53 protein-coding genes, 1 pseudogene and 1 riboswitch (1 of these 55 only partly in view) are annotated in these 55800 nt (G+C 70.8%); of the genes and pseudogenes, 36 read left to right on the top strand and 18 right to left on the bottom strand.

Features of this window, described 5'->3' with window-relative positions; translation table 11 throughout:
* The 4 genes from ACYUD3_RS17920 to ACYUD3_RS17905 form a co-directional block, all read left to right on the top strand.
* Positions 1-452: the 3' portion of a Uma2 family endonuclease gene (locus ACYUD3_RS17920; RefSeq protein WP_470970711.1), read on the top strand. 127 nt of this gene lie to the left of the window's left edge; 452 of the gene's 579 nt are visible here — the last part of the coding sequence; its start codon lies beyond the left edge, outside the window; its stop codon occupies positions 450-452.
* 52 nt (positions 453-504) lie between these two features.
* Positions 505-1728 carry a sensor histidine kinase gene (locus ACYUD3_RS17915; RefSeq protein ID WP_470970709.1) on the top strand — a complete coding sequence of 408 codons (1224 nt, stop codon included), beginning with the start codon at positions 505-507 and terminating at the stop codon, positions 1726-1728.
* A gap of 43 nt (positions 1729-1771) precedes the next feature.
* Positions 1772-2455 carry a response regulator gene (locus ACYUD3_RS17910; RefSeq protein ID WP_470970706.1) on the top strand — a complete coding sequence of 228 codons (684 nt, stop codon included), beginning with the start codon at positions 1772-1774 and terminating at the stop codon, positions 2453-2455.
* A gap of 142 nt (positions 2456-2597) precedes the next feature.
* Positions 2598-5687 (top strand): efflux RND transporter permease subunit, encoded by a 3090-nt coding sequence (locus tag ACYUD3_RS17905; protein ID WP_470970704.1) that lies wholly within the window; start codon positions 2598-2600, stop codon positions 5685-5687.
* 50 nt (positions 5688-5737) lie between these two features.
* On the opposite strand, the gene ACYUD3_RS17900 is transcribed toward ACYUD3_RS17905, so the two are convergent.
* The 4 genes from ACYUD3_RS17900 to tgmA are packed head-to-tail and all read right to left on the bottom strand — an operon-like array spanning position 5738 to position 7996.
* Positions 5738-6931: a protein-L-isoaspartate O-methyltransferase family protein gene (locus ACYUD3_RS17900; RefSeq protein ID WP_470970701.1), complete on the bottom strand. Its 1194-nt coding sequence runs from the start codon at positions 6929-6931 to the stop codon at positions 5738-5740.
* Positions 6928-7128: a hypothetical protein gene (locus ACYUD3_RS17895; protein WP_470970699.1), complete on the bottom strand. Its 201-nt coding sequence runs from the start codon at positions 7126-7128 to the stop codon at positions 6928-6930. The genes ACYUD3_RS17900 and ACYUD3_RS17895 overlap by 4 nt, the downstream gene beginning before the upstream one ends.
* A 17-nt stretch (positions 7129-7145) precedes the next feature.
* Positions 7146-7745: an MvdC/MvdD family ATP grasp protein gene (locus ACYUD3_RS17890; RefSeq protein WP_470970697.1), complete on the bottom strand. Its 600-nt coding sequence runs from the start codon at positions 7743-7745 to the stop codon at positions 7146-7148.
* Between the two features lie 35 nt (positions 7746-7780).
* The gene (tgmA, locus tag ACYUD3_RS17885; protein ID WP_470970694.1) at positions 7781-7996 is read right to left on the bottom strand and encodes a putative ATP-grasp-modified RiPP; all 216 of its coding nucleotides are present in this window, start codon (positions 7994-7996) and stop codon (positions 7781-7783) included.
* A 197-nt stretch (positions 7997-8193) separates the two neighbouring features.
* On the opposite strand from tgmA, the gene ACYUD3_RS17880 reads away from it, so the two are divergent.
* Both ACYUD3_RS17880 and ACYUD3_RS17875 read left to right on the top strand, forming a co-directional pair.
* On the top strand, positions 8194-9489 hold the full coding sequence (locus tag ACYUD3_RS17880; protein WP_470970692.1) for an XRE family transcriptional regulator: 1296 nt from the start codon (positions 8194-8196) through the stop codon (positions 9487-9489).
* 105 nt (positions 9490-9594) lie between these two features.
* Entirely contained in the window at positions 9595-10131 is a 537-nt protein-coding gene (locus ACYUD3_RS17875; protein WP_470970690.1) for a GNAT family N-acetyltransferase, read from the top strand.
* Between the two features lie 11 nt (positions 10132-10142).
* On the opposite strand, the gene ACYUD3_RS17870 is transcribed toward ACYUD3_RS17875, so the two are convergent.
* Positions 10143-10610 (bottom strand): MarR family winged helix-turn-helix transcriptional regulator, encoded by a 468-nt coding sequence (locus ACYUD3_RS17870; protein ID WP_470970687.1) that lies wholly within the window; start codon positions 10608-10610, stop codon positions 10143-10145.
* 83 nt (positions 10611-10693) lie between these two features.
* Between ACYUD3_RS17870 and ACYUD3_RS17865 the strand changes: the two genes are divergently transcribed.
* Complete coding sequence (locus ACYUD3_RS17865) at positions 10694-11524, top strand: alpha/beta fold hydrolase (RefSeq protein WP_470970979.1); 831 nt, start codon at positions 10694-10696, stop codon at positions 11522-11524.
* A 22-nt stretch (positions 11525-11546) separates the two neighbouring features.
* Here ACYUD3_RS17865 and nadA read toward each other — a convergent pair whose 3' ends face one another.
* Complete coding sequence (gene nadA / locus ACYUD3_RS17860) at positions 11547-12746, bottom strand: quinolinate synthase NadA (protein WP_470970685.1); 1200 nt, start codon at positions 12744-12746, stop codon at positions 11547-11549.
* A gap of 232 nt (positions 12747-12978) precedes the next feature.
* Between nadA and ACYUD3_RS17855 the strand changes: the two genes are divergently transcribed.
* Positions 12979-13335 (top strand): iron-sulfur cluster assembly accessory protein, encoded by a 357-nt coding sequence (locus ACYUD3_RS17855; RefSeq protein WP_046727393.1) that lies wholly within the window; start codon positions 12979-12981, stop codon positions 13333-13335.
* Between the two features lie 65 nt (positions 13336-13400).
* Here ACYUD3_RS17855 and ACYUD3_RS17850 read toward each other — a convergent pair whose 3' ends face one another.
* Together ACYUD3_RS17850 and ACYUD3_RS17845 are read right to left on the bottom strand one after the other, a co-directional pair.
* A complete protein-coding gene (locus ACYUD3_RS17850) occupies positions 13401-15404 on the bottom strand; it encodes an ICP22 family protein (protein ID WP_470970682.1) in 2004 nt (667 codons plus the stop codon).
* A 119-nt stretch (positions 15405-15523) separates the two neighbouring features.
* Positions 15524-15736, bottom strand: coding sequence for a hypothetical protein (locus tag ACYUD3_RS17845; RefSeq protein WP_470970680.1), 213 nt, complete (start codon positions 15734-15736; stop codon positions 15524-15526).
* Positions 15737-15869: 133 nt separating this feature from the next.
* On the opposite strand from ACYUD3_RS17845, the gene ACYUD3_RS17840 reads away from it, so the two are divergent.
* The gene (locus tag ACYUD3_RS17840; RefSeq protein ID WP_470970677.1) at positions 15870-16844 is read left to right on the top strand and encodes a carbohydrate kinase family protein; all 975 of its coding nucleotides are present in this window, start codon (positions 15870-15872) and stop codon (positions 16842-16844) included.
* 100 nt (positions 16845-16944) lie between these two features.
* Here the strand turns inward: ACYUD3_RS17840 and ACYUD3_RS17835 are convergent, their stop codons facing one another.
* Positions 16945-18294 (bottom strand): aminotransferase class V-fold PLP-dependent enzyme, encoded by a 1350-nt coding sequence (locus ACYUD3_RS17835; RefSeq protein WP_470970675.1) that lies wholly within the window; start codon positions 18292-18294, stop codon positions 16945-16947.
* Between the two features lie 279 nt (positions 18295-18573).
* Between ACYUD3_RS17835 and ctaC the strand changes: the two genes are divergently transcribed.
* The 4 genes from ctaC (at position 18574) to ACYUD3_RS17815 (ending at position 23088) form a co-directional block, all read left to right on the top strand.
* A complete protein-coding gene (gene ctaC / locus ACYUD3_RS17830) occupies positions 18574-19533 on the top strand; it encodes an aa3-type cytochrome oxidase subunit II (RefSeq protein WP_470970672.1) in 960 nt (319 codons plus the stop codon).
* The gene (gene ctaD, locus ACYUD3_RS17825; RefSeq protein WP_470970669.1) at positions 19530-21260 is read left to right on the top strand and encodes an aa3-type cytochrome oxidase subunit I; all 1731 of its coding nucleotides are present in this window, start codon (positions 19530-19532) and stop codon (positions 21258-21260) included. Before ctaC ends, ctaD begins: the two co-directional genes overlap by 4 nt.
* The gene (locus ACYUD3_RS17820) at positions 21257-21655 is read left to right on the top strand and encodes a cytochrome c oxidase subunit 4 (RefSeq protein ID WP_470970667.1); all 399 of its coding nucleotides are present in this window, start codon (positions 21257-21259) and stop codon (positions 21653-21655) included. Before ctaD ends, ACYUD3_RS17820 begins: the two co-directional genes overlap by 4 nt.
* Before the next feature lie 170 nt (positions 21656-21825).
* Positions 21826-23088, top strand: a complete 1263-nt coding sequence (locus tag ACYUD3_RS17815) for a L,D-transpeptidase (RefSeq protein ID WP_470970665.1) — start codon at positions 21826-21828, stop codon at positions 23086-23088.
* A 7-nt stretch (positions 23089-23095) separates the two neighbouring features.
* Here ACYUD3_RS17815 and ACYUD3_RS17810 read toward each other — a convergent pair whose 3' ends face one another.
* Positions 23096-23497 carry a response regulator gene (locus ACYUD3_RS17810; RefSeq protein WP_470970662.1) on the bottom strand — a complete coding sequence of 134 codons (402 nt, stop codon included), beginning with the start codon at positions 23495-23497 and terminating at the stop codon, positions 23096-23098.
* A gap of 164 nt (positions 23498-23661) precedes the next feature.
* Between ACYUD3_RS17810 and ctaE the strand changes: the two genes are divergently transcribed.
* The 6 genes from ctaE (at position 23662) to ACYUD3_RS17780 (ending at position 30815) form a co-directional block, all read left to right on the top strand.
* Positions 23662-24282: an aa3-type cytochrome oxidase subunit III gene (gene ctaE / locus ACYUD3_RS17805; RefSeq protein WP_470970660.1), complete on the top strand. Its 621-nt coding sequence runs from the start codon at positions 23662-23664 to the stop codon at positions 24280-24282.
* Between the two features lie 91 nt (positions 24283-24373).
* Positions 24374-25186 (top strand): cytochrome bc1 complex diheme cytochrome c subunit, encoded by an 813-nt coding sequence (gene qcrC, locus ACYUD3_RS17800; RefSeq protein WP_470970657.1) that lies wholly within the window; start codon positions 24374-24376, stop codon positions 25184-25186.
* Positions 25183-26241 (top strand): cytochrome bc1 complex Rieske iron-sulfur subunit, encoded by a 1059-nt coding sequence (qcrA, locus tag ACYUD3_RS17795; protein WP_470970655.1) that lies wholly within the window; start codon positions 25183-25185, stop codon positions 26239-26241. The genes qcrC and qcrA overlap by 4 nt, the downstream gene beginning before the upstream one ends.
* Entirely contained in the window at positions 26238-27878 is a 1641-nt protein-coding gene (gene qcrB / locus ACYUD3_RS17790) for a cytochrome bc1 complex cytochrome b subunit (RefSeq protein WP_470970652.1), read from the top strand. Before qcrA ends, qcrB begins: the two co-directional genes overlap by 4 nt.
* A 167-nt stretch (positions 27879-28045) precedes the next feature.
* Positions 28046-29110 (top strand): anthranilate phosphoribosyltransferase, encoded by a 1065-nt coding sequence (trpD, locus tag ACYUD3_RS17785; RefSeq protein WP_470970650.1) that lies wholly within the window; start codon positions 28046-28048, stop codon positions 29108-29110.
* Positions 29111-29187: 77 nt separating this feature from the next.
* A riboswitch (SAM riboswitch) is annotated at positions 29188-29304 on the top strand.
* A 167-nt stretch (positions 29305-29471) separates the two neighbouring features.
* Positions 29472-30815, top strand: a complete 1344-nt coding sequence (locus tag ACYUD3_RS17780) for an aminotransferase class V-fold PLP-dependent enzyme (protein ID WP_470970647.1) — start codon at positions 29472-29474, stop codon at positions 30813-30815.
* Between the two features lie 20 nt (positions 30816-30835).
* Here the strand turns inward: ACYUD3_RS17780 and ACYUD3_RS17775 are convergent, their stop codons facing one another.
* Positions 30836-31117, bottom strand: coding sequence for an Lrp/AsnC family transcriptional regulator (locus tag ACYUD3_RS17775; RefSeq protein ID WP_470970645.1), 282 nt, complete (start codon positions 31115-31117; stop codon positions 30836-30838).
* Positions 31114-31851: a rhomboid family intramembrane serine protease gene (locus ACYUD3_RS17770; protein ID WP_470970642.1), complete on the bottom strand. Its 738-nt coding sequence runs from the start codon at positions 31849-31851 to the stop codon at positions 31114-31116. The genes ACYUD3_RS17775 and ACYUD3_RS17770 overlap by 4 nt, the downstream gene beginning before the upstream one ends.
* Positions 31852-32044: 193 nt before the next feature.
* On the opposite strand from ACYUD3_RS17770, the gene ACYUD3_RS17765 reads away from it, so the two are divergent.
* From ACYUD3_RS17765 to ACYUD3_RS17745, 5 genes and pseudogenes are all read left to right on the top strand, one after another.
* Positions 32045-32284, top strand: a complete 240-nt coding sequence (locus ACYUD3_RS17765; RefSeq protein WP_470970640.1) for a hypothetical protein — start codon at positions 32045-32047, stop codon at positions 32282-32284.
* Positions 32285-32321: 37 nt separating this feature from the next.
* Positions 32322-33665, top strand: a complete 1344-nt coding sequence (locus tag ACYUD3_RS17760) for an NYN domain-containing protein (RefSeq protein WP_470970637.1) — start codon at positions 32322-32324, stop codon at positions 33663-33665.
* Positions 33666-33868: 203 nt separating this feature from the next.
* A pseudogene (locus ACYUD3_RS17755) lies at positions 33869-35079 on the top strand (C40 family peptidase).
* Between the two features lie 188 nt (positions 35080-35267).
* Positions 35268-36284 carry a C40 family peptidase gene (locus ACYUD3_RS17750; RefSeq protein WP_470970635.1) on the top strand — a complete coding sequence of 339 codons (1017 nt, stop codon included), beginning with the start codon at positions 35268-35270 and terminating at the stop codon, positions 36282-36284.
* A 28-nt stretch (positions 36285-36312) separates the two neighbouring features.
* On the top strand, positions 36313-37470 hold the full coding sequence (locus tag ACYUD3_RS17745; protein WP_470970633.1) for a hypothetical protein: 1158 nt from the start codon (positions 36313-36315) through the stop codon (positions 37468-37470).
* Positions 37471-37538: 68 nt separating this feature from the next.
* On the opposite strand, the gene ACYUD3_RS17740 is transcribed toward ACYUD3_RS17745, so the two are convergent.
* The gene (locus ACYUD3_RS17740; RefSeq protein WP_470970630.1) at positions 37539-38771 is read right to left on the bottom strand and encodes a glycosyltransferase 87 family protein; all 1233 of its coding nucleotides are present in this window, start codon (positions 38769-38771) and stop codon (positions 37539-37541) included.
* Between the two features lie 107 nt (positions 38772-38878).
* On the opposite strand from ACYUD3_RS17740, the gene ACYUD3_RS17735 reads away from it, so the two are divergent.
* Together ACYUD3_RS17735 and ACYUD3_RS17730 are read left to right on the top strand one after the other, a co-directional pair.
* On the top strand, positions 38879-40021 hold the full coding sequence (locus ACYUD3_RS17735; protein ID WP_470970628.1) for a glycosyltransferase family 4 protein: 1143 nt from the start codon (positions 38879-38881) through the stop codon (positions 40019-40021).
* Between the two features lie 32 nt (positions 40022-40053).
* Positions 40054-41679 (top strand): GMC oxidoreductase, encoded by a 1626-nt coding sequence (locus ACYUD3_RS17730; RefSeq protein ID WP_470970626.1) that lies wholly within the window; start codon positions 40054-40056, stop codon positions 41677-41679.
* Positions 41680-41698: 19 nt separating this feature from the next.
* Here ACYUD3_RS17730 and ACYUD3_RS17725 read toward each other — a convergent pair whose 3' ends face one another.
* Entirely contained in the window at positions 41699-43495 is a 1797-nt protein-coding gene (locus tag ACYUD3_RS17725) for an AMP-dependent synthetase/ligase (RefSeq protein ID WP_470970623.1), read from the bottom strand.
* 274 nt (positions 43496-43769) lie between these two features.
* On the opposite strand from ACYUD3_RS17725, the gene ACYUD3_RS17720 reads away from it, so the two are divergent.
* The 6 genes from ACYUD3_RS17720 to ACYUD3_RS17695 all read left to right on the top strand — a co-directional run bounded on the left by ACYUD3_RS17720 (position 43770) and on the right by ACYUD3_RS17695 (position 48533).
* The gene (locus tag ACYUD3_RS17720) at positions 43770-44525 is read left to right on the top strand and encodes a metallophosphoesterase family protein (protein WP_470970977.1); all 756 of its coding nucleotides are present in this window, start codon (positions 43770-43772) and stop codon (positions 44523-44525) included.
* Between the two features lie 115 nt (positions 44526-44640).
* Positions 44641-45081 (top strand): SRPBCC family protein, encoded by a 441-nt coding sequence (locus ACYUD3_RS17715; RefSeq protein ID WP_470970621.1) that lies wholly within the window; start codon positions 44641-44643, stop codon positions 45079-45081.
* A 9-nt stretch (positions 45082-45090) separates the two neighbouring features.
* Entirely contained in the window at positions 45091-46239 is a 1149-nt protein-coding gene (locus ACYUD3_RS17710) for an ArsA family ATPase (RefSeq protein ID WP_470970619.1), read from the top strand.
* A gap of 61 nt (positions 46240-46300) precedes the next feature.
* A complete protein-coding gene (locus tag ACYUD3_RS17705; protein WP_470970616.1) occupies positions 46301-46756 on the top strand; it encodes a DUF5304 family protein in 456 nt (151 codons plus the stop codon).
* 66 nt (positions 46757-46822) lie between these two features.
* Positions 46823-47776: an ROK family glucokinase gene (locus tag ACYUD3_RS17700; RefSeq protein WP_470970614.1), complete on the top strand. Its 954-nt coding sequence runs from the start codon at positions 46823-46825 to the stop codon at positions 47774-47776.
* 55 nt (positions 47777-47831) lie between these two features.
* Positions 47832-48533, top strand: coding sequence for an endonuclease/exonuclease/phosphatase family protein (locus tag ACYUD3_RS17695; protein ID WP_470970612.1), 702 nt, complete (start codon positions 47832-47834; stop codon positions 48531-48533).
* Between the two features lie 10 nt (positions 48534-48543).
* On the opposite strand, the gene ACYUD3_RS17690 is transcribed toward ACYUD3_RS17695, so the two are convergent.
* The gene (locus ACYUD3_RS17690; RefSeq protein WP_470970610.1) at positions 48544-49131 is read right to left on the bottom strand and encodes a hypothetical protein; all 588 of its coding nucleotides are present in this window, start codon (positions 49129-49131) and stop codon (positions 48544-48546) included.
* On the bottom strand, positions 49124-49909 hold the full coding sequence (locus tag ACYUD3_RS17685; RefSeq protein WP_470970608.1) for an alpha/beta hydrolase: 786 nt from the start codon (positions 49907-49909) through the stop codon (positions 49124-49126). The genes ACYUD3_RS17690 and ACYUD3_RS17685 overlap by 8 nt, the downstream gene beginning before the upstream one ends.
* Before the next feature lie 160 nt (positions 49910-50069).
* On the opposite strand from ACYUD3_RS17685, the gene ACYUD3_RS17680 reads away from it, so the two are divergent.
* The 4 genes from ACYUD3_RS17680 to ACYUD3_RS17665 are packed head-to-tail and all read left to right on the top strand — an operon-like array spanning position 50070 to position 53727.
* Positions 50070-50807 carry a lysophospholipid acyltransferase family protein gene (locus ACYUD3_RS17680; RefSeq protein ID WP_470970974.1) on the top strand — a complete coding sequence of 246 codons (738 nt, stop codon included), beginning with the start codon at positions 50070-50072 and terminating at the stop codon, positions 50805-50807.
* A 23-nt stretch (positions 50808-50830) separates the two neighbouring features.
* Complete coding sequence (gene macS / locus ACYUD3_RS17675) at positions 50831-51979, top strand: MacS family sensor histidine kinase (RefSeq protein ID WP_470970605.1); 1149 nt, start codon at positions 50831-50833, stop codon at positions 51977-51979.
* Entirely contained in the window at positions 51976-52644 is a 669-nt protein-coding gene (locus ACYUD3_RS17670; RefSeq protein ID WP_470970603.1) for a response regulator, read from the top strand. Before macS ends, ACYUD3_RS17670 begins: the two co-directional genes overlap by 4 nt.
* A 54-nt stretch (positions 52645-52698) precedes the next feature.
* Positions 52699-53727, top strand: coding sequence for a 6-phosphofructokinase (locus ACYUD3_RS17665; RefSeq protein ID WP_470970601.1), 1029 nt, complete (start codon positions 52699-52701; stop codon positions 53725-53727).
* Here the strand turns inward: ACYUD3_RS17665 and ACYUD3_RS17660 are convergent, their stop codons facing one another.
* Entirely contained in the window at positions 53728-55575 is a 1848-nt protein-coding gene (locus tag ACYUD3_RS17660) for an anthranilate synthase family protein (protein WP_470970599.1), read from the bottom strand.
* A gap of 93 nt (positions 55576-55668) precedes the next feature.
* Positions 55669-55725, bottom strand: a complete 57-nt coding sequence (locus tag ACYUD3_RS17655; RefSeq protein ID WP_470970971.1) for a trp operon leader peptide — start codon at positions 55723-55725, stop codon at positions 55669-55671.
* Positions 55726-55800: the final 75 nt, after the last annotated feature.

Raw genomic sequence — 55800 nt, 5'->3', positions numbered from 1 at the left:
CGGACGGGGATCACGAGAAGTGCATCAGCCGGATCGTGCGGCAGGTGTTCAGGTGTTCGCAGATCGACATGGACTTCTCCGGTCACAAAGGGCTGCGGCTGAAAAGCGGAGACGGCTACCCGGAAAGCCACGTGATCCCGGACGCCACCTTCGGCCCCCTGGAACTCGACCTGTTCGGAGGCGCCGACTCCTGGATGCCCTGTGCCGGAATCGCCCTGGTCCTCGAAGTGACATCGCCGAAGCCTCAGGGCGACGGCGAAGCCGAACGGCACTGCTATGCGCGCGAGAACATCCCGCTGTATCTGCTCGTGGACCGCGAGGAGTCCTGGGTGACGCTGTTCAGCGAGCCGAAGGGTGACGACTACCTCGTCCGCCATGCCGTCGCGTTCGGCTTGCCACTCCCCCTCCCCGACCCCTTCGGCTTCGACCTGGACACCTCCGACTTCCTCTGACCCCACAACCCCCGACCCCCACAACCCCCCACCCCCGCGTACCTTTGCAAGCGTGAGCACACTTGAGCGAGCCAGGTGTGGTGTCAACGCGCACCCCCTTGCGATGGACGCGACGCTGGCGGCCGGCGTGCTGCTGTGCATGCTCGCCGGGAGTTTCGTCGATCCGCATGGGGCGCATGGGGTCACCTGGGGCGTGCGGAGTCCCGATCCGCTGAGCCTCGTGCTCATGGTCCTCGGCGCCTTCGCCCTCGTCTTCCGGCGGTGGGCGCCCATCCGGGTGCTGGCCGTCACCGGGACCCTCGCCCTCGTCGAGTGCCTCACCGCCTCCGACCCCAGAGCCCCGGTCGTGATGTCGGCCGTGGTCGCGCTGTTCACCGTCGCCGCCACCACCGACCGGCCGACCACCCTGCGGCTGGGCCTCCTCACGGTCACCGTCCTCACCGGCGCCGCGATGCTGGCCGGCCCCCTCCCCTGGTACGCGCAGGAGAACCTCGGGATCCTCGCCTGGACCGGCATCGGGGCGACGGCCGGGGACGCCGTACGCAGCCGGCGGGCCGTCGTGCAGGCCATCCGGGAGCGCGCCGAGCGGGCCGAGCGGACGCGGGAGGAGGAGGCGCGGCGGCGGGTCGCGGAGGAGCGGCTGCGGATCGCGCGGGATCTGCATGACGTCGTCGCGCATCACATCGCGTTGGTGAATGTGCAGGCGGGAGTCGCCGCGCACGTCATGGACAAGCGGCCCGACCAGGCCAAGGAGGCGCTCGCGCATGTGCGGGAGGCGAGCCGGTCGGCGCTGAACGAGCTGCGGGCGACCGTCGGGCTGCTGCGGCAGTCAGGGGACCCGGAGGCGCCGACCGAACCCGCGCCGGGGCTCGGCCGGCTCGACGAACTCGCCGGAACGTTCCGGCACGCGGGACTCCAGGTCGAGGTGGCCCGCGCCGACCAGGACACCACGCTCCCGGCGGCCGTGGACCTCGCCGCCTACCGGGTCATCCAGGAAGCGCTCACGAATGTCCAGAAGCACGCGGGGCTGGAGGCGAAGGCCGAGGTCAGCGTCGTACGCGTGGGGCCGAACGTCGAGATAACCGTCATCGACAACGGGTGTCCCGACCAGCCGCCGGTGCCGCAGGAGGGCGGGGGGCACGGGCTGCTGGGGATGCGGGAGCGGGTGACCGCGCTGCGCGGGACGCTCACCACGGGGCCCCGGTACGGGGGCGGCTTCCGGGTGCATGCGATTCTGCCGGTCAAGACCAGCAGCACTGCGGAGGGGGCGGTATGAGACCGCTCCCCGCGCCGCCGGCCCACCCCACGGAGGCCCCCGTATGACCCCCATCCGAGTCCTGCTCGCCGACGATCAGGCCCTGCTGCGCAGCGCGTTCCGGGTGCTCGTCGACTCCGAGGCGGACATGGAGGTCGTCGGGGAGGCCTCGGACGGCGCGCAGGCCGTGCGGCTCGCGAAGGAGCAGCGCGCGGACGTCGTCCTGATGGACATCCGGATGCCGGGCACGGACGGGCTCGCCGCGACCCGGATGATCAGCGCCGACCCGTCGCTGGCGCACGTCAGGGTCGTCATCCTGACGACGTTCGAGGTGGACGACTACGTCGTGCAGTCGCTGCGGGCCGGGGCCTCCGGGTTTCTCGGCAAGGGCAGTGAGCCGGAGGAGCTGCTGACGGCGATCCGGGTCGCGGCGGGCGGGGAGGCGCTGCTGTCGCCGGCCGCGACGAAGGGGCTGATCGCCCGCTTCCTCGCGCAGGGCGACGGCGACGGCGAGCCGGACCCGGCGCGCGCGGCCCGGCTCGAGGCGCTGACCGTGCGCGAGCGGGAGGTGCTGGTGCAGGTCGCCGGGGGGCATTCCAACGACGAGATCGCCGAGCGGCTCGAGGTCTCGCCGCTGACCGTGAAGACGCACGTCAACCGGGCGATGGCCAAGCTCGGCGCCCGCGACCGGGCCCAACTCGTCGTCATCGCCTACGAGTCGGGGCTGGTACGCCCACGGGTGGAGTGAGGTGGAGAGGGCCGTACTGCGGCCGGAGTAGGCCCCGGATAAGGAAATGGACCTGGGGGCTACGAAAGGGGCCCCGGCGGTCCGCGAGGGTGGACAGTGCCCGCTTCTGCTGCCGCTCCACAGAAGAGAGATACCGCCGCCCATGTCCTGGCTGTCGAGATTCAGCCTCGCCCAGCGAGCCCTGATAGGGCTGATGTCGCTCGTCGCGCTCGTCTTCGGCGCGATCGCGATACCTCAGCTCAAACAGCAGCTCCTGCCCACCATCGAACTGCCCATGGTGTCGGTGATCGCGCCGTACCAGGGCGCCTCTCCCGACGTCGTCGAGAAGCAGGTCGTCGAGCCGATCGAGAACAGTCTCGAAGGCGTCGACGGCCTGACCGGCGTCACCTCCACCGCCGCCGAGGGCAGCGCCGTGATCATGGCGTCCTTCGACTACGGCAACGACACCAAGCGGATCGTCGCCGACGTCCAGCAGGCCGTGAACCGCGTCCGCGCCCAGCTGCCCGACGCCGTCGACCCGCAGGTCGTCGCGGGCTCCACCGACGACATCCCGACCGTCGTCCTCGCCGTCACCTCCGGCAAGGACCAGCAGGCGCTCGCCGACCAGCTCGACTCGACGGTCGTGCCCGCGCTGAAGGACATCGACGGCGTCGGCCAGGTCACCGTGACCGGCGCCCGCGCCCTCCGGGTCACGGTCACCCCGGACGACGCGAAGCTCGCCGCCGCCGGGCTGAACACCCAGACGCTGGCCCAGGCCCTCCAGGCGGGCGGGGTGACCCTGTCGGGCGGCTCGTTCGACGAGGCGGGCAGCAACCGCACGGTCCAGATCGGCGGCGGCTACACGTCCGTCCGGCAGATCGCCGACCTGCGCATCCCGGGGAAGTCCGTGAAGGTCGGCGACATCGCCGCCGTCCGCGAGCAGGAGGCCCCGGCCGACTCCATCACCCGCACCGACGGCAGGCCCAGCCTCGCCGTCACGGTGACCATGGCCCACGACGGCAGCGCCGTCACCATCTCCGACGCGGTCGAGGGCAAACTCCCCGGTCTGCGCAAGGACTTGGGCTCCGGCGCGCACATCACGGTCGTCAGCGACCAGGGCCCGGCCGTCTCCAAGTCCATCAAGGGCCTGACCACGGAAGGCGCGCTCGGCCTGGTCTTCGCGGTCCTGGTGATCCTGCTCTTCCTCGCGTCGGTGCGTTCGACGCTGGTGACGGCGGTGTCGATCCCGCTGTCGGTGGTGCTGGCGCTGCTGGTGCTGTGGACCCGCGACCTGTCCCTGAACATGCTGACCCTGGGCGCGCTGACCATCGCGATCGGCCGGGTCGTCGACGACTCGATCGTCGTCCTGGAGAACATCAAACGCCACCTCGGCTACGGCGAGGAGCGGCAGACGGCGATCATCACGGCGGTGCGGGAGGTCGCCGGGGCGGTCACGTCGTCCACGCTGACGACCGTCGCCGTGTTCCTGCCGATCGGCCTGGTCGGCGGGATGGTCGGGGCGCTCTTCGGCTCCTTCAGCCTGACGGTGACGGCGGCGCTGCTGGCGTCGCTGCTGGTCTCGCTGACGGTCGTGCCCGTCCTGTCGTACTGGTTCCTGCGCGCCCCCAAGGGCACCCCCGGGGACGCCGCCGAGGCGCGGCGGATCGCGGAGGAGAAGGAGTCGCGGAGCCGGCTCCAGCGGTGGTACGTGCCGGTGCTGCGGTTCGCGACCGGGCGGCGGCTGCTCAGCCTCGGCATCGCGGTCGTGATCCTCCTCGGCACGTTCGGCATGGCCCCGCTGCTGAAGACCAACTTCTTCGACCAGGGCGAGCAGCAGGTCCTGTCGGTCAAGCAGCAGCTGAAGCCGGGTACGAGCCTCGCGGCGACCGACGCGGCGGCGAAGAAGGTCGAGCAGCTGCTCGCCGACACGAAGGGCGTCAAGGACTACCAGGTCACCATCGGCTCGTCCGGTTTCCTGGCGGCCTTCGGCGGCGGCACCGACACCAACCAGGCGTCGTACCAGGTCATGCTGGAGGACTCCGCGTCCTACAGCGACGTCCAGAAGCGCGTCGAGGCGGGCCTGAAGAAGCTCGACGGCGCCGGCACCACGACCGTCTCCGCCGGGGACGGGTTCGGGAGCCAGGACCTCAGCGTGACGGTGAAGGCGGCCGACGGGGACGTCCTGCGCACGGCGTCGGAGGAGGTCCGCAAGGCGGTCGCTTCTCTGGCCGACGTCACCGACGTCACCAGCAACCTCTCCCAGAGCGTGCCGCGTATCTCGGTCAAGGCCAACGACAAGGCCGCCGCCGCGGGCTTCGACGACCAGTCCCTCGGGATGGCCGTCGCGCAGGCCGTGCGGGGTACGACGGCCGCGAAGGCGGTCCTCGACGACACCGAGCGGGACGTCGTCATCATGTCGGCGAAGCCCGCGCGGACGTTGGCGGAGCTGCGGGGGCTGCGGTTGGGGCCGGTGACGCTGGGGGACATCGCGACTGTGGCGTTGGTCGACGGGCCGGTCTCGCTGACCCGTATCGACGGGCAGCGCGCCGCGACCATCACCGCCAAGCCGACCGGGGACAACACCGGGGCTGTCAGCACGAAGCTCCAGTCCAAGATCGACGCGCTGAAGCTGCCTGCGGGGGCTCGGGCCGAGATCGGCGGGGTTTCCTCCGATCAGGACAGCGCGTTCAAGAATCTCGCTCTCGCCATGCTCGCGGCGATCGCGATCGTCTTCATGCTGCTCGTCGCCACGTTCCGGTCGCTGGCCCAGCCGTTGATCCTGCTGGTCTCGATTCCGTTCGCGGCGACCGGGGCGATCGGGTTGCTGGTCGCTACGGGGACTCCGATGGGGGTGCCCGCGATGATCGGCATGCTGATGCTGATCGGGATCGTGGTGACCAATGCGATCGTGCTGATCGACCTGATCAATCAGTACCGGGCGCAGGGGTACGGGGTGGTCGAGGCGGTCGTCGAGGGTGGGCGGCATCGACTGCGGCCGATCCTGATGACCGCGCTGGCGACCATCTTCGCCTTGTTGCCGATGGCGTTGGGGGTCACGGGTGAGGGCGGGTTCATCGCCCAGCCGCTGGCTGTGGTCGTGATCGGCGGGTTGATCACTTCGACTCTGCTGACGTTGCTGCTTGTTCCGACGCTGTACGCGATGTTCGAGTTGCGGAAGGAGCGGAGGGCGGGGAAGAAGGCGGCGAAGCGGGGGGTGCCGGTGGAGCGGGAAGAGGAGCCGGTGGGGGTCTGATCCACAGGCTGAGGAGGGCCGGGTCTCGGACGGAGACCCGGCCCTTCTGCCTACACCGGACCGAGCGTCCCGACCTCCTGGGCCGGATGGTCCAGCCACACGGTGTTGGCGGCGGGCGTCACCGTGAGCCCGTACCGCTCGACACCGGGTCGGCCTGCCGACCGCCAGTGGGCGGCGGCCTTCTCCAGCTCGGACCACAGGGAGCGCGGCCCGCCCTGGCAGGCACGCGCCTCGCCACCGCCGTCGGGCGTCTCCAGGACGGCCCAGGAGCCGTCGGGATGCAGCAGCCAGATCCCCGACACGCCTTCGGTGGACAAGGCGACCCGCAGGGTGCCCGGCAGGGCGGTCTGGGCCGCCCACATCAGCCCCTGGTCCGCCAGGTCCGAGGCACGAAGGCTCGGTCCGACGGGCTCGGCAGCGGGCCGGGCGGCGAGTGCCGCGCGCATGAGGGGGCCGATGTCCGGGCGGTGCGTGGCGCGGGACGCCATGAACGACACATCGCCGTCGATGAATCCCCCTTGCGCCATGGTCGGGGACGTCACCCGCAGCCGTACGTAGCCGTAGGCGCCGAGCGCGCCCGTGAGCGACACGAGGACGAACGCGCCTGGCGCCGCCTGTTCCAGCCAGGCCCGGGGGACGTGCGTGGGGGAGTAGGCGGCGATGACGCGCTGGTAGGGCGCTGCGCCGGGGTGGCCGTACGCACCGTCCCCGGTGATGATCCGTGGCCGGTGGCCCAGGCTCGCGAGCCGTTCGCGTCCCTCGGCGCCGAGCCGGGGGTCGTACTCGACGCTGGTGACGAGCCCGTCGCCGAGCCGGGCGCAGGCGAGGGCCGTCGAGTAGTCGGTGCCGCCGCCGACCTGGAGCACGGACGTGCCGTCCGCCACCAGCAGGTCCTCGAACATGCGGATCACCACGCCCGGTGCCGTGGACGAACTGGTGGGGGTGCCCATGACCGGTTCGCCGCGGGAGCCGGTCCGGCCGTGGTCGAGCTGGGTGACCCAGGTCCTGTTCTCGTACGCGAGGGACAGCCACTCGTCGCGGTCCGCGCTCTCGCCGACCGGTGTGTAGCGGGTGATGCCGTCGGGTCCGGGCGCGTCCTTGAAGAACCGGGGCAGGAAGAGGTGCCGGGGCACCTCCTCGACGGCCGCCCGCCACTCGGGCGAGCGCAGCGACCCGTCGCGTTCCAGTTCGTCCGCCAGGCCCAGGCGCAGCGCACGTGCCCTGGCGTCGACGCCGTTCGTCATCCGTCCTCCAGCAGTTCCGCGATGCTCCGGGCGATCGGTACGCCCGTCTTCTGTTCGATCCAGTGCCATTGGCCGTTGGGATTCACTTCCAGGAACCGCCAGTCGCCTTCAGGGGTGACGATGAAGTCGAAGGCCCCGAAGAGGAGCCCGAAGTGACGCATGAAGGCGTTCACCCCGTCCCGTACGGCTGCGGGCACGGAGGTGGTCCTGTACGTCAGATTCGCGTAGTCCGTTTCTCGATCCACTCCTGGAAGAGATGGGCGCAGAGCCGGACGGAGTCGTCCAGGTCCGCCGGGTCGATCACGACCGTGTCGACCGGGGCGCCCAAGGACTTCGTGATGACCGGGGCGCCGATGTCCGCCGCGAACTTCCGTCCCGCCGCGGGGTCGTTGGTGACGAGGGTCCGGGGCGGCCGGAGCCCGAGCCGCTCGGCGACCCGGAGCTGCCAGGGCTTGTGACCGGCCTGCTGATCACGGGCCGGGTGATTGATCCACCGGCACGGCAGGGAGCCGATCACGCCGAGGAAGCCCGCCCGGGACTGGGCGGCGGCGAACCGCCGTCCGGCCTCGGACATGCCGTCGGACAGCCGGAACTCCTCGGGCCTGCGGAAGTAGACGGCCCGTACGTCGGCCAGGCCGAGCCGGCGGTGTCCGTCGTCGAGTACGCCGGTCCAGCCCGCGCCGAGCGTCGCGGACAGGGTGAGTTCCTGGGGGAAATCGGCGGTGTCGCAGCGGAAGACCGGTACGCCCCGGTCGTTCAGCCGGGACACCACCAGGTCCGCGGTCGCGTCGAGCCGGTTCGTCAGGACCAGCACCGCTCCCTGTCCGGGGGCTGCCGTCCGGGGCGCTCCTAGTACATGTCCGTGCCCTCGTCGTTGCGACTGTCGCTGTTGGTGTTGCTGCTGGTCTCCTTGGCGTCCAGGGCCGACCAGGGGTTGCCCTCCGCCGTGACGGCGATCTGAAGCGTCCGGTCGTACGTCACCCCGGTGCTGTCCGGGGGAGTGAGGGTCTGCCGCGCCGCGAAACGCATGGCGAACGGCATCTTCTCGGGGGTCGTGGCGCTCATGGTCCGTCGTTCCTCTCGTGGGAGTGGTGTCCACGGCCCGGTCGGCGAGCCGGCCGACTGCCGTGGCTCGAACTGAGGTGGGGCGACTCGTCATGGTCGTAAAGCCTTCACGTCGTCTCGGTGCAGCTGGTGACCAGACAACTCCCTTGCGTGACAATCCGGTTAGGGCGAAGGAGCGGGAGCGCTACCTTGCCGGAATGGACGCCACGCGCAACGTCGTCCTTGAGGCGTGGATGGCCGAACACGGCTACAGCTCCAACAGCCTTGCGGACGCGGTGAACAACGCTTTGGGGCGATTGACCGGGCGGCTCGGCGGGCTCGACGGATCGTCGGTCCGGGACTGGAAGGCGGGCCGGGTCCGCTGGCCGAAATCGGCGACCCGCAAGGCACTTGAGGACGTCACGGGCTTACCGGCCGTCGCTCTCGGGTTCGTTCCCCGGGGCCGCAACCCGTCCGCCTCGCCCCTCACGCAGCAGGAGGACCCCGACATGAAGCGCCGTACTCTGGTCGGCGGCATCGCGGCTGCCGCCGCCGTGACAGCGGTGCCCGGCGCAGGGGCGTCGCGGCGTATCGGCATGAGCGACGTCGAGCGCCTTCAGCAGCGCTTCGCCGAGATCGTCGCCAGCGACCACCGCCACGGCGGGCAACTCGGCATCGAACAGCGGGCCGCGGGGCTCGCCGACGAGGCGCTGAACCTCCAGAACGCGGGCGGCGCCACCCAGCGGGTGCGCGGCAGCCTCTACGCCTCCGCGGCGGCGTTCCGCTCGTCGGCGATGTGGGCCGCCATCGACGGCCGTCGCTACGAGGACGCCAAGTCCCATATGCGTGAGGCCCAGGCGCTCGCCGAGATGTCCGGCGACCAGGCGATCAAGTTCCGCATCTGGAGCCACGCGGGGAGCATGTACCGGCACCTGGGCCGCCCGGCGGACGCCCTCGCCGCGAACGATGTCGCCCGCAATCTGCACCTCACGCGCAGGGATCCGCTGTTCGCGTCACTCGGTCTGGCCAGGCAAGGTGCGATCCAGGGGGCGACACAGGACCGTACCGGCACCCGCCGCGCACTCGAACAAGCGCAGGACGCCATGCTGCGCGCCGATCCCGCCGACTTCCGGCCGCTGTGGATGCTCGCCTTCTACGACCAGGCCGAACTGGACTCATTGGCCCTGTCGGCCTATTTGGCGCTCGGCGACTACCCGACCGCCGAGTTCCACGCCCATCGCTGCCTGTCGGCCCTCCGGCCCCACATGGCCCGGTCGAGAGCCATCACCACGGCCAGGCTCGCACACGCCCAGCTGGGACAACGAGCCGCCGACGCCGCCGCGGCCACCGCGCTGAAAGTCGCTCCCGAAGCCGCCACACAGCACCCTCGGGTGACCCGCATGCTGCAAGAGTTCGGCGCCGCACTACGTGCCATCGCCCCGAGCGGCACGACAGCGCAGACCTGGGCCGAACACGCTGCCGCGTGGGGATGGCATGGGCCTGGTCCGCGATGACGAAGGCATCGCGGCCACCGCACATCGGTGGATACCGCAAGGACAGCCCCAGCCATTCGCCGTCTGCGTTGAGTTCAGACTCACATCAACGGACAGGATCACCGTATGCCGACGCCCGCTGCCGAACTGCGCACATTCACCGCCCTCGACCCGGCACGAGGAGACATCCTTGATGCGTACGCCGATGTGCGCGCCCCCCTGCTCCACCTCCCCAACTACGCGGTGGCCGCTTTCGGTGAGCGGCTGGAGCGGCACGGGGCGGAGCCGGGATTCATGGTCGTCCTCGCCTACGCGGACGGTCTCCCGGTCGGCTACGCCTACGGCAACACCATCGAGCACGGCGACCGTTACTGGCAGCGCACCAGCCCCCCGCCGGCGGCGAACCACACCGAGCGGCCGGCCGCGGCTCTGAAGGAGATCGGCGTCCGGCCGCCGTGGCGCAAGACCGGCACGGCTCGCCGCATCCACGACACCTTCCTCGCCGCCCGCCCCGAGCCGTACATCACGCTCATGGTCAATGCGGCCGCCGGGGACGGAAAGGTCCACGCGCTCTACGCGTCGTGGGGGTACGAGGACATCGGCCGGAGCCGCCCGTCACCGGCTTCGCCGCCGCTGACCGTGATGATCCGCCGCACCCGCTGACCGGAAGGGGCTCAATCCACCTCCACGTCCGCGAACAACGCATGCATCGCCCCCAACACCCGCAGACAAGAATCAATGTCCCCCATGGACAACCCCCCACCCACCCGCCGCAACAACTCATGCTCCCGAGCCCGCACAGCGGCAATCGCCGCGAGCCCCGCAGGGGTCGCGCGGATCAGGGACGAGCGGCGGTGGGCGGGGTTGGGGAGGGACTCCACCAGGCCGTCACCCGCCGCGTCGTTCACCATCCGCTGTACGAACTGCCTGCTCAGCGCCAGGTTCCGGCCCATTTGGGGGACGGTCATGGGGGTGCCCGTGCGGAGCAGGTCCAGGATCGCGCGGACGCCCACCGACAGGCCCTCGACGGGCGCCGCCGCCTCCACCGCGCGGCTGACGCGCCGGTAGAGGGGGCCGACCAGGTCGAACACCTCGGTGAGACGTTCGCCCAGGGCATCGGGGCTGGGAGGGGTGTGCTTCATGCGGACAAGAGTGACAGCCGGGGGCCGTTGGGTGACACCTTGGTTGTCAAAACAGGGTGCCAGATGACACCTTGGTTGTCATGATGAGCTACCTCCAGACCACCGACGGCCGCCTCGCCTACCGCGAGGCCGGTTCCGGTCCGCCCCTGGTCTTCCTCCACGGCGGCTACACCGACCACCGCATGTGGGAGCGGCAGCTCCAGACTTTCGCCCCGCACCACCGCGTCATCGCCTACGACGCCCGAGGCCACGGCTCCTCCGACAACGCCACCGCCCCCTTCCGCCCCGCCGACGACCTCGCGGCACTGCTGCGCGGACTGGACGCCGAGCCGGCCGTCCTGGTCGGCCTCTCCATGGGCGGCGCGACCGCCGTCGACTGCGCCCTGGAACACCCCGAACTGGTCCACGCCCTCGTCGTCAGCGGCGTCGGCACCAGCGAGCCCGTCTTCGCGGACCCCTGGAGCTGGGAGAACGTCGCCGCGCAGGAACGGGCGCTGGGCGAGGGGGACTTGGCGGGGTGGGCCGACGCGTTCACCCGGATCACCGTCGGGCCGTACCGCGAGACGGCCGACGTCGACCCCGAAGTCGTCCGGCTGGTACGGGAGATGGGGCTGAACACGCTGAGCAAGCACAGCGCGGGGGAGCCGGACACGCGGGTGCCGGTCATGGGGACGTGGGAGCGGGTCGGCGGGATCGGCGTACCCGTGTGCGCGATCAACGGCGGCGTCGACGCGCCCGATCACCTCGCGATGGCCGACCGGCTGATCGGGCTGGTCCCCGACGGGCGTACCGCGACCGTCCCCGGCACCGCGCACTACCCGAACATGGAGGACCCGCGCCGCTTCGACGCCGAACTGACCGCGTTCCTGGCGGAGCTCCACGCCGACGGCGACAGCAAGTGGCCGCGGGCGTAGAGCCAACTCCCCATACAAACTGCTACGGCAGCGCCAGCATCCTCTCCAGCGCCAGCTTCGCGAACTTCTCCGTCTCCGGGTCCACCGCGATCCGATTGATCAGCTTCCCCTCGGCCAGCGACTCCAGCGTCCAGACCAGATGCGGCAGATCGATCCGGTTCATGGTCGAGCAGAAGCACACCGTCTTGTCGAGGAAGACGACCTCCTTGCCCTCCGGCGCGAACCGGTCCGCGAGCCGGCGGACCAGGTTCAGCTCGGTCCCGATGGCCCACTTGGACCCGGCCGGCGCCGCCTCCAGCGCCTTGATGATGTACTCGGTCGAACCGACGTAGTCGGCGGCGGCCACGACCTCGTGCCGGCACTCGGGGTGCACCAGCACGTTCACCCCGGGAATCCGCGCCCGCACGTCCTGCACCGACTCCAGGCTGAACCGCCCGTGCACCGAGCAGTGCCCGCGCCACAGGATCATCTTGGCGTCCCGCAGCTGCTCGGCGGTGAGCCCGCCGTTCGGCTTGTGCGGGTTGTAGAGGACGCAGTCCTCCAGGGACAGGCCGAGGTCGCGGACGGCGGTGTTGCGCCCGAGGTGCTGGTCGGGAAGGAAGAGCACCTTCGAGCCCTGTTCGAAGGCCCACTCCAGCGCGCGCTCGGCGTTGGACGACGTACAGATCGTCCCCCCGTGCCGCCCGGTGAACGCCTTGATGTCGGCGGAGGAGTTCATGTACGACACCGGCACGACCTGGTCGGCGATCCCGGCCTCGGTCAGCACGTCCCAGCACTCCGCGACCTGCTCGGCCGTCGCCATGTCGGCCATCGAGCAGCCGGCCGCGAGGTCGGGGAGGACGACCTTCTGGTCGTCGGAGGTGAGGATGTCGGCCGACTCCGCCATGAAGTGGACGCCGCAGAAGACGATGTACTCCGCCTCCGGACGGGCCGCCGCGTCCCGGGCCAGCTTGAAGGAGTCGCCCGTGACGTCGGCGAACTGGATGACCTCGTCGCGCTGGTAGTGGTGGCCGAGCACGAAGACCTTCTCGCCCAGCTTCTCCTTGGCCGCGCGGGCGCGCTCGATCAGATCGGGGTCGGACGGCGAGGGCAGGTCACCGGGGCACTCGACGCCGCGCTCACTCCTGGGGTCGGCCTCCCGGCCGAGCAGCAGCAGGGCGAGCGGGGACGGCTGTACATCGAGCCGCGCGGACGGAAGCTGCGGGGTCTGGGCGGTGGTCACGACACACACCCTTTCTACTTTTCGTCGAATTGACGTTATCTATGATAACCCGCTTAGTGTCAGCTTGACGATGGTCATAACGTCGATGTGACGTGAATCCCTGTGCCCCCGTTCACCGCCCCCGGCGAGGCATTTTCCGCGCCCCCGCCATGTGCGAGCATGGAATGAATCCGCAGTCCCGTCGGTTACCACCGTCACCAAGCAGTCTCCGTACAACCCGGGAGAGATGTAGATGTCCGTATCGGACGAGACCAGCACCGCCACCGACGGCATCATCCTCAGTGACGCCGCCGCCGCCAAGGTGAAGGCCCTGCTCGACCAGGAAGGCCGGGACGACCTCGCCCTGCGCGTCGCCGTCCAGCCCGGTGGCTGCTCCGGCCTGCGCTACCAGCTCTTCTTCGACGAGCGCTCGCTCGACGGCGACGTCGTCAAGGACTTCGACGGCGTCAAGGTCGTCACCGACCGCATGAGCGCCCCCTACCTCGGCGGCGCCTCCATCGACTTCGTCGACACCATCGAGAAGCAGGGCTTCACGATCGACAACCCGAACGCGACCGGCTCCTGCGCCTGCGGCGACTCGTTCAGCTAGGCCCGCGAAAAGGCGGCGCCCCCTTCCGAGGAAAGAGGGCGCCGCCTTTGTCGTACCGGAAACCGCTACTGCGGCTGCACCGGCTGCTGGACCCGGGAGCCCGCCCGCAGCACCGGGATCTCGTTGCCGTCCGCGCCGACCACCTTGCGGTCGCCGAGCGGCTGCTTCAGTTCGACGGTCCGCTCGTAGACCTTCGCGATCATCACGCACACCTTGTCCGGCCACGGCGTCGCGGTCACGGTGACCGTCACCTCGCCGTCCGTCTCCTTCGCGCTCACCGCGTAGTCCGCGCAGACCCCGCCGGTGAAGCGGACGGTCAGGTCGTTGCCCTGGGCGGTGTAGCTGTCGACCTTCACCTCATGACTGCTGGCCGACGGCGAGGGGGTCGAGGTGTCCGTCAGATACTTCGGCTCGACCGCCGGATAGTTGACCGTGTACGGCGTACTCCCGTCCACCGCGAACAGCCAGGACGGCACCAGCACTTCGACACCCTTCACGGTGTGCGAGGCCAGCCCGAACGCGGCGCTGGAGATGGTGACGACGCTGGAGGCGGCCTTCGGCGCATCCGTACTGCGCCCGCACGGCTCCTCCAGCCGGTCCTTCAGCGGCACCGGCACCGCACACCCCCCGATCCCCATCCGCCCCTGCCCGACCTGAGCCGCGTTGAGCAACGCGAGCGCCTCATTGGCCCCGAGCACCGGGTACGACGCTCCCCGCGCCGGAGTCGCCAGCTGGCCGTTGCCGGCCACGATCTCGCCCTGCGCGTCGACCGACAGAGCCGTCGTCCAGCCGTCCGTCGGGAGGTTCCCGACCACCGGGTCGGCGGCGACGAGCCGCTGTGCGCCGAGCGTCTGGGCGGCGTCGACCTTCGCGTCGTCCTGCCCGAGGACCTTCAGGACCGGGGCCGCCGCCTTCTTCGCCGCGGCCTCGCCGATCGGGTCGCCGGTGGTCAGGGGCTGCTTGCCGCAGATCGTCCGGCCCACGCAGTTGTCCGAGCCGGGGGAGTAGCGGGTGTACGTCCAGGTGCCCGGGGCCGTGCGGTTGACGCGCAGCACCGGGGAGCTGCCGTCCTGGCCCGCGCCTACGGTCCAGTCGGTGCCGCTCACCGTCGGGGTGCCGTCGAGGCCGAGGGCCTTGGCGAGCTTGGTGACCTCGGCCTCGTCCACCTGGCCCTTGGCCCAGTAGACGGGGGCGGCGGCCGGGCCCTGGGGGAGGGCGCCGGCGGCCTGGTAGGTGGTCCCGTACGGGTTCGGCTCACCTGGGGCGATGCCGTTGCCGCCGCCGCTCGTGCTCACCGGCGTGTACCCGTCGAGGGGGAGCGCGGGAGGGTTCTTCGAGGGTGTACCGGCGCTGGCCTTGTCGTCACCGCTCGCCGCGGAGTGCGTGTTCGCCGCGACGAGGGCGCCACCGCTGCCGATGAGGAGCACGGCGGCGGCCGCGACGGAGGCGATGAGGAAGGGGGAGCGGCGGCGGGGTGGGGTGATTTCGGTGGGGGTGGTGGGGGAGAGGGGGTGGAGGGGGATGGGGGGTTCGTCGGCGTCGGGGACTGCCCGGAGGGGGGTTTCGGGGGCGCCGGGCTTCTGCTCGGCGGAGGGGGCAGAGGGGACGGCCTCCAGGGGGTCACCCTTGCCGGAGGGGACCGCTTCGAGGGGGTCGCCCTTGCCGGCGGTGGGGGTGTTGTCGGCGGGGGGCGCGGCCTCGGGGGTGGCGGCGGCTTCGGATACGGGAGGTTCTTCGGGGGCGGAGGCGGGGGCGGGGGCCTCGGAGGCGGCGTCGGCCTTCTCGCCGGGGGCCGTATCGCTGGACGCCTTGCCGTCGGAGGCGTCCGCGGCAGGCGGGTCCCCGGCCGGCGTCCCGTCGTCCCCCTCCTCCCCCTTCCCCTCCGGCGCCCCCTTTTCGGTCGTCTTTTCGGACGTTCCCCCGGCCCGCGCCCCCTCCTTCTCCGTGCCCTTTTCCGCCACCCTCTCCGTCGTACCACCGGAGGTCTGAGCGGCAGGCGTGCTCTCCTCGGTGGCCTCCTGGGCCCCCTCCGCCACGGTGTCCTCGTGGTCGGGTCGCTCGGTGTTCACCGCATCGCTCCTTCGGCTGCGCAACTGCTCCTGCGGGGTCGTACCCCACCTCCCCTTTACGGGGGACGGCGATGGGACGCAGCGGGGGAGCGCACGGTTCCCTCTCCGATGCGCCCTGTTCAGGAGCCGAATTCCGCCATCCCCGCCACCAGCCGTGCCGAAGCCGCCGGTACGGTCACGCCGAGGATGTCCGACGGGGGGACCGGGTGGTCGGGGCTGTGCTCCGGCGGGGTCCAGTGCGGGGACATCCGGGCGCAGTCGGTGCGCAATGACGCAAGGTCGTTCACCAGGTCGGCTGGGGCTGCGCTGGAAGAACGCTCGAAGTGAGTCATACAAGCACCGTAGACATGATCACTCTCGCGGAGAAAGATCTACTATCGGGTAGTTTCGGCGTCTTGCCGGGCCCCAAGGGCGAGCGGGTAGCGTGAACTGTCAATCCCCCCTCCCCACAGGAGACTCCCCGCCGTGCGCATCGCAGTCACCGGCTCCATCGCCACCGACCACCTCATGACGTTCCCCGGCCGCTTCGCCGACCAGCTCGTCGCGGACCAGTTGCACACGGTCTCGCTCTCCTTCCTGGTCGACAGCCTGGACGTACGCCGGGGCGGAGTCGGCGCCAACATCGCCTTCGGCATGGGCCAGCTCGGCACCAGCCCCATCCTGGTCGGCTCGGCCGGCGCCGACTTCGACGAGTACCGCGCCTGGCTCGACCGGCACGGCGTCGACACCGAGTCGGTGCACATCTCCGAGACCCTGCACACCGCCCGCTTCGTGTGCACCACCGACGCCGACCACAACCAGATCGGCTCCTTCTACACCGGCGCCATGAGCGAGGCCCGCCAGATCGAGCTCAAGACCGTCGCCGACCGCGTCGGCGGCCTCGACCTCGTCTCCATCGGCGCCGACGACCCCGAGGCGATGCTCCGGCACACCGAGGAGTGCCGTACCCGCGGCATCCCGTTCGCCGCCGACTTCTCCCAGCAGATCGCGCGCATGGAGGGCGAGGAGATCCGCATCCTCCTCGACGGCGCGACCTACCTCTTCTCCAACGAGTACGAGAAGGGGCTCATCGAGAGCAAGACCGGGTGGTCCGACGCGGAGATCCTCTCCAAGGTGGGGCACCGGGTGACGACCCTCGGGGCGCGCGGTGTGCGGATCGAGCGGGAGGGCGAGCCGGTCATCGAGGTCGGTCCCCCGCAGGAGGAGCGCAAGGCCGAGCCGACCGGGGTCGGGGACGCGTTCCGGGCCGGGTTCATGTCCGGGCTCGCGTGGGGGGTCTCGCTGGAGCGGGCGGCTCAGGTGGGGTGCATGCTGGCGACTCTCGTCATCGAGACGGTGGGGACGCAGGAGTACACCTTGCGGCGGGGGCACTTCATCGAGCGGTTCGGGAAGGCGTACGGGGAGGCGGCGGCCGCTGAGGTGCAGGCGCATTTGAAGTAAGGGGGGTGGGGGGGCGACTAGAGGGGGGCCTCTGGGGGTGCGTTGTCGGGTGCGGGCGGATTGTGGCTTGTCGCGCAGTTCCCCGCGCCCCTTGACCCCGTCAGCTGATCCGGCGGATCAAAAATGACGGCCCCTTCTCCGTCGCCTCCTCCCCTACGTACTCCTGCCCCCGCATCTCACACCACGCCGGGATGTCCAGCCGCGCCGCCTCGTCGTCCGCCAGGACCCGTACCAAACCCCCGACCGGCACCCCGCCGAACACCTTCGCCAGCTCGATCACCGGAATCGGACACCGCTTCCCCAACGAGTCGACGACGGTCTCCTCCGCCCCCTGCACCACCACCGCAGGCCCCGCCCCCAACTTCTCCCGCACCCTCCCCACCACCCCCGGCAACACCCCCAGGAACCTCTCCACCTCCCCCTCCGCCGCCCCCACCGGCAGCGACACCCGCACGTTCCCCTCGCTCAGCACCCCCATCGCCTTGAGGACATGGCTGGGCGTCAGTGTGTCGCTGGTGCAGGCCGAGCCGGAGGACACCGCGAACCCCTCCCGGTCCAGCTCGTGCAGCAGCGTCTCCCCGTCGACGTACAGACAGGAGAACGTGACGATCCCGGGCAGCCGCGCGTCGGGATCGCCGACGACCTCCACGTCCCCCACCTCACGAGCCACCCGCTCCCGGATCCGCGCCGTCAACTCCCGCAGCCGCGCCCCCTCGACGGCCGCCTCCGCCCGCACCGCCCGCAGCGAGGCGACGGCGGCGACGATCGCCGGCAGGTTCCCGAACTCCTCGTCCTCCCGCGCCGCGAACCGCACCCCTTTGCGCACGACGAGCAGCCCGACCCCGGCGGGACCGCCCCACTTGCGCGCGCTCCCCGTGAGCACCGACCAGTCCCCGGAGACCGCCCCCCACCCCAGCGACTGCGCGGCGTCGACGAGCAACGGCACCCCGGCCGCCCGGCACACCTCCGCGACCTCCTCGACCGGCTGCACGGTCCCCACCTCGTGGTTGGCCGACTGGAGACACGCGAGCGCGGTGTCGGCGCGCACGGCACCCTCGTACGCGTCCACCGCGACGGCCCCCCGACGGCTGACGGGCACCCAAGTCACCGTCGCCCCCTCCGCTTCGGCCGCCTCGGCTGAATGGAGCACAGAAGAATGCTCGACGGATGACACGATCAGGTGATGTCCGATCCGGCGCCTGCCCGTCAACACCCCACGCATACCGAGTTGCACGGCCCGTGTCCCAGAAGAGGTGAACCGGATCTCATCGGCCCGACACCCCACAGCTTCGGCAGCGGCTTCCCGAGCGGCATCGACCAAAACGCGAGCCTTACGCCCCTCCCGATACAGCTTGCCCGGATCAGCCCACCCCTCGTCAAGAGAGGCCAACAGGGCCTGACGGGCGACGGGATGGAGAGGAGCACCGGAGGCGGAGTCGAAGAAGGACATGGGGAAACGGTAGAACGAACCTGTGCCCAAAAGGGGCGCGGGACTGTACCTATAGCGGCTCCGCCGCGGGGCGCGACAAGCCACGAAGCACCCGCAGCCGCCAAACAAGCGAACCACCCGAGCTACTAGGCCCCCCTCCCCGCGAACCCTCGGAGAGCGTCGGCTAGGGTTTGCTCCGCATAAACATCCAAACCCCTGCCCGACGCAGGGCGGCGACCGACCAGCGAGAAGGCAGGCCGCAGCCAACCCGCGCGGGCGAGACTCTCGGGAAGGCGCTACGTGAGTCCCAACGGCTCCGACCGCTCGCCGCGGCGCCCGATGCGGCGGAAGCTGCTCCAGGCAATGACCGCGGGCCTGGTCCTGGCGACCGCCACCGGTTGCACATACAAGGACTTCCCCCGCCTTGGTATGCCCACCCCCACAACGGAAGAGGCTCCGCGGATCCTCTCTCTGTGGCAGGGGTCCTGGGCAGCCGCGCTGGCCACCGGCGTGCTGGTGTGGGGCCTGATCTTGTGGAGTGCTTTCTTCCACCGGCGCAGCCGCACCAAGATCGAGGTACCTCCGCAGACCCGGTACAACATGCCGATCGAGGCGCTGTACACGGTGGTCCCGATCATCATCGTCTCGGTCCTGTTCTACTTCACGGCCCGCGACGAGACGAAGCTGCTCAGCCTGGAGAAGAAGCCGGACGTCACGGTCAACGTGGTCGGCTTCCAGTGGAGCTGGTGCTTCAACTACATCGAGAACGTCGACGGTTCGACCGGCGACGCGAAGACCGACGCGAACCTGGCCGCGATCCCGGACCGGTTCAAGAAGGACTTCCCGGCGGCCGCGGGCGGTGTCTACACCTGCGGTGTCCCCGGTGAGCGCAACCCGCAGACCAACAACCCGGGCCCGACCCTGTGGCTGCCCGAGGGCAAGACGGTGCGCTTCGTCCTGACCTCGCGTGATGTCATCCACTCCTTCTGGGTGGTGCCGTTCCTCATGAAGATGGACGTCATCCCGGGCCACACCAACTCGTTCCAGGTGACCCCGAACAAGGAGGGGACCTTCCTGGGCAAGTGCGCCGAGCTCTGCGGCGTCGACCACTCCCGGATGCTGTTCAACGTGAAGGTCGTCTCCCCCGAGCGCTACGAGCAGCACCTCAAGGACCTCGCCAAGAAGGGGCAGACCGGTTACGTTCCCGCGGGCATCGAGCAGACGTCCCACGAGAAGAACCGGGAGACGACAAACCTGTGAGCATCCTCAACGAACCCCAGGGTGCCGCGGCTGACTCGTACGAGAACGAGCTGCCGGTCCGGCGCAAGCAGCCCGGCAACGTCGTGGTCAAGTGGCTCACCACCACCGACCACAAGACGATCGGGACGCTCTACCTCGTCACGTCGTTCGCGTTCTTCTGCATCGGCGGCGTCATGGCGCTGCTGATGCGCGCCGAGCTCGCCCGGCCTGGTCTCCAGATCATGTCGAACGAGCAGTTCAACCAGGCGTTCACGATGCACGGCACGATCATGCTGCTGATGTTCGCGACGCCGCTGTTCGCCGGCTTCACGAACTGGATCATGCCGCTCCAGATCGGTGCCCCGGACGTCGCCTTCCCGCGGCTGAACATGTTCGCCTACTGGCTGTACCTGTTCGGCTCGCTCATCGCGGTCGGCGGCTTCCTCACCCCGCAGGGCGCGGCCGACTTCGGCTGGTTCGCCTACAGCCCGCTGTCGGACGCGGTCCGCTCGCCGGGCATCGGCGCCGACATGTGGATCATGGGTCTGGCCTTCTCCGGCTTCGGCACGATCCTCGGCGCGGTCAACTTCATCACCACGATCATCTGCATGCGCGCTCCGGGCATGACGATGTTCCGTATGCCGATCTTCGTCTGGAACGTGCTGCTGACGGCCGTTCTGGTGCTGCTCGCCTTCCCCGTGCTCGCCGCCGCGCTCTTCGCGCTGGAGGCGGATCGGAAATTCGGGGCACATGTCTTCGATGCCGCGAATGGCGGGGCATTGCTGTGGCAACACCTCTTCTGGTTCTTCGGCCATCCAGAGGTGTACATCATCGCCTTGCCGTTCTTCGGCATCATCTCCGAGGTCATCCCGGTCTTCTCCCGCAAGCCGATGTTCGGCTACATGGGCCTGGTCGGCGCGACCATCGCGATCGCCGGTCTCTCGGTGACGGTGTGGGCGCACCACATGTACGTCACCGGCGGTGTGCTGCTGCCGTTCTTCTCGTTCATGACGTTCCTCATCGCCGTCCCGACGGGCGTGAAGTTCTTCAACTGGATCGGCACGATGTGGAAGGGCTCGCTGTCCTTCGAGACACCGATGCTCTGGGCGACCGGCTTCCTGATCACCTTCACCTTCGGTGGTCTGACCGGTGTCATCCTGGCCTCGCCGCCGATGGACTTCCACGTCTCCGACTCGTACTTCGTGGTGGCCCACTTCCACTACGTGGTGTTCGGCACGGTCGTCTTCGCCATGTTCTCCGGCTTCCACTTCTGGTGGCCGAAGATGACCGGCAAGATGCTCGACGAGCGGCTCGGCAAGATCACGTTCTGGACGCTGTTCGTCGGCTTCCACGGCACCTTCCTCGTCCAGCACTGGCTGGGCGCCGAGGGCATGCCGCGCCGGTACGCCGACTATCTGGCGGCCGACGGCTTCACCGCGCTGAACACGATCTCCACGATCTGCTCGTTCCTGCTCGGCCTGTCGATCCTGCCGTTCTTCTACAACGTGTGGAAGACCGCCAAGTACGGCAAGAAGGTCGAGGTCGACGACCCGTGGGGCTACGGCCGTTCGCTGGAGTGGGCGACCTCCTGCCCGCCGCCGCGGCACAACTTCCTCACCCTGCCGCGGATCCGCAGCGAATCCCCGGCGTTCGACCTGCACCACCCGGAGATCGCCGCGCTCGACCAGCTTGAGCACGCGGGCGCGGGCGCCGGTGCCATCGCGGGCGGCAAGGAGGCCGGCAAGTGAAGGTCCAAGGCAAGATGTTCGTCTGGCTGAGCGTCTTCGTGCTCGCCATGGCGATCGTCTACGGCGTGTGGTCGAAGGAGCCGGTCGGTACGACCGCCCTGTTCCTGTCCTTCGGCCTGTGCATCATGATCGGCTTCTACCTGGGCTTCACCGCCCGGCGGGTCGACACGGGCGCGCAGGACAACATGGAGGCCGATGTCGCGGACGACGCCGGTGAGCTGGGCTTCTTCAGCCCGCACAGCTGGCAGCCGCTCGCCCTCGGCGTCGGCGGCGCGCTCACCTTCCTCGGGGTGGCCGTCGGCTGGTGGCTGGTGTACTTCGCCGTCCCGGTCATCATGATCGGCCTGTTCGGCTGGGTCTTCGAGTACTACCGCGGTGAGAACCGCACCCAGTAACACCCCGCGGTACCGCTGAGGCCGGACCCTCCGTCAAGGAGCGTCCGGCCTCACGCTTTTCGCGGCACGAAGCCCCGCCGGCCCCCGTCCGCCCCCGTTCGCCGCAGCCCGCGTCCCCCGTCCGAGTGACCCGGCGCGCCGCATCCCGGGACGCTTCCTACCGTGAAGCCATGACCCACCTGAGCCCCGCTCCGCGTCACCGCACCGTCGTCGGCTGCACCCTGCTGGTGTGCGCCCTGGCCGCGGGCGCCAGCGCCTGCGGCTCATCCGGCCATCCCCTCGCGGAGCGTCCCTTCGACGCGACGAAGCAGGTCGTCTTCGGGAGCCTCAACCCCAAGGGCGGCAAGGCGGACCCCGACAAGCCCCTGGAGGTCACCGCCAAGGACTCCGAGGGACCGATCACCGACGTGACCGCCGTGGACGGCTCAGGGCGCTTCGTGGCGGGCGAACTCGCCGCCGACGGCCGCAGATGGCACAGCACCGAACCGCTGGCCGCCAACGCCCACTACACGGTCCGCGTGAGCACCGAGAACTACGAGGGCGAACCCGGCCGCCGCGTCCTCACCTTCGACACCGGCGCCCCCACCTCCAAGAAGCGCCTGGAGGTCACCCTCGGCCCCGACAGCGGCACGTACGGCGTCGGACAGCCCGTCACCGCCCAGCTCGACGCCGCCGTCAAGGACCCCGCCCAGCGGGCCGTCGTGGAGCGCGCCCTCAAAGTCGACTCCACCCCGTCCGTCGCGGGCGGCTGGCACTGGGTCGACGACAAGGAACTCCACTACCGGCCCAAGGAGTACTGGCCCGCCGGCGCCAAGGTCCGCGTGCACAGCACCCTCGACGGCATCAAGGTCGGCGACCGGCTCTGGGGCACCAAGTCCAAGGACGTGAGCCTGACGATCGGCGACAAGGTCGTCGCCGTCACCGACGCCTCCGCGCACTCCATGACCGTCTACAAGAACGGCGAGGAGATCAACGAGATCCCCGTCACCACCGGCAAGCCCGGCTTCGAGACCCGCAACGGCGTCAAGGTCGTGCTCGGCAAGGAGTACTTCGTCCGTATGCGCGGCACGACCGTCGGCATCTCCGCCGGCTCCTCCGAGGGCTACGACCTCCCCGTCTACTACGCCACCCGGGTCACCTGGAGCGGCGAGTACGTCCACGCCGCCCCCTGGTCGATCGACTCCCAGGGCTCCGCCAACGTCTCCCACGGCTGCACCGGCATGAGCACCGGCAACGCCGCCTGGTTCTACGAGAACGTCCGCGAGGGCGACGTCGTCAAGGTCATCAACAGCTACGGCGACGAGATGGAGCCCTTCGGCAACGGCTTCGGCGACTGGAACGTCAACTGGAAGGAGTGGCAGGAGGGCAGCGCGTTGACGGGGAAGAAGGGCGCTCCGCGAGAGACGGCGAGGCTGCGTCCGGCGGCGGTCTGAGCCCCCCTCAGGCGCTCTGGAGCCGCTTCTGACGCAGCAGCGACGCCAGGGCGCCCGCGAACTCCACCGGCTCCACCGGCAGCGTCACAGCGGCGTCAGCGCGGCTCCACGTCGCCAGCCACGCGTCCTGGGGGCGCCCCATCAGCAGCAACACCGGCGGGCACTCGAAGACTTCGTCCTTGATCTGGCGGCACAGCCCCATCCCGCCCATCGGCACGGCTTCCCCGTCGAGGACGACCACATCGATGCCCCCCCGGTCCAGCTCCCGCAAAACCGCCGCAGGCGTCGCGCATTCGATGAAGGAGACCGACGGGACGTCAGGGGCCGGGCGGCGGCCGGTGGCCAGCCGTACCTGTTCCCGGGTGGTCGAGTCGTCGCTGTAGACCAGGACGGTGGCGGTCGGCTGCATCGTTCCTCCGTAGACATCGGCGTCGGCGTCGTCAAGGAAAGCTCCGTCCGGCCGGATGCTACTCCTCACGACGTCCCGCTGAACACCACGTCAACACCGGTCCGGCGGGCAATGACACTCCGAACGGCACCCCCGAGGTGAGGGCGGGATAAGCGACCGACATAATGTCGGTCGTGGCGACAGCAACGACAGCAGAAACCGGGCACGCGCACCCGTCGGTCAACCGGCCGAACCTCACCAGCGTCGGAACCATCATCTGGTTGAGTTCCGAGCTGATGTTCTTCGCGGCCCTCTTCGCGATGTATTTCACCCTCCGATCGGTGACCGGGCCGGATCACTGGAAGGAGATGGCGAGCCATCTCAACTTCCCGTTCTCGGCGACCAACACCACGATCCTGGTGCTCTCCTCCCTCACCTGCCAGCTCGGCGTCTTCGCCGCCGAGCGCGGTGACGTGAAGAAGCTCCGGGGCTGGTTCATCATCACGTTCGTGATGGGTGCGATCTTCATCGGCGGCCAGATCTACGAGTACACCGAGCTGGTGAAGGAGGACGGCCTCTCGCTCTCCTCCGACCCCTACGGCTCGGTCTTCTACCTGACCACCGGCTTCCACGGGATGCACGTGACGGGCGGTCTGATCGCCTTCCTGTTCGTCCTCGGCCGTACCTACGCCGCCAAGAGGTTCACCCACGAACAGGCGACCGCGGCCATCGTCGTGTCCTACTACTGGCACTTCGTCGATGTCGTCTGGATCGGACTCTTCGCCACGATCTACATGATCAAGTAGCCGGGACCGATCCCGCCCGCGTCCCCCGACGAATCGGGACGACGCATTCCCAGAAGCATCGACGCAGAAGATCCTGACACCGGGGTAATCCGTGAAAAAGCTCTCCGCACGACGACGCCATCCACTGGCGGCGCTCGTCGTCCTACTCCTCGCGCTGGCGTGCACGGGGGGGCTGTACGCCGTGTTCGCGCCCGCGGACAAGGCGCAGGCTGACGAAACCGCCCAGTCCCTCACCATCGACGAGGGCAAGAAGCTCTTCGCCGTTGGCTGCGCAAGCTGCCACGGCACCGGCGGTCAGGGCTCCTCCGACGGTCCGAGCCTCGTCGGCGTGGGCGCCGCGGCCGTCGACTTCCAGGTCCGCACCGGCCGCATGCCGGCCGCGACCTCCCAGGGCGCCCAGGTGCCCCGGAAGAAGGTCATCTACAGCCAGGCGCAGACCGACCAGCTCGCCGCGTACGTCGCCTCCCTCGGCGCCGGCCCCGCCGTCCCCACCGAGGCCGAGTACGGCCCCGAGGGCGCGGACATCGCCAAGGGCGGTGAGCTGTTCCGCAGCAACTGCGCCCAGTGCCACAACTTCACCGGCAAGGGCGGCGCCCTGACCCACGGCAAGTTCGCGCCGACCCTCGACGGCGTGGACCCCAAGCACATCTACGAGGCCATGCAGACCGGCCCGCAGAACATGCCGTCCTTCGGTGACACCACGCTCTCGCCGCAGAACAAGAAGGACATCATCGCGTACCTCCACGCGGTCAACGGCGACGACACCGTCAACCCCGGTGGTCTGGAGCTCGGCGGTCTCGGCCCGGTCAGTGAGGGTCTGTTCGCCTGGATCTTCGGTCTCGGCGCGCTGATCGCGGTCGCCGTCTGGGTCGCCGCTCGGACCGCAAAGGCCAAGAAGTCATGAGTAGCCAAGACATTCCCGAAGAGAAGCTCCCTGCCGAGCAGGAGCACGCGCACGGCGCGGTAGGGATCGCGGACGAGGAGAACCCGTTCGCCGACCCCGGTATGCCGCCCCACGAGCACCGGATCCAGGACATCGACGAGCGGGCCGCCAAGCGGTCCGAGCGCACGGTCGCCCTGCTGTTCACGGTCTCGATGCTGGCCACCGTCGGCTTCATCGCCTCCTACGTCAGCATCCCCCACGACAAGTCGGTCTTCGTCTTTCCGATCGGCCACATCAACGCGCTGAACTTCGCGCTGGGCGTCACCCTCGGCCTGGCCCTGTTCTGCATCGGCGCGGGCGCCGTCCACTGGGCCCGCACCCTGATGTCCGACGTCGAGATCGCCGACGAGCGCCACCCGATCGAGGCCGCCCCCGAGGTCCGTGCGAAGGTCCACGCGGACTTCAAGCAGGGCGCCAAGGAATCGGTCATCGGCCGCCGCAAGCTGGTCCGCAACACGATGCTCGGCGCGCTCACCCTGGTGCCGCTCTCCGGCGTCGTCCTCCTGCGCGACCTCGGCCCGCTGCCCGGCACCAAGCTGCGCACCACCCTGTGGGCCAAGGGCAAGCTGCTCGTCAACATGAACACCAACGAGCCGCTGCGCCCCGAGGACGTCGCGGTCGGCTCGCTCACCTTCGCCAAGCCCGAGGGCCTGGAGGAGACCGACCACGAGTTCCAGACCGAGATCGCCAAGGCCGCCCTGATGATCGTCCGGATCCAGCCGGAGAACATCAAGGACAAGCGCGAGCTGGAGTGGTCGCACGAGGGCATCGTGGCCTACTCGAAGATCTGCACCCACGTCGGTTGCCCGATCTCGCTCTACGAGCAGCAGACGCACCACGTGCTCTGCCCCTGCCACCAGTCCACCTTCGACCTCTCCGACGGCGCGCGGGTGATTTTCGGCCCGGCCGGCCACGCTCTGCCGCAGCTGCGCATCGGCGTCAACGGCGAGGGCTACCTTGAGGCGCTCGGCGACTTCGCGGAGCCCGTCGGTCCTGCCTTCTGGGAGCGCGGATGAGCACTACCACCACCACCGGCTCGCGCGAAGAGCGCGGGAAGGCACCGGCCGGCGAGCGCATCGCCGACTGGGCCGACGGCCGGCTCGGGATCTACTCCCTCGCCAAGGCCAACATGCGCAAGATCTTCCCCGACCACTGGTCGTTCATGCTGGGCGAGATCTGCATGTACAGCTTCCTCATCATCATCCTGACGGGTGTCTATCTGACACTGTTCTTCCACCCGTCGATGAACGAGGTCGAGTACCACGGCGCCTATGTCCCGCTCCAGGGACAGCTGATGTCCGAGGCGTTCAACTCGACGATGCACATCTCCTTCGAGGTGCGCGGCGGTCTGCTGATCCGGCAGATCCACCACTGGGCGGCGCTGATCTTCGTCGCCGCGATGATGGTGCACATGATGCGCGTCTTCTTCACGGGCGCGTTCCGCAAGCCGCGTGAGGTCAACTGGCTGTTCGGCTGGCTGCTGCTGGTGCTGTCGCTGTTCACCGGCTTCACCGGCTACTCGCTCCCCGACGACCTGCTCTCCGGCACCGGCGTGCGGTTCATCGAGGGCGTGCTGCTGTCGATCCCGATCATCGGCACGTACCTGTCGTTCTTCATCTTCGGCGGGGAGTTCCCCGGCGGCGACTTCGTGGCCCGCTTCTACTCGGTCCACATCCTGCTGCTGCCCGGCATCATGCTCGGCCTGATGGTGGCGCACCTGATCCTGGTCTTCTACCACAAGCACACGCAGTTCGCGGGCCCCGGCAAGACGAACAACAACGTCGTCGGCATGCCCCTGCTGCCCGTGTACATGGCGAAGGCCGGCGGGTTCTTCTTCCTCGTCTTCGGTGTCATCGCGGTCATCGCCGCGGTCGCGCAGATCAACCCGATCTGGGCGATCGGCCCCTACCGCCCCGACCAGGTGTCCACGGGCGCCCAGCCGGACTGGTACATGGGCTTCGCCGAAGGCCTCGTCCGCGTCATGCCGGGCTGGGAGATCGACTTCGCGGGCCACACCCTCGTCCTGGGTGTGTTCATCCCGATCGTCATCTTCCCGCTGGTCCTCGTCGCCATCGCCGTCTACCCCTTCATCGAGTCGTGGGTCACCGGCGACAAGCGCGAGCACCACATCCTGGACCGGCCGCGCAACACCCCGACCCGCACCGGCTTCGGTGTGGCCTGGCTGACCGCGTACTTCGTGATGCTGATCGGTGGTGGCAACGACCTCTGGGCCACGCACTTCCACCTCTCCATCAACGCGATCACCTGGTTCGTCCGGATCGGCTTCTTCGTCCTGCCGGTCCTCGCGTTCATCGCCACCAAGCGGATCTGCCTCGGCCTCCAGCGCCGCGACAAGGACAAGGTGCTGCACGGCCGCGAGACCGGCACCATCAAGCGCCTGCCGCACGGTGAGTTCATCGAGATCCACGAGCCGCTCACCCAGGAGCAGCTGCACACCCTCACCGCGCACGAGCAGTACGAGCCGGTCGCCGTCGGTGCGGGCACCGACGAGAACGGCGTCCAGCGCAAGGTGAAGGGCGCGGAGAAGCTGCGCGCCAAGCTCAGCGAGGCCTACTACGGCGAGGAGTCGCAGATCGCGAAGCCGACCGCCGATGAGTACAAGGAGATCACGAGCGGCCACGGCCACCACTGATCCATAGTCTGTCGCCACACAAAGGCCTCGTCCGCTGGGGGTCCCCCCTGCTCTTTGGAGCTTGGGGGAGGACGGGGCCTTCGTCATGCTTCTGGCTGGATAGGGTGGGTGCTGCAAATGCACCCGATGCATACGCGACATTCTCGACGACATTCAGGAGCGGCCGTATGAGCGCTGTGACCCCCGCCGGAGGCGACACCGCGGCGGCCCGTTCCTGGCCCGAGGTACTGAACGCCCTCCTGTCCGGCCAGGACCAGAGCGCGGACGCGACCGCGTGGGCGATGGACCGCATCATGCGCGGCGAGGCGACGGACGCGCAGATCGCCGGGTTCGTGGTGGCGCTGCGGGCCAAGGGCGAGACGGTGGAGGAGATCACCGGCGTCGTCCGCGCGATGTACGAGCACGCCAACACCATCGAGGTGAGCGGCCGTACCGTCGACATCGTCGGGACCGGCGGCGACGGCGCGCGGACGGTGAACATCTCCACGATGTCGGCGCTGGTGGTGGCCGGCACCGGCGCGAAGGTCGTCAAGCACGGCAACCGGGCCGCGTCTTCGGCGTCGGGCTCCTCGGACGTCCTGGAGAAGCTGGGCGTCAACCTGGACCTCACCCCCCGGCGGGTGGCGCAGGTCGCGGAGGAGGCCGGGATCACGTTCTGCTTCGCGGTGAAGTTCCACCCGGCGCTGCGCCATGTGGCCGCCGCGCGCGGCCAGTTGGGCATCCGTACGGTCTTCAACGCGCTCGGCCCGCTGACCAACCCCGCGCGGGTGAAGTCCCAGGCGATCGGCGTCGCCGACCCCCGCCTGGCCCCGATCATCGCGGGCGTCCTCGCCGACCGGGGCAACTCGTCGCTGGTCTTCCGGGGCGACGACGGCCTCGACGAGCTGACGACGACGTCGACGTCCCGGGTCTGGACGGTCCGCGACGGCAAGGTCACCGAGGAGAGCTTCGACCCGCGTTCGGTGGGCCTGGAGCTGGTCCCCGTGGAGGCGCTGCGGGGCGGCGACCCGGCGTACAACGCGGAGGTCGCGCGCAGGCTGCTGGACGGGGAGAGGGGGGCGGTGCGGGACGCGGTGCTGCTCAACTCGGCGGCGGCGCTGGTCGCGCTGGACCCGACGGACGCCTCCCTCGCCGAGCAGCTGTCCGCCGGGATGGCGAAGGCGGCCGAGTCGATCGACTCGGGGGCGGCGAAGCGGGTGCTGGAGCGCTGGGTGGCGGCGACCAACAAGTAGGGCTTCTTATGGGCGCTGTCCCGCGATCCGGACACGGGTTGCGGGGCGGCGATCACTTCACGTACTTTCTTGCACCAGGTCATGAGTGACAGTCATGAGGCCCCGGCCGACTGTCCGGCAACCCTCCGTCCGTGGCGGGGTGCCCCGGGTGAAGACCAGGCCGTGGGCAGCGAGGTCCACGGCAAGCGCGGGCCCCTCCCGACACCCAGGGGTCCTGGTCGTCGAGGAGCCTTCCGTGAGCAAGCGAATGCGATAGGGCCGAAGAGCCCCGCCTCCGCGCACCCTCTTCTCTCCCCCTCAGCAGGACTCCCTTCCCGGGGCTCCCCTCGGTTTGTCCTGCCCTTCCTCACGGAGCTTCGCCATGTCTGCGCCCACCCTTGCCCCCGCCCCGTCGCTTTGTGCCCCCCTGGCCGTTCTGGGGGCAGATGTCACCGTCCCGCTGGTCACCGGCGGCGAGGTCACTTATGCGGCCCTCGACTACGCCGCCAGCGCCCCGGCGCTGAAGCGGGTGTGGGACGACGTCGCCGCGTACGCCCCCTACTACGGCAGCGTCCACCGCGGCGCCGGCTACCTCTCGCAGCTGTCCACCGACCTCTTCGAGAACGCCCGCAGGACGGTCGCGCGGTTCCTGGACTGCCGCGAGGACGACGACCTGGTCTTCACCCGCTCCACCACCGACTCCCTGAACCTGCTGGCCAGGGCGGTCCCGGCGGACTGCCAGGTGTACGTCTTCGAGACCGAGCACCACGCCTCCCTGCTCCCCTGGAAGGACGCCCAGGTCACCTGCCTGGACGCGCCCCGCACCCCGGAGCAGGCGGTCGAGACGTTCGCGCGGGCGCTCGCCGCGCGGGACACGGACGGCCCGGCGCTGCTGTGCGTCACCGGCGCCTCCAACGTCACCGGCGAGCTGTGGCCGGTCCGCGAACTCGCGGCGACCGCGCACGCGCACGGCGCCCGGATCGTCCTGGACGCCGCCCAGCTCGCCCCGCACCACCCGGTGAGCGTGCGCGACCTGGACGTCGACTGGGTCGCCTTCTCCGGGCACAAGCTGTACGCCCCCTTCGGCGCCGGGGTCCTGGCCGGCCGCGCGGACTGGCTGCGCGCGGCGGAGCCGTACCTCGCGGGCGGCGGGGCGAGCCGGACCGTGGGGCGGCGGGCCGACGGGGGAGTGGAGGTCGAGTGGCACGACAGCGCCGCCCGGCACGAGGCGGGGTCCCCGAACGTGATCGGCGCCTACGCGGTCGCCTCCGCCTGCGAGGCGCTCACCGAGGCCGGCTTCGACCGCCTGGTCGCCCGTGAGCGCCAGCTGATCGCCGCCGTCCGCGACGGCCTCGCCGCCGTGCCCGAGGTCCGCGTCCTGTCCCTCTTCGGCGACGACGCCCCCCGCGTCGGCGTCATCTCCTTCGTCGTCGACGGCTGGAACAGCTCCCACTTCGCCGCCGCCCTCTCCGCCGAGTACGGCATCGGCGTCCGCGACGGCCTGTTCTGCGCCCACCCGCTGGTGCACACCCTGCTGGGCGCGAACGCCGCACCGGCGGGCGAGTGCGGCGAGTCGACGTCCCTGAACGCGCTCCGCGTCAGCTTCGGCGCGGGGACGCCGGACGAGCACGTCGAGCGGTTCGTGACGGCGGTGCGGGAGCTGGTCGCGAACGGGGCGCGCTGGACGTACCGCACGGAGAACGGCCGCTGCGTGCCGGCTTCTTGAGACCGCGGCGGCTTGAAAGCTTAAGAGTCCAGCCCGATCGCGAACGCCGCCTCCAGGTCGTGCTGCGAGTACGTCCGGAACGCCACGTGCGTGTCCGTCGCCTCCACCCCGGGAATCCTGCTGATCTTCCCGGGGATGACGTCGGCCAGCTCCTCGTGCTCGCGCACCCGGACCATCGCGATGAGGTCGTACGTCCCGGTCACCGAGAACACCTCGCTCACGCTCTCCAGCGAAGCGATCCGCTCCGCGATCTCCGGAATCCGGTCCACGCTGGTCTTGATCAGGACGATCGCGGTGATCACGGCTGCTGCTCTCCCTCGGGGGCGGGTGCTGGGGCGGCCCCAACTGTAGTCGTACGGCGAAAACGCGCCCACGCGTAGCCGAAGCCCAGGAAGAAGCCCACGACGTGGGCCAGATAGGCGACCCCAGGGCCGTCCCCGGTGGCGCGTCCGGCGGCGATCCACTGGAGGGCCGCCCAGAACGGCAGCACGAGCCAGGCGGGGAAGCGCAACGGGAGAAAGAACAGGAACGGCAGGAGACTGGTGACGCGGGCCCTGGGGAACAGATACAGAAACGCTCCGAGGACCGCCGAGATCGCCCCCGACGCCCCCACGAGGGACTGCGCGGACGACGCGTTGGCGGCGGCGTACCCCAGCAGGGCGAGGCAGCCGCACCCGGTGTAGAAGAGGCCGAACTCCAGCCGTCCCACGCGCTCCTCGGCCAGCGCCCCGAAGACGTAGAGGAAGAGCATGTTCCCCAGCAGATGCACCCAGCTCCCGTGCACGAACAGCGCGGTCAGCGGGGTCAGCGCGGCCCGCGCGGAGCCCTCGAAGAGTTCGTCCGGCACGACGCCCCAGCGGTGGAAGTAGGCCTGCTGCGCCGTGAGCAGCGCGTCCCCGCGGCCGTACCCGGGATTGAGGCCCGACGCCGGGCCGATCACGAAGACCAGGCAGCACGCCGCGATCAGTCCGTACGTCACCGGCGCCGCGGGCCGGGTGACCGCCCTGCCCGCCGCCGCTCTCCAGTCGCCGATCATGACTACAGAGCATGACGTAATCGCACGAATACCCCCAGGTCGCCTCGCCGCTCCGGACGGACGGGCGGCGACTTGCCGCCAGGCCGTAGGGTTACGGCCAGCACGCGCCCGGGGAGCGAATCCGGCGCGTGCTGTGCGACAAGAACAGCTGCGACAAGAACAGACCCGACACGAGAAGGAGCGGACGGTCACGATGACGGTTCCCCTGCCGACGGCCACCACCCGCTGGCGCTGCACGCTGTGCGGCAACCTGACCCGGTTCGACGTGACCCGCTCCTCGAAGGTCGTGGAGTACCTCCACCTGGACCTGGCCGGTGAGCCGAAGGTCGAGGAGCGCGACGTGGTCAGTGAGACCATCGAGTCGGTGCGGTGCCGCTGGTGCAACGCGCTGGATCAGGTGGAACTCGTGGACAGGCCGGGCGCCGACTCCTGAGAGGGAGCGGCCCCGCACGGCAAGTGGGGTGTGACGGATGGGTGGGACCGATGGCGGGGGGCCGGGCGACGGCGCCGCTGAGGTGCTCGACCGTCCCCTGCCCGACGGCGTGCGCCGCCGGGTCGTACAGATCGTCTCGGACGGCTTCGGCGGGCTGACCGTCGGTGAACTGCCCGCCCAGCTGCGGCAGTACGCCCGGTTCGCGCCGAACCGGCGGGCGAAGTTCGCCGGGAACGCGATGGCGTCGGCGCTGGAGAGCGACGCGCTGTTCAGACAGCGCATCGGGGAGAAGCTGCGCGAGGCCCAGCCGGAGCTGGCCGCCGCCCTCGACTCCGGCGCCCCGCCCCCGGCCGCCGACCCGCTGGACGTGGCGGCGGCCGCCTATGTACTGCGCCCCACCGGCTGGGTGAAGCTCGTCACCGCCGCCGGCGAGGAGGCTCAGCGCGCGGACGCCGAGCGGGCCGACGAGGAGAGCCGGGCCGAGCTGGAGCGGCTGCGCGAGCAGCTGGGCCAGGCCCGTGAGCAGACCCGCGCCGAGACCGAGCGGCTGCGCGCCGAGCTGGACGCGGCCCGGCGGGAGGCGGAGAGCCTGCACCGCAAGCTGCGCTCCGCCCTCAGCGACGTCAAGCGCGGCGAGGCGGCCCTGCGCAAGATCCAGGGCGAGATCGAGGCCGTCCGCACCGACGGCCAGGCCCAGGTCTCCGCCGCCGAGAGCGAGTCGCGCCGGCTGAAGGCACGCCTCGGCGAGGTCGAGGCCGCCCTGGAGGCCAGCCGCCGCGCCGCCCGCGAGGGCCGCAGCGTCGAGGACATGCGGGTACGGCTGCTGCTGGACACCGTCCTGGAGGCCGCGCAGGGGCTGCGCCGCGAACTCGCGCTGCCGCCGGTGTCGGTGCGGCCCGCGGAGACCGTGGACGCCGTCGAGCCCGGCCGGATGACGCCGAAGGACATCGCCGCGCGCGCCCTGTCGGAGCACGATCCGGCCATTCTCGATCAGCTGCTCGCGCTGCCGCAGGCCCACCTCGTCGTCGACGGCTACAACGTCACCAAGACGGGATATCCCCAAATGCCCCTGGAAAAGCAGCGGTTGAGGCTTCTCGGGCAGCTCTCCAGCCTCGCCGCGCAGACCGGCGCCGAGGTGACGTGCGTCTTCGACGGTGCGGAACTGGCCGCGCCGGTGCTGCTGGCGCCGCCGCGCGGGGTCAGAGTGCTGTTCTCCAAGCCCGGGGTGACGGCCGACGAACTGATCCGCCAGCTGGTCCGGGCGGAGCCGCCGGGCCGGCCGGTCATCGTCGCCTCCACCGACCGTGAGGTGGCCGACGGCGTCGCCAAGGCGGGCGCGCGGCCGGTGGCGTCGGCGATGCTGCTGAAGAGACTCTCCTGAGTCTACTCACGGTCAAGTAAACGTCACCCATGGTGAGTTGATTGCAAATTCTGCATTGCGCGACCGACTTTTTTCGCCACGGGATTTGAACTGATCACAGTCGGGTCACTAGGGTCTCGGTTCGAACCCCGTACGGGTGATCGGTCCTCCTATTCGCTGATCGCCTTGTCTTGGTGATCAGTCAAACGAAGGAGCCCGTCTCCGTGGCGTCCCACCGTCGACCCAAGCCGCCGTCCCGCACCCGCGTGACCGTGCTGACCACCGCAGCCGCCGCTGCCGTCGCCTTCAGCGCCAACGCGGCGAACGCGGCGCCGAGCGAGAAGCCGTCCAAGGACGAGGTCAAGACGAAGGTCGACAAGCTCTACGAAGAGGCCGAGCAGGCCACCGAGGCCATGAACGGCGCGTCCGACAAGGCGGGGAAGCTCCAGAAGGAGATCTCCACCATCCAGGACAACGTCGCGCGCGGCCAGGAAGAGCTGAACGCCCTGCGGGACTCCATAGGCCTCGCCGCCGCCGCGCAGTACCGCACGGGGAACATCGACTCCTCCGTCCAGCTGTTCCTGTCGTCGAACCCCGACGACTACCTGGACAAGGCGTCCGCCATGGACCAGCTCAGCGCCCAGCAGGTCGAGGCGCTGAAGAAGATCCAGGAGAAGCAGCGCCAGCTCGCCCAGGACCGCGCCGAGGCCACGGACAAGCTCGCCGACCTCACCTCCACGCGCACCGAACTGGCCAAGAAGAAGAAGGAAATCCAGGGCAAGCTCNGTCCGCCATGGACCAGCTCAGCGCCCAGCAGGTCGAGGCGCTGAAGAAGATCCAGGAGAAGCAGCGCCAGCTCGCCCAGGACCGCGCCGAGGCCACGGACAAGCTCGCCGACCTCACCTCCACGCGCACCGAACTGGCCAAGAAGAAGAAGGAAGTCCAGGGCAAGCTCGCCGACGCGCAGAAGCTCCTGAACTCCCTCACCGCCGCCGAGAAGGCCGCCCTCGCCGAGGACGACGCCCGCGCCAGCCGCAGCGCCAGTGAGCGCGTGGACCTCGGTGACGTCGGCTCCGCCTCCAACCGCGCCGCCGCCGCCTTCTCCGCCGCCCAGTCCCAGCTCGGCAAGCCGTACGTCTACGGCGCCACCGGCACCGCCTCCTACGACTGCTCGGGCCTCACCTCCTGGGCCTACGCGCAGGCCGGCATCACCATCCCGCGCACCTCCGAGTCCCAGGCCAACGCCGGTACCCGGATCTACGACAAGAGCCAGCTGCGCGTCGGCGACCTGGTCATCTTCTTCAACGACCTCCACCACGTCGCCCTCTACGCGGGCAACAACACGGTCATCCACGCCCCGCGCACCGGGACGGTCGTCCGCTACGAGTCGATGGACACCATCGGCGGCCCCTTCATGTTCGGCGTGAGGATCTGACAGCAGGCGCCACACCCCCCGAACGGGTGGTTGCCGACACAGTGCGCTGACGCTCCGCCCCGGCCCCGACCTGCGTATGGGCCGGGGCGTCACCGTCCGTGCCCGCGTGGGTCTTTGGCCTCCCCCGTCCCACAGGGCTACTGTCTGCCGCGTTTCCTCGTCCGTCAGCGGAAGGAGTGCGGCTTCCCGTGGGGTCCCATCGCAGCGTTGCACCGGTGTCCGGGTTCAACAGAGGCGCGGGCGCCGCCCTCTGCGCGCTCTCCGCCGCGGCGGCGGCCTTCGGCGCCGTCCCCGCGCACGCCGCACCGGGCGGCGACACCCGGGCCGAGGTCGACCGGCTCTACACCGAGGCCGAACGCGCCACCGAGGCCTACAACAAGGCCGACGAGAAGGCCGACGTCCTGCGCCGCCAGGTCACCGAGGCCCAGGACCGCATCGCCCGCAAGCAGCAGGAGATCAACACCCTGCGCGAGAAGCTCGGCATGCTCGCCGGCGCCCAGTACCGCGCGGGCGGCATCGACCCCTCCCTGGCGCTGCTGTTCTCCGACGACCCCGACGACTACCTCGCGAAAGCCGGCCTGATCGACCGCATCACCGCCCACCAGGCCGGCGAACTGCGCGAACTCCAGCTCGCTATGCGCGAGCTGGCCCAGGAACGGGCCGAGGCCGCCGGCAAGCTGGGCGAGCTGGAGACCACCCGCAAGTCCGTCGCCGGCCACAAGAAGACCGTCGAGCACAAACTCGCCAAGGCCCGCCGGCTCCTCAACTCCCTCTCCCAGGCCGAGCGGTCCGCCTACGACCACGTCTCCCGCTCCGGCCGCGAGGACATGCCCTACCTCGGTGGCGGCGAGGCCTCCTCCGGACGGGCGGCGGAAGCCGTCGCGGCGGCCCGCTCGGTCCTGGGCCGCCCCTACATCTGGGGCGCCACCGGCCCGTCCGGCTTCGACTGCTCCGGCCTGATGCAGTGGTCGTACGCGCGGGCCGGAGTCCACCTCCCGCGCACCTCCCAGGCCCAGCAGCACGCCGGCCGCCGCGTCCCGCTCTCGCAGGCTCGCCCCGGGGACCTCGTGACGTACCGCAACGACGCCAGCCACGTCGGCATGTACGTCGGCAACGGCCAGGTCATCCACGCCCCCTACCCGGGCGCGCCGGTCCGCTACGACCCCGTCAACATGATGCCGATCACGGCCGTCACCCGGCCGTAGGAGAGCGGTGGCCCGTACGATCGGCGAGATGACGGACGGACACAGGGCGCGCGCGGCGGGGGTCGTCTCCCTGTGCCTGGCCGCCCTCGTCTCCTGCACGGCCACCATCGACGACGGCGGCGCCACCCGCGCCGACGTCCAGGCCCTCCTCGACAAGCGCGCGGTCGCCGTCCTCGCCCACACCGGCTTCCCGGCCGTACGGGCGCTGCCGCTCGCGCAGTGGTCGTACAAAGTCACCGACGTCCACCCGGACGGGGACAGCGCGAGCGCGGACGCCGAGCTGAGCTACCGGGTCCAGGGGTACGACAGCGCGCCGGTGACCGCCGAGCGGACGGTCACGCTCCGGCGGGACGCCCAGGGGGTGTGGGGGATCGTCGGCGAGGCGCCCGCCGCGAAGGCCGGGCAGCAGCTGTGGGACCAGGGGACGGTGAGCGTCGTCAAAGGGGCGCACAGTCTGGTGCTCGGCGCCGGGCAGTCCGAGGAGACGCTGAAGGAGTTCGCCGGGCTCGCCGACAAGGCCGTGCCCGCCGTCACCGCCGCGTGGGGCGCCGACTGGGTGCGGCACGTCGTCGTCCTCGTCCCCGGCTCCCTCACCGGCATGGCCGGGCTGCTGGGCTCGCCCGCCGACAACTACAAGGGCATCGCGGCCGTCACCACCGGCGAGACCGGCGCCGGCGTGAAGGCCCCGGCCGACCGGATCGTCGTCAACCCCGACGCGTACGGGCTGCTGGGACCCGTCGGCCGCCAGGTCGTCCTCACCCACGAGACCACCCACGTCGCCACCCGCGCCCACACCGACGCCGCCACCCCCCTCTGGCTCTCCGAGGGCTACGCCGACTGGGTCGGCTACCACGGCACCGACCGCACCCCCGAGGAAGCGGCCCCCGAACTGCGCAACGCGGTCCTCGCCGGCAATGTCCCCGCCGCCCTCCCCACCGACGCCGACTTCGGCTTCGCGGGCGACGCCACCCGGCTGGCCCAGGCGTACGAGGGCGGCTGGCTGGCCTGCCGGATGATCGCCGACGACTGGGGGGAGGCGGAGCTGAACGCCTTCTACCGGGCGGTCGGGGCGCATGGGCAGCGGGCGGGCGCGGTGGAGGGGGCGTTGCGGAGCGTGCTGGGGATCTCGGAGGAGGAGTTCGTGGGGCGGTGGCGGGAGTACCTCAAGGGGCAGCTGGGCGGGTAGGGACGCTTGCGGCGGGGGCTGCCTCAAGGGGCGCTTTCTTCAAGGGGCGGGCTGCCTCAGGCAGGGCCTCAGGCCGACGAGGCCCGCGCCTGCGCCGTCTCCCGCGCCCGTACCGGCGCCCGCTCGTCCCCCGCCGCCGTCGACCTCCACAGCCGCGCCCCCGCCGTCACCGTCGCCGCCAGCAGCAGCCCGTTGCGCAGGAACATCAAGGTCACCCCCAGCGGCGTACTGGCGACGACCTCCGCGAAGTACACCGGGAACTCCAGGACCGTCACCAGCGAGGCCGCCAGGACCAGGCCGGCCGGCAGGCCCATGCGGCTGCCTCGGAAGCACAGGCAGACCGCCGCGAGCCCGACCAGCCAGACCAGGTACTGCGGGCTGATGACCCGGCTGGTCAGGGTGAAGACGAGGACGGCGGTGAAGGCCGCGTCCGCCGGGGTGTGGACGTGGAAGCGGCGGGCCGTCAGCCGCCACAGCAGGAGCCAGCCGAAGCCGAGCGCGCTGAGCACCAGCGCCGCCGTGCTGACCGCCTTCACTCCGGACCCCAGGAACTCCACCGACCCGTAGTTCAGCCGGACTTCGCCGTCCCACCCGAACTGCCGGGCCACATGGAAGACCAGCGCGCCCAGCGACTCCACCTCGGTGCCCCGGTCCCGCTGGAACGTGACGAACGCGAACGCGCCCGGCATCGCGAGCACGGCCACTCCGGCCACGGCCGCAGCGCCGAGCGCCGCCGACAGCCACGCCCACTTCCGGGTGACACCGGCGAGCAGCAGCGCGGGCCACACCTTCAGCAGCGCCCCGAACCCGATCAGCGCCCCCATCACCTTGGGCTGCCGGACCCCGGCGGCCAGCGCGGCCACGGCGACGGCGGTCACCATCACGTCGTAGCGGGCGTACACGGTCGGACCGAGGAGCGGCAGGCCCACGGCCCACACCCAGACCCCGCGCGGCGACCGGCCCGGCCGGGTCCCCGCGTCCAGCAGCAGACTCAGCACAACGAGGTCGGCGACGAACGCCAGAACGAAGAACGCCGACGTGTAGTCGAGGAACGGCAGCAGCGCCGGGGCCAGGACCGGGAGGGCGGCGGCGGGCGGGTACTGCCAGGTGACGTCGTCCAGCGGGAACGTTCCGGTGCGCAGGACGTCGTACCAGCCCTGGTAGGTCACCGACACGTCCGAGGTGACGTCGGGGCCGGGGAAGACCAGCACCTTGAAGACGAACAGCAGCAGGAGGAGGCGGCTGACGCCCCATACGGCGAGCGGGGCCGCCAGCGGTCGCCGCATGTCCGTGTCGTGCACCTTCGCCCCTGTCCGTCCGCCGCTGGAGTGCGGGACACATCCTCTCCCGCCGGACTGTGCGAGAGCCATGAAGCGCGCCCGGAGCGCCTGGGCTACGCTCGGCCGCGATGGACAAGACGCTGATCGTCACCAACGACTTCCCGCCCCGGCCGGGCGGTATCCAGGCCTTTCTGCACAACATGGCGCTGCGCCTCGACCCCGGCCGGGTGGTGGTCTACGCGTCCACCTGGAAGCGGGGGCGCGAAGGCGCCGAGGCGACGGCCGCCTTCGACGCCGAGCAGCCGTTCACCGTCGTCCGCGACCGTACGACGATGCTCCTGCCCACCCCCCGGGCGACCCGGCGCGCGGTGTCGCTGCTGCGCGAACACGGGTGCGCGTCCGTGTGGTTCGGGGCCGCCGCGCCGCTCGGGCTGATGGCGCCCGCGCTGCGCAAGGCGGGCGCGCGGAAGCTGGTCGCGACCACCCACGGGCACGAGGCGGGCTGGGCGCAGCTGCCCGTCGCGCGGCAACTCCTGGGCCGGATCGGGGAGTCGACGGACACGGTCACCTACCTCGGCGACTACACGCGGGCGCGGATCTCGCGCGCGCTGTCGGCGGACGCGGCGCTGCGGATGGCGCAGCTGCCGCCGGGGGTCGACGAGAAGGTGTTCCACCCGGGCTCGGGCGGCGCCGAGGTCAGGGCGCGGCTCGGGCTGACGGACCGGCCGGTCGTGGTGTGCGTGTCCCGGCTCGTCCCGCGCAAGGGGCAGGACACGCTGATCCGGGCCATGCCGCGCGTCCTGGCCGCCGAGCCGGACGCGGTGCTGCTGATCGTCGGGGGCGGGCCTTACGAGAAGGACCTGTGGCGGCTGGCCGCCGAGACGGGGGTCGCCGGCTCCGTCCGCTTCACCGGTGCCGTCCCCTGGTCCGAGCTGCCCGCGCACTACGGCGCCGGCGACGTCTTCGCGATGCCGTGCCGGACCCGGCGCGGGGGTCTTGACGTCGAGGGGCTCGGGATCGTCTACCTGGAGGCGTCGGCGACCGGGCTGCCGGTCGTGGCCGGGGACTCCGGGGGCGCGCCGGACGCGGTGCTGGACGGGGAGACCGGGTGGGTCGTGCGCGGGGAGTCCGTCGAGGAGACGGCTGAGCGGGTGGTGGTGCTGCTGGGGGACGCGGAGCTGCGGCGGCGGATGGGGGAGCGGGGGCGGCGCTGGGTCGAGGAGAAGTGGCGCTGGGACCTCTTGGCGGAAAAGTTGAAGACGCTGCTCTAGCCTCAGGGCGGAAGCGCGCCGATGCTCCGCACATGACAGCCAAACTGACACAGCGTCAGCTGACAAGACGTCAGATCCTTGGTATGGCCGCCCTCCAGACGGCGGCCACCCTCGGCTTCACCCGGGTCGCCCTCCAGTCCGCCCACGCCGAGGAATCCGCGGCCACCGACAACTCCCCGGCGATCGTGGTCGGTTCGGGCTACGGCGCCGCCGTCGCCGCGCTCCGCCTCGGCCAGGCCGGCATCCGCACCCTCGTCCTGGAGATGGGCCGCCTGTGGAACACGGCCGGCGCCGACGGCAAGGTCTTCTGCTCCACCGCCGACCCCGACAAGCGCTCCATGTGGTTCCGCACCAGAACCGAGGCCCCGCTCGCGACCTTCCTCTGGCTGGACGTCGTCAACAGGGACATCACCCCCTATCCCGGCGCCCTTGACCGCGTCCACTTCGACGGCATGTCCGTCTACGTCGGCCGGGGTGTCGGCGGCGGCTCCCTGGTCAACGGCTCGATGGCCGTCACCCCTCAACTGGCCTATTTCACCGAGCAGTTCCCGACGGTCGACGCGACCGAGATGTACGGCACCTACTTCCCGCTGGCCCGCACGATGCTCGGCGTCAACTCGATCGACCCGACGTGGTTCGAGTCGACGCCGTGGTACCAGTTCACCCGCACCTCGAGAAAGGCCGCTCTCAACACCGGCCTGAAGACCACCTTCGTGCCCAGTGTCTACGACTTCGGCTACATGCGGCAGGAGGCCGCGGGAACGGCCCCGAAGTCGGCCCTCGGGCAGGAGGTCATCTACGGCAACAACTACGGCAAGCGCAGCCTCGACAAGTCCTACCTCGCCTCCGCGCTCGGCACGGGGAACGTCACCCTCCACTCGCTGGAGAAGGTCACCTCCATCAGCCGTGCGAGCGACGGGAGTTGGGTGCTGGGCGCGGACCGGATCGACGAGACGGGGGCGGTCGTCGAGAGCAAGAGTTACGGGTGTACGTACCTGTTCCTGGGCGCGGGAAGTCTTGGGACAACTGAACTCCTCCTGAAATCAAGGCAGTCGCTCCCCGCGCTCGACGTCAGCGTCGGCTCCGGCTGGGGCACCAACGGGAACGTCATGCTGGGCCGCGCCAACCACCTCTGGGACACCACCGGCGCCGATCAGTCGACCATGCCGGTCATGGGCATCGACGACTGGTCCAACGCCGACAACCCGGTCTTCGCCGAAATGGCCCCGCTGCCCACGGGACTCGAGAACTGGGTCAGCCTCTACCTGGCGATCACGAAGAATCCCCTGCGCGCCAGCTTCTCCTACGACAACGGTGTGCTGTCGCTGAGTTGGGGCGCCGAGCAGAGCGCCGTGTCGGTGAGCATGGCGAAGAAGCTGTTCGACCGGATCAACGCGGCCAACGCCACGATCTACCGCTACGACCTGTTCGGCACGCCCAGCAAGGTCTTCGCCGACGACTTCTGCTACCACCCGCTGGGCGGCTGCGTGTTGGGGCGGTCGACGGACAACTATGGCCGGGTGAAGGGGTATTCGAAGCTGTACGTCACCGACGGCTCGCTGGTGCCCGGGAACATCGGCGTGAACCCGTTCCTGACCATCACGGCGCTCGCGGAACGCACGATGGCGCGGGTCCTGGTGGAGGACACCGCGCCATGAATCGTGCCGCTCTGTAGGGCTACTTGGCGTAGATCGCCTCGATCTCGGCCGCGTAGTCCTTCGCGACCACGCCCCGCTTCAGCTTCAGCGACGGCGTGAGATGGCCTGAGTCCTCCGTGAACTGGGAGGAGAGAATGCGGAACTTCCGCACCGATTCCGCCTTCGACACCGCGGCGTTGCCGTCGTCGACGGCCCGCTGGACCGCCGCCACCAGCTCCGGGTCCTCGCGCAGCGACGCCGCGGTGGAGCCCTCCGGTTTGCCGTGCTCGGCGGCCCAGCGGGCCAGGAACTCGTCGTCGAGGGTGATCAGGGCGCCCACGAAGGGCCGGCCGTCGCCGACCACCATGCACTCGGCGACCAGGGCGTGCGCCCGGATGCGGTCCTCGATCACGGCCGGGGCGACGTTCTTGCCGCCGGCGGTGACGATGATCTCCTTCTTGCGGCCGGTGATGGAGAGGTAGCCGTCCTCGTCGAGGGTGCCGATGTCCCCGGTGTGGAACCAGTTGTCGGCCAGCGCCTCGGCGGTCGCGGCCGGGTTGTTCCAGTACTCCTTGAACAGGTGCTCGCCGTGCAGCAGCACCTCGCCGTCGTCCGCGATCCGTACGACCGAGCCGGGCAGCGGCTGGCCGACCGTACCGATCTTCTGCCGGTCCCACGGGTTGAACGCGGTCGCCGCGCAGGACTCGGTGAGGCCGTAGCCCTCCAGGACGGTGAAGCCGATGCCGCGGAAGAAGTGGCCGAGGCGCTCGCCGAGCGGGGCGCCGCCGGAGATCGCGTACTCGCCCTTGCCGCCGAGGACCGCGCGCAGCTTGCTGTAGACGAGCTTGTCGAAGACCTTGTGCTTGATCCGCAGGCCGAGCGACGGGCCCGAGGGCAGGTCGAGGGCGCGGCTGTACTCGATCGCCGTGTCGGCGGCCCGGTCGAAGATCGCGCCCTTGCCGTCGGCCTGGGCCTTCGCGCGGGCCGAGTTGTAGACCTTCTCGAAGACGCGCGGCACCCCGAGGATCAGGGTCGGCCGGAACGCGGCCAGCTCGTCGGTGAGGTTCTTGATGTCGGGGACGCAGCCCAGCTTGATCGGCGCCATCATCGGCGCGACCTGCACGAGCCGGCCGAAGACGTGCGCCAGCGGCAGGAACAGCAGCACGCTGCACTCGCCGGTGCGGAACAGGGGCCGCAGCCGCTCGACGACGTTGCCGCACTCCGCGAAGAAACTCCGGTGCGTCAGCACACAGCCCTTGGGCCGGCCGGTGGTGCCCGAGGTGTAGACGATCGTCGCCGGGTCGTCGGCCTTCGCCAGCGAGCTGCGCTCCTCGACCGTGCGGTCCGAGACGTCCCGCCCGAGCCGGCCCAGCTCCTCGACCCCGCCCGCCTCGATCTGCCACACGTGCTTCAGCGCGGGCAGCGACTCGCGCACCGACTCGACGGCCGCCACATGAGTGTCCAGCTCGACGACGCAGGCGGTCGCGCCCGAGTCGGAGAGGATCCAGCCGACCTGCTCGGGGGAGCTGGTCTCGTACACGGGGACGGTGACCGCGCCCGCGCTCCAGATCGCGAAGTCCAGCAGCGTCCACTCGTACCGGGTCCGGGACATCAGGCCGACCCGGTCGCCCGGCTGCACCCCGGCCGCGATCAGGCCCTTGGCGGCCGTGTGCACCTCGGCGAGGAACGCGGTGGCGGTGACGTCCTGCCAGGCCCCGCCCACCTTGCGGGCGATCACGGCCGTCTCCGGGTGCTGCGCGGCGTTTCTGCGGACGATGTCGGTGAGGTTGCCGTCCGCAGGGACCTCGTACAAAGCCGGAAGGCTGAACTCGCGCAAGACTGCTGCTCCTCATAGGGCGCCGGCGCCACGACGTTGTGCGATGCGGCGGTGCGGTCCAAGGCTCGGTGGACTGCCCGGACGTTACCCGCCGGTATGACTCTCCGACAGGGGGGCCCGGCGAGATGTTCGACGCGTCACACAGGTAGCTGTTGCTGTCCGTACGGTAGTCCACCGACTTGCCGACCGGCCAGTAACCGCAGTTCGGAACGTCACTGTTCACCGCAGTCGCACAGGCCTACCCTTGATCGACATGGCATCCACACGCATTCACGTGGTGAGCGACGTGCACGGCAACGCCGAGGCCCTCGCCCGCGCCGGGGAGGGCGCCGACGCGCTGCTCTGCCTGGGGGACCTGATCCTCTTCCTCGACTACCGCGACCACTCCCGCGGCATCTTCCCCGACCTCTTCGGCGCCGAGAACGCGAGCCGGATCGTCGAACTGCGCACCGCCCGCCGCTACGCGGAGGCCCGCGAGTTCGGCCGGAAACTGTGGGAGCGGATCCCCGGCGAACGCGCCCAGATCATGGAGGGCGCCGTCCGCAGGCAGTACGCCGAGCTGTTCGCCGCCTTCCCGGCCCCGACGTACGCCACCTACGGCAACGTCGACATGCCGCACCTGTGGGCCGAGTACGCGGGCGAGGGCGTCACCGTCCTCGACGGCGAGCGCGCGGAGATCGGCGGCCGGGTCTTCGGCTTCGTCGGCGGCGGCCTCAAGTCCCCCATGAACACCCCCTTCGAGATCAGCGACGAGGAGTACGCGGCGAAGATCGAGGCGGTCGGCGAGGTCGACGTCCTGTGCACCCACATCCCGCCCGAGGTCCCCGAGCTGGTCTACGACGTCGTCGCGCGCCGCTTCGAACGCGGCAGCAAGGCGCTGCTGGCCGCGATCCGGCGCACCAAGCCCCGTTACTCCCTGTTCGGCCACGTCCACCAGCCACTCGCCCGGCGGATGCGGATCGGCGCCACCGAGTGCGTCAACGTCGGCCACTTCGCGTCCGCCGGCGAGCCGTGGGTCCTCCAGTGGTGAGGCTTTCCCGGTCAGGGGAGTGAAGGCGGCAGGTCGCGGGCGCGATAGCCTTCACGCTGCACACGTGTGCGCAGCACGACTTCCTTACCGGTCCGCACCTGGAGGAGCCCCGGCGATGGCGGAACACACCAGTTCGAGCATCACGATCGAGGCGGCACCGGCCGATGTCATGGCGGTCATCGCCGACTTCGCCCGCTATCCGGAGTGGACCGGCGAGGTGAAGGTCGCCGAGGTCCTGGAGACCGACTCCGCCGGCCGCGCCAGCCAGGTCCGCCTGGTCATGGACGCCGGCGCGATCAAGGACGACCAGACCCTCGCGTACACCTGGACCAGCGAGTACGAGCTGTCCTGGACCCTCGCCAAGTCCCAGATGCTGCGCGAGCTGGACGGCGCGTATCTGCTGAAGCCGGTCGGGGAGGGCGCGACCGAGGTGACGTACCGGCTGACCGTCGACGTCAAGATCCCCATGCTGGGCATGATCAAGCGCAAGGCGGAGAAGGTCATCATCGACCGGGCGCTGGACGGATTGAAGAAGCGGGTCGAGAACCCGGCGTAAACCCCTTTTATGCGCACTCTCCTCGTCACGGGCCCCGGCGGGGCCGGCCGGACGACCGTCGCCGCGGCCACCGCCCTCGACGCCGCCCGCCTCGGCACCCGCACCCTCCTCCTCAGCGCCGACCGCACCGACACCCTCGGCGCCGCGCTCGGCGTGCCCACCGGCCCCGCCCCCGTCGTCGTCAGCCCGCAGCTCACCGCCTGGCGCCCCGACGCCTCCGCCTCCTTCCGGGAGGATCTCGAACGGTTGCAGGAACGTGCCGCCACCGCGCTCGACCTGCTCGGCGCCGCCCGGCTCGACCCCGAAGAACTCACCCCGCTCCCCGGCGCCGAGGAACTGAGCCTGCTGCGGGCCCTGCGGGACGCCGTCCTCGCCGAGTCGTACGGGCTGGTCGTCGTCGACCTGCCGGCCACCTCCCAGGCCCTCGCCCTCCTCGCGCTGCCCGAGGAGCTGCGCCGGTACCTGCGCCGGCTGCTGCCCGCCGAACGGCAGGCGGCCCGCGCGCTGCGGCCCGTCCTCGGCCGCCTCGCCGGGGTCCCGATGCCGGCGGAGTGGCTGTACGAGGCCGCCGGGCGCTGGGACGTCGAGCTGGGGGCCGTCGAAGCCGCGCTCGCCGACGCCGCCGTACGCATCGTCGTCGAACCCGGGCCCGCCGGGACCGACGCCGTGCGCGACGCGCGGCTCGGGCTCGCGCTGCGGGGGCTGCCGGTGGAGGCCGTCGTCGCCAACCGGGTGCTGCCGGACGAGGGGGGCTGGCTCGCCGGGCCCGTCGCCCAGCAGCGCAAGGCGCTCGCGGAGTGGCCCGGGGCGGGCAGCGTCGGCCACCTCGGGCGCGATCCGCGCGGGGGCGAGGATCTCGCCGCGCTCAAGGTGCCCGGCGTCAACCCGTCCGTAGCCCCGGTCGAGTGGCCCGTCCTTGACCGGCTGCGCGACGACGGGGTGCTGGTGTGGTGCCTGCCGCTGCCGGGCGCCACCAAGGAAGGGCTCGACCTGATCCGGCGCGGCGACGAACTCGTCGTCAGCGCCGGGGAGTTCCGGCGGATCGTCGCCCTGCCGTCCGCGCTGCGCCGGTGCACGGTCGAAGGGGCCGCGCTGCGCGACGGGGAACTCAAGGTCCGGTTCGCGCCCGATCCGGGACTGTGGCCCCGGGAGCGGTGAAGTCGGTGCCGCCGTTCGGGTAACGTCGTAAGGGACGAGCCGTATGCAGGCAGGAGACGTCATGAGCAGCGACGAGACCGGACGGCCGGAGACGGCCCAGGAGGCGCCGCGCGCCACGGACGCCGACGCCTGGGCGACCGCCTGCGCCGAGGACCTGGCCGCCGAGAAGGCCCGCCGCCGGGGCACCTACGGACCACCCCCCGGCTCCGCCGCCGAGGAACTGCGCAAACTCGTCGACGCCCTCGGCGACAAGCTCTCCGGACTCCAGTCGCCGCTGCTCGGCGCGGTCGCCGGGCCCGCCGCGCAGGAGGTCGTCCGGCAGGTCGTCCAGCAGGCCAGGGCCGCCGTCGAACCCGTCATCGAACGCAACCCCGACGTCTTCGACCACCTCGCCGCGGCCGGCGGGGAACTCCTCGCCGCCTACCGCTCGGCGGTCCAGAAACAGGAGCAGCGCTGGGCGGCGGGCCCCGACAAGGGCGACGAGAGCGGGCCCGGCCAGCGGATCGACGTGGACTGAGGCTGGACAGAGGCCCCCCTCCGGTACGGTTGCCCATAGCGGGGCTCGACCGGAACTGAGGGATTCATGGGACTCACCATCGGCGTCGACATCGGCGGTACGAAGATCGCGGCCGGGGTGGTCGACGAGGACGGCAACATCCTCTCGACGCACAAGGTGCCGACTCCGGGTACGCCGGACGCGATCGTGGACGCCATCGCGTCGGCCGTGGAGGGTGCGCGCGCCGGACACGAGATCGTCGGTGTCGGCATCGGCGCCGCCGGTTACGTCAACCGCCAGCGCTCCGAGGTCTACTTCGCGCCGAACATCCACTGGCGCTACGAGCCGCTGAAGGAGAAGGTCGAGCAGCGCACCGGCCTCCCCGTGGTCGTCGAGAACGACGCCAACGCCGCGGCCTGGGGCGAGTACCGCTTCGGCGCGGGCAAGGGCCACCGCAACGTCATCTGCATCACCCTGGGCACCGGCCTCGGCGGCGGCATCATCATCGGCAACAAGCTGCGCCGGGGGCACTTCGGGGTGGCGGCCGAGTTCGGCCACATCCGCATGGTCCCGGACGGGCTGCTGTGCGGCTGCGGCTCACAGGGCTGCTGGGAGCAGTACGCCTCCGGCCGCGCCCTGGTGCGGTACGCCAAGCAGCGCGCGAACGCGGCCCCCGAGAACGCGGAGTTCCTGCTGGGCCTCGGCGACGGCACCCCCGACGGCATCGAGGGCAAGCACATCTCCATGGCCGCCCGGCAGGGTGACGCCGTGGCCGTCGACTCCTACCGCGAACTGGCCCGCTGGGTCGGCGCGGGCCTGGCCGACCTCGCGTCGCTGTTCGACCCGTCGGCGTTCATCGTCGGCGGCGGCCTCTCCGACGAGGGCGAACTGGTCCTCGACCCGATCCGCAAGTCCTACAAGCGCTGGCTGGTCGGCGGGAACTGGCGCCCGGTGGCGGACGTCCTGGCGGCGCAGCTGGGCAACGAGGCGGGCCTGGTGGGGGCGGCGGACCTGGCGCGGGAGCCCGACCCGGTCATGTGATCCACCCGCGCGGGGAGCGGATGTCCGGCGGCGCGGGCGGGCGTAAATTGTCCCCATGCCGCAGCTGATCAAAGCCCTCAGCTACAACATCCGCTCCCTGAAGGACGACCCCGCGGCCCTCGCCCGCGTCATCAGGGCCTGCGCCCCCGACCTGGTCCTCCTCCAGGAAGCCCCCCGCTTCTTCCGCTGGCGCAAGAAACTCGCGCGGCTGGCGCGGGCGGCGGACCTGGTCGTCCTCACCGGCGGCGCAGCGGCGGCGGGCCCGGCGATCCTCTGCACCCTGCGGACGGCGCCCGAGCGGACCGAGGACGTCCTCCTCCCGCTCACCCCGGGCCTGCACCGGCGCGGCCTCGCGACCGCCGTCGTCCGCATCGGCGCCGCCCGCCTCGGCGTCGTCAGCACCCACCTCTCCCTGGACCGCGCCGAGCGCCACGACCAGACAGGGCTCCTCCTCGACCGGCTCGCGGCGCTCGGCGCGGACCACGCGATCGTGGGCGCCGACCTCAACGAACCCCCGGGCGGCCCGGTGTTCACCCGGCTCACCGCGACCCTCCAGGACACCTGGACCGGGCCCGGCGGCACGACGTTCCCGGCGGTGCGCCCGGACCGCCGTATCGACGCGATCTTCGCGACCAAGGGCATCGAGGTCGTCGACTGCGCGCTCCCCCAGGGCATCCCCATCAACGACCTGAGGGCGGCCTCGGACCACCTTCCGGTCCTGGCCACCCTCAACGTCCCTGCGGGGCAAGCGACTTAGCCGACCGCTTTTATACGACCGCCCCTCTGCCGGGGTCCCCCTCGTCCTCGTCGTCCGTCTTCATCCGCACCACCAGCGTCACGAACCCCCCGAGGAACCCGCCGATCCCGAGGGTCGCGAGCCACCAGGTCATGTCCCAGCCGAGCAGCACCGCCAGCAGGAGGAGGACCGGTCCGCCGGCCACCCCCAGCCACGCGAACTTCGCCGTGGTGTCCGCCTCCGGCAGCGGCGGCGGCTCGGGCGGGACGAAATGCCCCTCGTCGTCCTCGTCGAAGTCGCTCTCGGCGGGCTCGGCGGGGGAGTAGTCCCGGGGGCCGACCCCCGGCGCGAAGGACACGGAACCCCCGAGCGCCGGCTTGACCTCCTCCGGCTGCTCGCGCTCCTTCTCTTTTTCCTTCTGCCGCGGCTCGTCCTCGTTGGTCCGCGCCTCCAGCAGCGCCAGATCCTCCACGGACTTGAACGGCTTGGCGCCCGGCGGGTCCTTGGGCTCCTCGCCGTACCCCGCGACGATCGCCGCCCACGCGGCCTCCTCGTCGAAGGGCACATGCTGCTCCTCCGGCTCGATACCGCCGTCGCGGTCGGAGTCGTGCTCAGCCACCTGCCGTCGTCCCTTCCTCAGCGACACCCCTGCCGTCTGCGATCCGGCCGACGAACGCCAGGCTCTCCTCGGCGATCCGGTCCGCGTCATGGTCCAACGTCGCCACGTGATAGCTCTGTTCCAACACGATCTCGCGTACGTCCAACGACGACACCCGGCTCAAGATCCGCGCGGAATCCGCGGAAGGGACCACATGGTCCACCGAACTGCGCATCAGCAGCAGCGGCTGGGTGATCCGGGGCAGCTCGCCGTCCAGCCGGCGCAGCCCCTCACGGAACGAGTGCGCCGCCCGCACCGGCACCCGGTCGTACCCCACCTCCCGGACGCCCTCCTTCGCGGTGTCACCGGCGATCCCCGGCGTCGACCGCAGGAAGTGCCGCGCCACCGGAAGGGCGTACGCCGCAAGGCCATGGATCTTGTTCGCCGGGTTGACGACGATCACGCCCGACACCGCCGGGCCGTGCTTCGCGGCCAGCCGCAGCGCCAGCGCGCCGCCCATCGAAAGGCCCGCGACGAACACCTGGTCACACCGGTCGGACAGCTCCCGCAGCGCGCGGTCGACCTCCGCGTACCAGTCCGGCCAGCCCGTCAGCTGCATGTCCTCCCAGCGCGTGCCGTGGCCGGGCAGCAGCGGGAGGGACACGGAGAGCCCGGCCGCCGCGAACCGCTCGGCCCAAGGGCGCAGCGACTGCGGGGAACCGGTGAAGCCGTGGCAGAACAGGACACCGACCGGCCCGCCCTCATGGCGGAACGGCTCGGCTCCAGGAAGGACCGGCACCTTCGGTCTCCTGTCTTCGTCTGTGGACGCGTGGGAGGGGTGTGTGGTTCACGGTACGCGACCGCACTGACACCGACCAGGCCCGTCGGCCGCTTCCGGCGCGCTCCGGGTTAAGGTCTGTCCGACACATACAGGAGGCACTCGGTTGTTGTACGGCGCGATGAAGGTCGCTATCGGGGGACCGCTGAAGGTCACCTTCAGACCCTGGGTGGAGGGCCTGGAGAACGTCCCCGCCGAGGGCCCCGCGATCCTGGCGAGCAATCACCTCTCCTTCTCCGACTCGTTCTTCCTGCCCGCTGTCCTCGACCGCAAGGTCACGTTCATCGCGAAGGCCGAGTACTTCACCACCCCCGGGGTCAAGGGCAGGCTGACGGCCGCCTTCTTCAAGGGCGTCGGCCAGCTCCCCGTCGACCGCTCCGGCGCGCGCGGCGCCGGTGAGGCCGCGATCAAGAGCGGCATCGAAGTCCTGGAGCGCGGCGAGCTGTTCGGGATCTACCCCGAAGGCACCCGCTCGCCCGACGGCCGCCTCTACCGCGGCAAGCCCGGCGGCCTCGCCCGCGTGGCCCTCGCCACCGGCGCCCCCGTCCTCCCCGTCGCGATGATCGACACCGAGAAGATCCAGCCGCCCGGCAAGGTCCTCCCGAAGGTCATGCGCCCCGGCATCCGCATCGGCAAGCCCCTCGACTTCAGCCGCTACGAGGGCATGGACCACGACCGGTTCATCCTGCGCGCCATGACCGACGAGGTCATGTACGAGATCATGAAGCTCTCCGGCCAGGAGTACGTCGACATCTACGCGACGGCCGCCAAGCGCCAGCTCGCCGACGCCGCCAAGGCGGAGAAGGACCGGCTGAAGAAGGCCCAGGCCGAGAAGGGGAAGTCCGAAGAGGAGGCGTGACGGTCTCCCTGAGGGGTGGGGAAATGTCAGCAGGCAAACCCGTCATACGCATGTCCGTCGAGCAGCCCCTGTGGCGCGCGCTCGCCGGATACCGCGTCCTGACCATGCTCTACGCGGTCGGCCTGTTCCTCGCGACCTACGACCGCTTCGACCGCCCCCTCGTCGCCTGCCTCTACTTCCCCGTGCTGGCGGTCTGGACCCTCGCCACCCTCCCCCGGGTCGCGAACGCCGCCGCCTGCACGAAACGGTTCCTCACCGCCGACCTGACGATCGCGCTCGGCGGCATCCTCCTCACCCCCCTCGCCGCCGGCGGCGCCCACGTCGCGGACGGCGGCGCCACCCTGCCGTCGATCTGGACCGCCGGAGCCGTCCTCGCCTTCGCCATCAAGGGCGGCTGGCGCTGGGCCGCGTTCGCCTCCACCCCGGTCGCCGTCGCCAACCTGGCCGAGCGCGGCGCCCCGGCCCGCGACACCGTCCACAACGTGATCCTCGTCTGGGTCGCCTCCATCGCCATCGGCTACGTCGTCGAGGTCGCCCGCGCCTCCGAGCGCACCCTCGCCCGCGCCCTGGAGATCGAGGCCGCCACCCGCGAACGCGAGCGGCTCGCCCGGGACATCCACGACAGCGTCCTCCAGGTCCTCGCCATGGTGCAGCGCCGGGGCGCCGTCATCGGCGGTGAGGCGGCCGAGCTGGGCCGGCTCGCCGGGGAACAGGAGATCGCGCTGCGCACCCTGGTCTCCGGCGGACTCGCGCCCCTTGAAGAGACGGGCGGCACCCTCGACCTGCGCCCCCTCCTCGCCCCCTACGCCGGCGCCCGCGTCAGCCTCGCCGACCCCGGCGCCCCGGTCGAGCTTCCCCCCGCCGCCGCCCGCGAACTCGCCTCCGCCGTCGGCGCCGCCCTGGACAACGTCCGCAGGCACGCCGGCCGGGACGCGCGGGCCTGGATCCTCGTCGAGGACGAGCCGGACGAGGTGATCGTCACCGTCCGCGACGACGGGCCCGGCATCCCCGAAGGGCGGCTCGCGCAGGCCGAGGGGGAGGGGCGGCTCGGGGTCGCCCAGTCGATCCGGGGCCGGCTGCGCGACCTCGGCGGACGCGCCGAGCTGATCTCGACGCCCGGACAGGGCACCGAAGTGGAACTGACCGTACCCAAGCAGGGGGCTGAGGGATGAGCATCAAGGTCATGGTGGTCGACGACCACCCCATGTGGCGCGACGCGGTCGCCCGCGACCTCGCCGAGCACGGCTTCGACGTCGTCGCCACCGCCGGCGACGGCGAACAGGCGGTGCGCCGCGCCAGGGCCGCCGGGCCCGACGTCCTCGTCCTCGACCTCAACCTCCCCGCCAAGCCCGGCGTCCAGGTCTGCAAGGGGGTCGTCGCCGCGAACCCCGCGCTGCGGGTGCTGGTGCTGTCCGCGAGCGGGGAGCACGCCGATGTGCTGGAGGCCGTGAAGTCCGGGGCGACCGGGTATCTGCTCAAGTCGGCGTCCACGGAAGAGCTGCTGGACGCCGTGCGGCGGACGGCCGCCGGGGACCCCGTGTTCACGCCGGGGCTCGCCGGGCTCGTCCTCGGGGAGTACCGGCGGCTCGCCGCCGACCCCGGGCCCGCGACCGGCGGCGGCCCCGGCGGCGCCGACGCGCCCCGGCTCACCGACCGCGAGACCGAGGTGCTGCGCCTGGTCGCCAAGGGCCTCAGCTACAAGCAGATAGCCGAACGCCTCGTCATATCGCACCGCACGGTCCAGAACCACGTGCAGAACACCCTCGGCAAACTCCAGCTGCACAACCGGGTCGAGCTGGTCCGGTACGCGATCGAGCGGGGGCTCGACGAGGAGTGAGCGGCGCGCGAGACTGACACTCCGTCAGTTTCCCCGCGGCGAAGGGACCCCGTCATGCGCGTCGGAGTACTGACCGGAGGCGGGGACTGCCCCGGCCTCAACGCCGTCATCCGCGCGGCCGTCCGCAAAGGCGTCCAGAGCTACGGCCACCGCTTCACCGGCTACCGCGACGGCTGGCGCGGACCCATGGAAGGCGTCTCGGCGCCGCTCGCCATCCCCGACGTACGCGGCATCCTCCCGCGCGGCGGCACCATCCTCGGCTCCTCGCGCACCAACCCCTACCAGGAGCCCGGCGGCGTCGACCGGATCAAGGAGACGCTCGCCGAGGACGGCACCGACGCGCTGATCGTCATCGGCGGCGAGGACACCCTGGGCGTGGCCGCGCGGCTCTTTGCCGAGGAGGGCATCCCTTGCGTCGGCGTCCCCAAGACCATCGACAACGACCTCTTTGCGACCGACTACACCTTCGGCTTCAACACCGCCGTCGAGATCGCCACCGAGGCCATCGACCGCCTCCACACCACCGCCGAGTCCCATATGCGCGTCCTCGTCGTCGAGGTCATGGGCCGGCACGCCGGCTGGATCGCCCTGCACTCCGGGCTCGCCGGCGGCGCCAACGCCATCCTCATCCCCGAGCGCCCCTTCGACGTCGACCAGGTCTGCGCCTGGGTCACCTCCCGCTTCCGCGCCTCCTACGCCCCCATCGTGGTGGTCGCGGAAGGCGCCCGCCCGAAAGAGGGCGAACTGGTCCTCAAGGACGAGTCGCTCGACTCCTTCGGCCACGTCCGCCTCTCCGGCGTCGGCGAATGGCTGGCCAAACAGATCGAGAAACGGACCGGCAAGGAGGCCCGTACGACCGTCCTCGGCCACGTCCAGCGCGGCGGCACCCCCAGCGCCTTCGACCGCTGGCTCGCCACCCGCTTCGGCCTGCACGCCGTCGACGCGGTCCACGAGGGCGACCACGGCGTGATGGTCGCCCTGCGCGGCACGGACATCGTCCGGGTACCGCTCGCGGCGGCGACGGAACGGCTGAAGACGGTGGACGCGGCGCTGTACGAGGAGGCGGGGGTGTTCTTCGGCTGATCAGCCGACGGGGATCAGCCCGCCGATCAACTCCCGTACGATCTCCGCCCCGTTGAGCGACAGGATCGACTCGGGATGGAACTGCACCCCCGCGAACCCGGCCCCCCTCAGCGCATGCACCTCCCCGTTGGCGGCCCGGCTCACCTCGACCCCAGGCAGCCCCTCCGCCGCGACGTCATCGCAGCGCGCCACGAAACTGTTGTAGAACCCGACGACCTCCTCCCGCCCGAAGAAGTCGATCCCCACCTGCGCCCCCTGACAAGGCACTTCCTTCCGTACGATCGCCAGCCCCAGCTCCGCCGCGATCAACTCGTGCCCCAGGCACACCCCGAGGACCCCGGACCGGTGCTCCCGCAGCAGCTCGGCGGTGAGGGAACGCAGGAACCGCATCTTGGGGTCACCCAGCTCGGAGGGGTTGCCCGGCCCCGGGCCCAGGACGACCGGCCCGGCATGGGCGACCGCCGCAGCCCGCAACTCCGGCTCGTCGTACCGGCGTACGGTCACCTCCAGCCCGCTCGTCCGCAGGACGTGCGCCAGCATCGCGGTGAACGTGTCCTCCCCGTCGACGACCAGCGCGTGCCCGCTCAGCCGCTCGGCCGGCTCCTGCATCCGCAGCCAGAACGGCGCCAAGGACGCCCGGCGCCCGTCCAGCGCCGCCCGCACCCGGGGGTCGTCCGCGAGCCGGGGGCCCTGGAGCCGCGTACGCGGCCGAGCCGGCCGTACCCCCAGCGCGGCCAGGACGCCCGCCGCCTTCGCGTGGGTCTCCGCGACCTCGCCCGCCGGGTCCGAGCCGCGGACGAGGGTCGCGCCGACGCCCACCCGCAGCCGGCCCGCCGCGCTGATGTCGGCCGTGCGGATCAGGATCGGGGAGTCCAGGGTCTGCGCGCCGCCCGCGTCCCGGCCGAGCAGCGCCAGCGCGCCCGCGTAGTAGCCGCGCCCGCCGGACTCGTGCCGCTCGATGACCCGGCACGCGTTCTGGACGGGGGAGCCGGTGACGGTCGCGGCGAACATGGTCTCGCGCAGCACGTCCCGCACGTCCAGGGACGACCTGCCGCGCAACTCGTACTCGGTGTGCGCGAGATGGGCCATCTCCTTCAGCCGGGGGCCGATCACCACCCCGCCCATGTCCCCGACCGTGCACATCATCTTCAGCTCCTCGTCGACGACCATCGACAGCTCCTCGATCTCCTTGCCGTCGGCGAGGAACTCCAGCAGATGCTCAGGCGTCGGCCCCCCGGCCGGGTAGCGGTACGTCCCGCTGATCGGGTTCATGACGACCGTCCCGCCGGACATCCGCACATGCACCTCGGGGCTCGCGCCGACCAGGGTGCGGTCTCCGGTGTGCACGACGAACGTCCAGTACGCGCCGCGCTCGCCTTCGAGGAGCCGGCGGAACAGCGCGAGGGCGTCGGCGCGGCCGAACCCCGGGATCTCCCCCTCGTACGTCCGCCGGATCACGAAGTCGGCGCCCTCGCCGCCGCCGATCTCGTCGCGCAGGACGCGGGCGACGATCCCGGCGTACTCCTCGTCGTCGACGTCGAACCCGCCGTTCTCGACCTTGACCTCGTGGGCGGGGAGCTGGTCCATGGCCGCGTCGAGGGGGAGGGTGTGGGTCTCCTCGGGGTGCAGGACCGTCAGCGGGGTGCCGTCGTCGCGGACGTCGAAGCCGCGTTCGCGGATCTGGCGGAAGGGGACGAGGGCGAGGCCCTGGTCGGGGAGGTCGGCGAGGCGGTCGTACTCCTCGGTCCTGCCGATGAGGAGTTCCACCGTCCGCTCGTCGTGGCCGGGTGTGCGGCGGCGCAGCAGGGCGAAGGGGCGGGGGTCGGTGAGGAGGGCTCGGAGGTCCATGGGGTCCCGTTTCCTGACTCTGGGAGGAGAGACGGGCCCCTGGGGACAAACAAGAAGGCCGCCTCTCGGGGCGGCCTGTGGGTTACGCGCGCATCAGCGGGCCGCCGGGGGAGCGGTCCACCACCAGTTCTGGTTCGAGTGCGCGTACATGGGCCGCACCCTACCCCATGGCCAGTCGGCCCGGTGCACATCTGAGCGCCCGTCTCACTTTTCGAGCCGCGCGAT

It is taken from the genome of Streptomyces sp. AMJ-169 (genome assembly GCF_055597585.1).
The sequence above is the reverse complement of the archived record's forward strand: the minus strand, read 5'-3'. Positions and strand labels throughout refer to the sequence as shown.

What these genes read in the sequence shown, in the direction of transcription:
- ACYUD3_RS17865 (WP_470970979.1), top strand. Translation starts at nt 10,694, where the DNA reads ATGAGCTACCTCCAGACCACCGACGGCCGCCTCGCCTACCGCGAGGCC.
- ACYUD3_RS17710 (WP_470970619.1), top strand. Translation starts at nt 45,091, where the DNA reads ATGCGCACTCTCCTCGTCACGGGCCCCGGCGGGGCCGGCCGGACGACC.
- ACYUD3_RS17845 (WP_470970680.1), bottom strand. Translation starts at nt 15,736, where the DNA reads ATGACTCACTTCGAGCGTTCTTCCAGCGCAGCCCCAGCCGACCTGGTG.
- ACYUD3_RS17815 (WP_470970665.1), top strand. Translation starts at nt 21,826, where the DNA reads ATGACCCACCTGAGCCCCGCTCCGCGTCACCGCACCGTCGTCGGCTGC.
- ACYUD3_RS17715 (WP_470970621.1), top strand. Translation starts at nt 44,641, where the DNA reads ATGGCGGAACACACCAGTTCGAGCATCACGATCGAGGCGGCACCGGCC.
- macS (WP_470970605.1), top strand. Translation starts at nt 50,831, where the DNA reads ATGTCAGCAGGCAAACCCGTCATACGCATGTCCGTCGAGCAGCCCCTG.
- ACYUD3_RS17875 (WP_470970690.1), top strand. Translation starts at nt 9,595, where the DNA reads ATGCCGACGCCCGCTGCCGAACTGCGCACATTCACCGCCCTCGACCCG.
- ACYUD3_RS17730 (WP_470970626.1), top strand. Translation starts at nt 40,054, where the DNA reads ATGACAGCCAAACTGACACAGCGTCAGCTGACAAGACGTCAGATCCTT.
- ACYUD3_RS17660 (WP_470970599.1), bottom strand. Translation starts at nt 55,575, where the DNA reads ATGGACCTCCGAGCCCTCCTCACCGACCCCCGCCCCTTCGCCCTGCTG.
- ACYUD3_RS17760 (WP_470970637.1), top strand. Translation starts at nt 32,322, where the DNA reads ATGGGTGGGACCGATGGCGGGGGGCCGGGCGACGGCGCCGCTGAGGTG.
- tgmA (WP_470970694.1), bottom strand. Translation starts at nt 7,996, where the DNA reads ATGAGCGCCACGACCCCCGAGAAGATGCCGTTCGCCATGCGTTTCGCG.
- ACYUD3_RS17810 (WP_470970662.1), bottom strand. Translation starts at nt 23,497, where the DNA reads ATGCAGCCGACCGCCACCGTCCTGGTCTACAGCGACGACTCGACCACC.
- ACYUD3_RS17880 (WP_470970692.1), top strand. Translation starts at nt 8,194, where the DNA reads ATGGACGCCACGCGCAACGTCGTCCTTGAGGCGTGGATGGCCGAACAC.
- ACYUD3_RS17705 (WP_470970616.1), top strand. Translation starts at nt 46,301, where the DNA reads ATGAGCAGCGACGAGACCGGACGGCCGGAGACGGCCCAGGAGGCGCCG.
- ACYUD3_RS17680 (WP_470970974.1), top strand. Translation starts at nt 50,070, where the DNA reads ATGAAGGTCGCTATCGGGGGACCGCTGAAGGTCACCTTCAGACCCTGG.
- ACYUD3_RS17870 (WP_470970687.1), bottom strand. Translation starts at nt 10,610, where the DNA reads ATGAAGCACACCCCTCCCAGCCCCGATGCCCTGGGCGAACGTCTCACC.
- ACYUD3_RS17855 (WP_046727393.1), top strand. Translation starts at nt 12,979, where the DNA reads ATGTCCGTATCGGACGAGACCAGCACCGCCACCGACGGCATCATCCTC.
- ACYUD3_RS17835 (WP_470970675.1), bottom strand. Translation starts at nt 18,294, where the DNA reads ATGTCCTTCTTCGACTCCGCCTCCGGTGCTCCTCTCCATCCCGTCGCC.
- ACYUD3_RS17770 (WP_470970642.1), bottom strand. Translation starts at nt 31,851, where the DNA reads ATGATCGGCGACTGGAGAGCGGCGGCGGGCAGGGCGGTCACCCGGCCC.
- trpD (WP_470970650.1), top strand. Translation starts at nt 28,046, where the DNA reads ATGAGCGCTGTGACCCCCGCCGGAGGCGACACCGCGGCGGCCCGTTCC.
- ACYUD3_RS17670 (WP_470970603.1), top strand. Translation starts at nt 51,976, where the DNA reads ATGAGCATCAAGGTCATGGTGGTCGACGACCACCCCATGTGGCGCGAC.
- ACYUD3_RS17745 (WP_470970633.1), top strand. Translation starts at nt 36,313, where the DNA reads ATGACGGACGGACACAGGGCGCGCGCGGCGGGGGTCGTCTCCCTGTGC.
- ACYUD3_RS17700 (WP_470970614.1), top strand. Translation starts at nt 46,823, where the DNA reads ATGGGACTCACCATCGGCGTCGACATCGGCGGTACGAAGATCGCGGCC.
- ACYUD3_RS17735 (WP_470970628.1), top strand. Translation starts at nt 38,879, where the DNA reads ATGGACAAGACGCTGATCGTCACCAACGACTTCCCGCCCCGGCCGGGC.
- qcrA (WP_470970655.1), top strand. Translation starts at nt 25,183, where the DNA reads ATGAGTAGCCAAGACATTCCCGAAGAGAAGCTCCCTGCCGAGCAGGAG.
- ACYUD3_RS17665 (WP_470970601.1), top strand. Translation starts at nt 52,699, where the DNA reads ATGCGCGTCGGAGTACTGACCGGAGGCGGGGACTGCCCCGGCCTCAAC.
- ACYUD3_RS17900 (WP_470970701.1), bottom strand. Translation starts at nt 6,931, where the DNA reads ATGACGAACGGCGTCGACGCCAGGGCACGTGCGCTGCGCCTGGGCCTG.
- ACYUD3_RS17910 (WP_470970706.1), top strand. Translation starts at nt 1,772, where the DNA reads ATGACCCCCATCCGAGTCCTGCTCGCCGACGATCAGGCCCTGCTGCGC.
- ACYUD3_RS17905 (WP_470970704.1), top strand. Translation starts at nt 2,598, where the DNA reads ATGTCCTGGCTGTCGAGATTCAGCCTCGCCCAGCGAGCCCTGATAGGG.
- qcrB (WP_470970652.1), top strand. Translation starts at nt 26,238, where the DNA reads ATGAGCACTACCACCACCACCGGCTCGCGCGAAGAGCGCGGGAAGGCA.
- ACYUD3_RS17695 (WP_470970612.1), top strand. Translation starts at nt 47,832, where the DNA reads ATGCCGCAGCTGATCAAAGCCCTCAGCTACAACATCCGCTCCCTGAAG.
- ctaE (WP_470970660.1), top strand. Translation starts at nt 23,662, where the DNA reads ATGTCGGTCGTGGCGACAGCAACGACAGCAGAAACCGGGCACGCGCAC.
- ACYUD3_RS17780 (WP_470970647.1), top strand. Translation starts at nt 29,472, where the DNA reads ATGTCTGCGCCCACCCTTGCCCCCGCCCCGTCGCTTTGTGCCCCCCTG.
- ACYUD3_RS17765 (WP_470970640.1), top strand. Translation starts at nt 32,045, where the DNA reads ATGACGGTTCCCCTGCCGACGGCCACCACCCGCTGGCGCTGCACGCTG.